General features: G+C 63.8%; 52 protein-coding genes (1 of these 52 running past the window's edge). 33 read left to right on the top strand and 19 right to left on the bottom strand.

The window, feature by feature from the left end:
- Positions 1-61 precede the first annotated feature (61 nt).
- Entirely contained in the window at positions 62-1,486 is a 1,425-nt protein-coding gene (locus RHIZ70P_RS13045; protein ID WP_115670736.1) for a cytochrome P450, read from the top strand.
- A complete protein-coding gene (locus tag RHIZ70P_RS13040; RefSeq protein WP_115670735.1) occupies positions 1,483-2,511 on the top strand; it encodes a lysophospholipid acyltransferase family protein in 1,029 nt (342 codons plus the stop codon). Before RHIZ70P_RS13045 ends, RHIZ70P_RS13040 begins: the two co-directional genes overlap by 4 nt.
- 95 nt (positions 2,512-2,606) lie before the next feature.
- Here RHIZ70P_RS13040 and aspS read toward each other — a convergent pair whose 3' ends face one another.
- The gene (aspS, locus tag RHIZ70P_RS13035; RefSeq protein ID WP_115670734.1) at positions 2,607-4,397 is read right to left on the bottom strand and encodes an aspartate--tRNA ligase; all 1,791 of its coding nucleotides are present in this window, start codon (positions 4,395-4,397) and stop codon (positions 2,607-2,609) included.
- A 260-nt stretch (positions 4,398-4,657) separates the two neighbouring features.
- Here aspS and RHIZ70P_RS13030 point away from each other — a divergent pair, with 260 nt between their 5' ends.
- The 5 genes from RHIZ70P_RS13030 (at position 4,658) to RHIZ70P_RS13010 (ending at position 10,235) form a co-directional block, all read left to right on the top strand.
- Positions 4,658-5,893: an MFS transporter gene (locus tag RHIZ70P_RS13030; protein ID WP_115670733.1), complete on the top strand. Its 1,236-nt coding sequence runs from the start codon at positions 4,658-4,660 to the stop codon at positions 5,891-5,893.
- A gap of 144 nt (positions 5,894-6,037) precedes the next feature.
- Positions 6,038-6,943 carry an MBL fold metallo-hydrolase gene (locus RHIZ70P_RS13025; RefSeq protein ID WP_235842223.1) on the top strand — a complete coding sequence of 302 codons (906 nt, stop codon included), beginning with the start codon at positions 6,038-6,040 and terminating at the stop codon, positions 6,941-6,943.
- Positions 6,944-7,070: 127 nt separating this feature from the next.
- Positions 7,071-8,216, top strand: a complete 1,146-nt coding sequence (gene rnd, locus RHIZ70P_RS13020; RefSeq protein WP_115670731.1) for a ribonuclease D — start codon at positions 7,071-7,073, stop codon at positions 8,214-8,216.
- Positions 8,217-8,248: 32 nt separating this feature from the next.
- A complete protein-coding gene (locus RHIZ70P_RS13015) occupies positions 8,249-9,247 on the top strand; it encodes a small ribosomal subunit Rsm22 family protein (protein ID WP_115670730.1) in 999 nt (332 codons plus the stop codon).
- The gene (locus RHIZ70P_RS13010) at positions 9,231-10,235 is read left to right on the top strand and encodes a DUF2891 domain-containing protein (RefSeq protein ID WP_115670729.1); all 1,005 of its coding nucleotides are present in this window, start codon (positions 9,231-9,233) and stop codon (positions 10,233-10,235) included. Before RHIZ70P_RS13015 ends, RHIZ70P_RS13010 begins: the two co-directional genes overlap by 17 nt.
- Before the next feature lie 71 nt (positions 10,236-10,306).
- On the opposite strand, the gene ppx is transcribed toward RHIZ70P_RS13010, so the two are convergent.
- From ppx to RHIZ70P_RS12990, 4 genes are all read right to left on the bottom strand, one after another.
- On the bottom strand, positions 10,307-11,827 hold the full coding sequence (gene ppx / locus RHIZ70P_RS13005) for an exopolyphosphatase (RefSeq protein WP_115670728.1): 1,521 nt from the start codon (positions 11,825-11,827) through the stop codon (positions 10,307-10,309).
- A 10-nt stretch (positions 11,828-11,837) separates the two neighbouring features.
- Complete coding sequence (locus RHIZ70P_RS13000) at positions 11,838-14,030, bottom strand: RNA degradosome polyphosphate kinase (protein ID WP_115670727.1); 2,193 nt, start codon at positions 14,028-14,030, stop codon at positions 11,838-11,840.
- Between the two features lie 77 nt (positions 14,031-14,107).
- A complete protein-coding gene (gene hdaA / locus RHIZ70P_RS12995; RefSeq protein WP_115670726.1) occupies positions 14,108-14,821 on the bottom strand; it encodes a DnaA regulatory inactivator HdaA in 714 nt (237 codons plus the stop codon).
- Complete coding sequence (locus RHIZ70P_RS12990) at positions 14,822-15,946, bottom strand: AI-2E family transporter (protein WP_115670725.1); 1,125 nt, start codon at positions 15,944-15,946, stop codon at positions 14,822-14,824. It abuts the gene before it with no gap.
- Between the two features lie 227 nt (positions 15,947-16,173).
- Here RHIZ70P_RS12990 and purM point away from each other — a divergent pair, with 227 nt between their 5' ends.
- Together purM and purN are read left to right on the top strand one after the other, a co-directional pair.
- Positions 16,174-17,247, top strand: coding sequence for a phosphoribosylformylglycinamidine cyclo-ligase (purM, locus tag RHIZ70P_RS12985; protein ID WP_115670871.1), 1,074 nt, complete (start codon positions 16,174-16,176; stop codon positions 17,245-17,247).
- A complete protein-coding gene (gene purN / locus RHIZ70P_RS12980; protein WP_115670724.1) occupies positions 17,244-17,900 on the top strand; it encodes a phosphoribosylglycinamide formyltransferase in 657 nt (218 codons plus the stop codon). The genes purM and purN overlap by 4 nt, the downstream gene beginning before the upstream one ends.
- Before the next feature lie 4 nt (positions 17,901-17,904).
- Here the strand turns inward: purN and RHIZ70P_RS12975 are convergent, their stop codons facing one another.
- Positions 17,905-18,693: an SDR family NAD(P)-dependent oxidoreductase gene (locus RHIZ70P_RS12975; RefSeq protein WP_210209741.1), complete on the bottom strand. Its 789-nt coding sequence runs from the start codon at positions 18,691-18,693 to the stop codon at positions 17,905-17,907.
- A gap of 239 nt (positions 18,694-18,932) precedes the next feature.
- Between RHIZ70P_RS12975 and RHIZ70P_RS12970 the strand changes: the two genes are divergently transcribed.
- Complete coding sequence (locus RHIZ70P_RS12970) at positions 18,933-19,874, top strand: omptin family outer membrane protease (RefSeq protein WP_115670722.1); 942 nt, start codon at positions 18,933-18,935, stop codon at positions 19,872-19,874.
- 86 nt (positions 19,875-19,960) lie between these two features.
- On the opposite strand, the gene RHIZ70P_RS12965 is transcribed toward RHIZ70P_RS12970, so the two are convergent.
- Both RHIZ70P_RS12965 and RHIZ70P_RS12960 read right to left on the bottom strand, forming a co-directional pair.
- Positions 19,961-20,560, bottom strand: a complete 600-nt coding sequence (locus RHIZ70P_RS12965) for an NUDIX domain-containing protein (RefSeq protein ID WP_115670721.1) — start codon at positions 20,558-20,560, stop codon at positions 19,961-19,963.
- Positions 20,557-22,671 carry a molybdopterin-containing oxidoreductase family protein gene (locus RHIZ70P_RS12960; RefSeq protein ID WP_181904024.1) on the bottom strand — a complete coding sequence of 705 codons (2,115 nt, stop codon included), beginning with the start codon at positions 22,669-22,671 and terminating at the stop codon, positions 20,557-20,559. The genes RHIZ70P_RS12965 and RHIZ70P_RS12960 overlap by 4 nt, the downstream gene beginning before the upstream one ends.
- 74 nt (positions 22,672-22,745) lie before the next feature.
- Between RHIZ70P_RS12960 and RHIZ70P_RS12955 the strand changes: the two genes are divergently transcribed.
- Together RHIZ70P_RS12955 and RHIZ70P_RS12950 are read left to right on the top strand one after the other, a co-directional pair.
- Positions 22,746-23,621 (top strand): 23S rRNA (adenine(2030)-N(6))-methyltransferase RlmJ, encoded by an 876-nt coding sequence (locus RHIZ70P_RS12955; RefSeq protein WP_115670720.1) that lies wholly within the window; start codon positions 22,746-22,748, stop codon positions 23,619-23,621.
- 80 nt (positions 23,622-23,701) lie between these two features.
- Positions 23,702-24,106 (top strand): hypothetical protein, encoded by a 405-nt coding sequence (locus RHIZ70P_RS12950; protein ID WP_115670719.1) that lies wholly within the window; start codon positions 23,702-23,704, stop codon positions 24,104-24,106.
- Position 24,107: 1 nt separating this feature from the next.
- Here RHIZ70P_RS12950 and RHIZ70P_RS12945 read toward each other — a convergent pair whose 3' ends face one another.
- A complete protein-coding gene (locus tag RHIZ70P_RS12945; protein ID WP_115670718.1) occupies positions 24,108-25,061 on the bottom strand; it encodes a lysylphosphatidylglycerol synthase domain-containing protein in 954 nt (317 codons plus the stop codon).
- Between the two features lie 119 nt (positions 25,062-25,180).
- Here RHIZ70P_RS12945 and RHIZ70P_RS12940 point away from each other — a divergent pair, with 119 nt between their 5' ends.
- Together RHIZ70P_RS12940 and RHIZ70P_RS12935 are read left to right on the top strand one after the other, a co-directional pair.
- Entirely contained in the window at positions 25,181-25,807 is a 627-nt protein-coding gene (locus tag RHIZ70P_RS12940; protein WP_235842222.1) for a ribonuclease T2 family protein, read from the top strand.
- A 51-nt stretch (positions 25,808-25,858) separates the two neighbouring features.
- Positions 25,859-26,455 (top strand): glutathione S-transferase, encoded by a 597-nt coding sequence (locus RHIZ70P_RS12935; protein ID WP_115670716.1) that lies wholly within the window; start codon positions 25,859-25,861, stop codon positions 26,453-26,455.
- Positions 26,456-26,533: 78 nt separating this feature from the next.
- Here RHIZ70P_RS12935 and RHIZ70P_RS12930 read toward each other — a convergent pair whose 3' ends face one another.
- On the bottom strand, positions 26,534-27,178 hold the full coding sequence (locus RHIZ70P_RS12930) for an outer membrane protein (RefSeq protein WP_115670715.1): 645 nt from the start codon (positions 27,176-27,178) through the stop codon (positions 26,534-26,536).
- Between the two features lie 365 nt (positions 27,179-27,543).
- Between RHIZ70P_RS12930 and RHIZ70P_RS12925 the strand changes: the two genes are divergently transcribed.
- The 5 genes from RHIZ70P_RS12925 to RHIZ70P_RS12905 all read left to right on the top strand — a co-directional run bounded on the left by RHIZ70P_RS12925 (position 27,544) and on the right by RHIZ70P_RS12905 (position 31,774).
- Positions 27,544-28,311, top strand: coding sequence for an SDR family oxidoreductase (locus RHIZ70P_RS12925; protein WP_115670714.1), 768 nt, complete (start codon positions 27,544-27,546; stop codon positions 28,309-28,311).
- Positions 28,308-30,332 (top strand): excinuclease ABC subunit UvrC, encoded by a 2,025-nt coding sequence (gene uvrC / locus RHIZ70P_RS12920; protein ID WP_115670713.1) that lies wholly within the window; start codon positions 28,308-28,310, stop codon positions 30,330-30,332. The genes RHIZ70P_RS12925 and uvrC overlap by 4 nt, the downstream gene beginning before the upstream one ends.
- 118 nt (positions 30,333-30,450) lie before the next feature.
- The gene (pgsA, locus tag RHIZ70P_RS12915) at positions 30,451-31,032 is read left to right on the top strand and encodes a CDP-diacylglycerol--glycerol-3-phosphate 3-phosphatidyltransferase (RefSeq protein ID WP_115670712.1); all 582 of its coding nucleotides are present in this window, start codon (positions 30,451-30,453) and stop codon (positions 31,030-31,032) included.
- Between the two features lie 2 nt (positions 31,033-31,034).
- Complete coding sequence (gene moaD / locus RHIZ70P_RS12910) at positions 31,035-31,289, top strand: molybdopterin converting factor subunit 1 (RefSeq protein WP_115670711.1); 255 nt, start codon at positions 31,035-31,037, stop codon at positions 31,287-31,289.
- A 20-nt stretch (positions 31,290-31,309) separates the two neighbouring features.
- Complete coding sequence (locus RHIZ70P_RS12905; RefSeq protein ID WP_115670710.1) at positions 31,310-31,774, top strand: molybdenum cofactor biosynthesis protein MoaE; 465 nt, start codon at positions 31,310-31,312, stop codon at positions 31,772-31,774.
- Here RHIZ70P_RS12905 and RHIZ70P_RS12900 read toward each other — a convergent pair whose 3' ends face one another.
- Positions 31,775-32,671, bottom strand: a complete 897-nt coding sequence (locus RHIZ70P_RS12900) for a branched-chain amino acid ABC transporter permease (protein WP_115670867.1) — start codon at positions 32,669-32,671, stop codon at positions 31,775-31,777.
- 58 nt (positions 32,672-32,729) lie between these two features.
- Here RHIZ70P_RS12900 and RHIZ70P_RS12895 point away from each other — a divergent pair, with 58 nt between their 5' ends.
- Positions 32,730-33,281, top strand: coding sequence for a CGNR zinc finger domain-containing protein (locus RHIZ70P_RS12895; protein WP_115670709.1), 552 nt, complete (start codon positions 32,730-32,732; stop codon positions 33,279-33,281).
- A gap of 68 nt (positions 33,282-33,349) precedes the next feature.
- Positions 33,350-33,787, top strand: a complete 438-nt coding sequence (locus tag RHIZ70P_RS12890; RefSeq protein WP_235842229.1) for a hypothetical protein — start codon at positions 33,350-33,352, stop codon at positions 33,785-33,787.
- A gap of 73 nt (positions 33,788-33,860) precedes the next feature.
- Here the strand turns inward: RHIZ70P_RS12890 and ndk are convergent, their stop codons facing one another.
- On the bottom strand, positions 33,861-34,283 hold the full coding sequence (gene ndk, locus RHIZ70P_RS12885) for a nucleoside-diphosphate kinase (RefSeq protein WP_115670708.1): 423 nt from the start codon (positions 34,281-34,283) through the stop codon (positions 33,861-33,863).
- A gap of 106 nt (positions 34,284-34,389) precedes the next feature.
- Positions 34,390-35,073: a glutathione S-transferase family protein gene (locus tag RHIZ70P_RS12880; protein WP_115670707.1), complete on the bottom strand. Its 684-nt coding sequence runs from the start codon at positions 35,071-35,073 to the stop codon at positions 34,390-34,392.
- Between the two features lie 139 nt (positions 35,074-35,212).
- Here RHIZ70P_RS12880 and RHIZ70P_RS12875 point away from each other — a divergent pair, with 139 nt between their 5' ends.
- Positions 35,213-35,722: a DinB family protein gene (locus RHIZ70P_RS12875; protein WP_115670706.1), complete on the top strand. Its 510-nt coding sequence runs from the start codon at positions 35,213-35,215 to the stop codon at positions 35,720-35,722.
- Between the two features lie 78 nt (positions 35,723-35,800).
- Here the strand turns inward: RHIZ70P_RS12875 and RHIZ70P_RS12870 are convergent, their stop codons facing one another.
- On the bottom strand, positions 35,801-37,396 hold the full coding sequence (locus RHIZ70P_RS12870; protein WP_181904017.1) for a methyl-accepting chemotaxis protein: 1,596 nt from the start codon (positions 37,394-37,396) through the stop codon (positions 35,801-35,803).
- A 1-nt stretch (position 37,397) separates the two neighbouring features.
- A complete protein-coding gene (locus RHIZ70P_RS12865) occupies positions 37,398-37,697 on the bottom strand; it encodes a hypothetical protein (RefSeq protein WP_115670704.1) in 300 nt (99 codons plus the stop codon).
- A 341-nt stretch (positions 37,698-38,038) separates the two neighbouring features.
- Here RHIZ70P_RS12865 and RHIZ70P_RS12860 point away from each other — a divergent pair, with 341 nt between their 5' ends.
- Both RHIZ70P_RS12860 and abc-f read left to right on the top strand, forming a co-directional pair.
- The gene (locus RHIZ70P_RS12860) at positions 38,039-39,133 is read left to right on the top strand and encodes a GGDEF domain-containing protein (RefSeq protein WP_115670703.1); all 1,095 of its coding nucleotides are present in this window, start codon (positions 38,039-38,041) and stop codon (positions 39,131-39,133) included.
- Positions 39,134-39,259: 126 nt separating this feature from the next.
- Positions 39,260-41,149: a ribosomal protection-like ABC-F family protein gene (abc-f, locus tag RHIZ70P_RS12855; protein WP_115670702.1), complete on the top strand. Its 1,890-nt coding sequence runs from the start codon at positions 39,260-39,262 to the stop codon at positions 41,147-41,149.
- 35 nt (positions 41,150-41,184) lie between these two features.
- Here abc-f and RHIZ70P_RS12850 read toward each other — a convergent pair whose 3' ends face one another.
- On the bottom strand, positions 41,185-41,634 hold the full coding sequence (locus RHIZ70P_RS12850) for a DNA polymerase III subunit chi (RefSeq protein ID WP_115670701.1): 450 nt from the start codon (positions 41,632-41,634) through the stop codon (positions 41,185-41,187).
- A gap of 20 nt (positions 41,635-41,654) precedes the next feature.
- Entirely contained in the window at positions 41,655-43,166 is a 1,512-nt protein-coding gene (locus tag RHIZ70P_RS12845) for a leucyl aminopeptidase (protein ID WP_115670700.1), read from the bottom strand.
- A gap of 230 nt (positions 43,167-43,396) precedes the next feature.
- On the opposite strand from RHIZ70P_RS12845, the gene RHIZ70P_RS12840 reads away from it, so the two are divergent.
- From RHIZ70P_RS12840 to rsmA, 7 genes are all read left to right on the top strand, one after another.
- Positions 43,397-44,173, top strand: coding sequence for a phosphatase PAP2 family protein (locus RHIZ70P_RS12840; protein ID WP_181904016.1), 777 nt, complete (start codon positions 43,397-43,399; stop codon positions 44,171-44,173).
- Positions 44,174-44,282: 109 nt separating this feature from the next.
- On the top strand, positions 44,283-45,461 hold the full coding sequence (locus RHIZ70P_RS12835; protein ID WP_115670698.1) for an LptF/LptG family permease: 1,179 nt from the start codon (positions 44,283-44,285) through the stop codon (positions 45,459-45,461).
- Entirely contained in the window at positions 45,458-46,540 is a 1,083-nt protein-coding gene (gene lptG, locus RHIZ70P_RS12830) for an LPS export ABC transporter permease LptG (protein ID WP_115670697.1), read from the top strand. The genes RHIZ70P_RS12835 and lptG overlap by 4 nt, the downstream gene beginning before the upstream one ends.
- The gene (locus RHIZ70P_RS12825) at positions 46,540-48,897 is read left to right on the top strand and encodes an LPS-assembly protein LptD (RefSeq protein ID WP_115670696.1); all 2,358 of its coding nucleotides are present in this window, start codon (positions 46,540-46,542) and stop codon (positions 48,895-48,897) included. The genes lptG and RHIZ70P_RS12825 overlap by 1 nt, the downstream gene beginning before the upstream one ends.
- A 151-nt stretch (positions 48,898-49,048) precedes the next feature.
- Entirely contained in the window at positions 49,049-49,987 is a 939-nt protein-coding gene (locus RHIZ70P_RS12820) for a SurA N-terminal domain-containing protein (protein ID WP_115670863.1), read from the top strand.
- A gap of 12 nt (positions 49,988-49,999) precedes the next feature.
- Positions 50,000-51,025 (top strand): 4-hydroxythreonine-4-phosphate dehydrogenase PdxA, encoded by a 1,026-nt coding sequence (gene pdxA, locus RHIZ70P_RS12815; RefSeq protein ID WP_115670695.1) that lies wholly within the window; start codon positions 50,000-50,002, stop codon positions 51,023-51,025.
- On the top strand, positions 51,025-51,852 hold the full coding sequence (gene rsmA / locus RHIZ70P_RS12810) for a 16S rRNA (adenine(1518)-N(6)/adenine(1519)-N(6))-dimethyltransferase RsmA (protein WP_115670694.1): 828 nt from the start codon (positions 51,025-51,027) through the stop codon (positions 51,850-51,852). The genes pdxA and rsmA overlap by 1 nt, the downstream gene beginning before the upstream one ends.
- Positions 51,853-51,871: 19 nt before the next feature.
- On the opposite strand, the gene RHIZ70P_RS12805 is transcribed toward rsmA, so the two are convergent.
- Positions 51,872-52,822 carry a choline sulfate utilization transcriptional regulator gene (locus RHIZ70P_RS12805; RefSeq protein WP_115670693.1) on the bottom strand — a complete coding sequence of 317 codons (951 nt, stop codon included), beginning with the start codon at positions 52,820-52,822 and terminating at the stop codon, positions 51,872-51,874.
- A gap of 120 nt (positions 52,823-52,942) precedes the next feature.
- Here RHIZ70P_RS12805 and RHIZ70P_RS12800 point away from each other — a divergent pair, with 120 nt between their 5' ends.
- Together RHIZ70P_RS12800 and betC are read left to right on the top strand one after the other, a co-directional pair.
- A complete protein-coding gene (locus RHIZ70P_RS12800; protein WP_115670861.1) occupies positions 52,943-53,884 on the top strand; it encodes a choline ABC transporter substrate-binding protein in 942 nt (313 codons plus the stop codon).
- A 1-nt stretch (position 53,885) separates the two neighbouring features.
- Positions 53,886-55,415 carry a choline-sulfatase gene (gene betC, locus RHIZ70P_RS12795; RefSeq protein ID WP_115670692.1) on the top strand — a complete coding sequence of 510 codons (1,530 nt, stop codon included), beginning with the start codon at positions 53,886-53,888 and terminating at the stop codon, positions 55,413-55,415.
- A gap of 136 nt (positions 55,416-55,551) precedes the next feature.
- Here the strand turns inward: betC and RHIZ70P_RS12790 are convergent, their stop codons facing one another.
- A protein-coding gene (locus RHIZ70P_RS12790; RefSeq protein ID WP_181904015.1) for a methyl-accepting chemotaxis protein crosses the window boundary here: on the bottom strand, positions 55,552-56,480 show its 3' end. The gene runs 1,234 nt beyond the window's last position; 929 of the gene's 2,163 nt are visible here — the last part of the coding sequence; its start codon lies off the right edge, out of view — the gene reads right to left on this strand; the stop codon is at positions 55,552-55,554.

The raw sequence follows: 56,480 nt of genomic DNA, 5'->3' as shown, positions 1-56,480 counted from the left end.
TCGCTAAGGCTAGCCTGAAGGATCTACCGCCTCAACGGCCACACTTGCGGAACGGAACACCATGCTCGGCTGGCTTCAGCGCCCCGTCAACATCTCCGAGAAACTCGAGGGGCACGACTTCGAGCCGGCCCATGCCGACTATTACGACGGCAAGCCCAATCGTCCGCTCAACCTGCTGCTGCAGGCACGCACCGACTTCCTGTCCGTCTGGCGCACCGGCGACTTCAAGGAGAAGGTCAGCTCCATCCGGATCCTCGGCCGGCAGATCGTTCTGGTCAATTCGCCCGATCTGATCCGCTATGTGGTCGTCAATCGCCACGACAATTTCGAGCGCAAGTCCCCGCAGATGCGACGGGCGCTGGAATATCTGCTCGGCGACGGCCTGTTCATTTCGGATGGCGAGACCTGGAAGCAGCGCCGCTCGCTGGTCAACGACATCGTCCACCGCAACCGCGTGCCGGCCTTCGGTCCCGTAATGGAGAAGACGGCGAGCGAGATGGTCGAGCGCTGGAACTCCATGCCCGACGGCGCCGAGATCAACGTGCTGCACGAAATGGCGGGGCTCACCGCCGAGATCATTTCCCGCAGCGTCTTCGGCAACCAGCTCGGCCGCGAGAGCGCCGACGCGATCACCGACAGCTTTTCCAGCTACCAGTCGCTGATCGATTCGGTGAATCTCGGCTATTTCATCGGCTTCGACGAGGGCCTGCCCGTTCTGCGCACGCCCTCGCTCAAGCGGTCGGTCAAGCGCATCCATGACCTGATCGACAAGGTGGTCGAGGATCACTTGGCGGGTCGCGGCGATCACAGTTCGATGGTCGATCTCTTGATCCGCCGCCAGCAGCGCAATCCGGAGCTCAACCTCGACATGGTGGCGCTGCGCAACGAGGCAGCGACGATCTTCATGGCCGGCCACGAGACGACGGCCGCCACCCTCACCTGGGCCTGGTACCTGCTGTCGCAGGCGACCTGGGTCGAGAAGCAGGTACAGGACGAAATCGCCCGCGTCTGCGGCGACCGCGTGCCCACCGTCGATGACGTGCCGAAGCTTGACTGGTGCCGCGCCGTGATCAACGAGACGCTCAGGCTCTACCCGCCGGTGCCGATCCTTGCCCGCCAGGCCAAGGAAAAAGATCGGATCGGCGACATCGACGTGGCGCCCGCCTCGCTCGTCCTGATCGTGCCCTGGCTCTTGCACCGAACGCCCAGCCTGTTCGAACAGCCGCACCACTTCAAGCCGGAGCGCTTTCTCGGCGACAACCGACCGAAGCCCTACAGCTTCATTCCTTTTGCCAGCGGGCCGCGCGTCTGTCCCGGCCAGCATTTTGGCGAGACCGAGGCCGTTATCTGTCTGGCCATCCTGGCGCAGAAGTTCAGCCTCAGGCTCCGCCAGGGCCACAAGGTCGAACCGCATTGCCGCCTGACGCTGCGTCCCAAGGGTGGCTTGCCAGTCACGCTGCATCGCCGGGGAGCTTCGAGCCAATGACAGAGCAGGATGCGCCGGCAAGGTCGGCAGGAGAAAGTGCAAAACCGGACATCGCCAAGCGCAAGGCCTGGCGGTTCAGCCGGCCCGATGCGCCGGGCTTCGCCGATTTCATAGCAGGCGGCAAGGCTCGCAAGGCCTTCGTCAAGTACTGGCTCACCGACAATGTCTGGAACGGCCTGCATCTTGCCGGCCATTACGGCATGAAGCTGATGCCGATGGATGTCTGTTCCAACTTCGGCGCCCGCCTCGGCCTCTTCGCCCTGCCCCGATATCACAAAGTGGCGCAGAAACGGGCGCGTGCAACGATCGCCCGGCTCTGCCCGCAGATGAACGAGGCCGAGCGCGAAGCGCTCTACATCGAGAACTGCAAGGCGCAAGGCCGGCTGATGACCGAGTTTTCGGTGGTCAACCGCATCGCCCGGCAGCCCGAGCGCATGGTGCTGCACAATCCGGAATACATCCAGGATGCGGCAAAGGCCGGACCGATCATCATCGTCGGCATGCATCTCGGCAATTGGGAAATCGGCCCGATCATCCTGCGCCAGATCGGCGTCCAGCCCTATGCGTTCTACGTTCCCCCCGTCGAACGGGCCAAGGCCTGGATCGCCCAGCGGGTCCGCAGCAAGACCGGCCTTCGCTTCATTCCGCCCGGCATGCAGGGCATTCGCCCGGCGGTCAGCCTGCTGAAGAAGGGCGGCGTCGTCTCGGTCTTTGCCGACGAGGCCTTTGCCGGCAAGATCCGCGGTCCATTGTTCGGCCGGGCGCCACATCTCGAGGGCAATATCGCGCTGACCATTCGCCTGGCGCGGATGACCGGAGCGACGATCTGCCCCTGGTACAATGTGCGCACGGGCGACGGCTTCCGCTTCGATGCCTATGCGCTGCCGCCGTTCAAGCTACCGCCGGAAGCAAAGCCCGGCGAGCGGCTGGCGGAGGACATCAAGCTGTTGAACGCGGTGATCGAGCCGGTCGTGCTCGCCCATCTCGACCAGTGGTACTTCCTCGACAACGCCCTGCCATCGTGATTCAAGGCGCCCCGACAGCCTGTTGATCCATAACGACAAAACCCCGATCGCGTCGGCGACCGGGGTTTCGTAAGGCTAACGGTTAAAGGGACCGATCAGTCCTTCTTCGGCTGCGGCACGACGCGCAGCGCCAGTTCGCGCAGCTGCGTCGGGGTCGCCGGTGACGGGGCGTTCATCAGCAGGTCCTGCGCCTGCTGGTTCATCGGGAAGAGCGAGATTTCGCGCAGGTTCTTCGCACCGACGAGCAGCATGACCACGCGGTCGATGCCGAACGCGCAGCCGCCGTGCGGCGGAGCGCCGTACTGGAAGGCGCGGTAGAGACCGCCAAAGCGCTCTTCGACGTCGGCCTTACTCAAGCCCACCTTCTCGAAGGCCTTGACCATCAGTTCGGGCGACTGGTTACGGATCGAACCGGAAGCGATTTCGAAGCCGTTGCAGACCGCATCATACTGATAGGCCTTGAGCGACAGCGGATCCTGGCTCTCCAGCGCTTCCAGACCACCCTGCGGCATCGAGAAGGGATTGTGGGCGAAGTCGATCTTCTTTTCTTCCTCGCTCCATTCGTAGAACGGGAAGTCGACGATCCAGCACAGCTCGAAACGGTCGCGGTCGACGAGATCCAGCTCCTCGCCGGCGCGGGTGCGGGCTTCGCCGGCGAACTTGTAGAATTTCGCCGGATCGCCGGCGACGAAGAAGCAGGCATCGCCCTCGTCCAGGCCGAGCTGGGTGCGGATCGCTTCGGTGCGCTCCTCGCCGATGTTCTTGGCGAGCGGGCCGGCGCCTTCGAGCACGGCACCTTCCTGGCGCCAGAAGATGTAGCCGAGGCCGGGCTGGCCGGTCGACTGCGCCCAGGCGTTCATGCGGTCGCAGAAGGCTCTGGAGCCGCCGGTCTTGGCCGGGATTGCCCAGACTTCAACCTTCGGGTTGGACGCGATCATGTTGGCGAACACCTTGAAACCGGAGCCGGCGAAATGCTCGGTCACTTCCTGCATCTCGATCGGGTTGCGCAGGTCCGGCTTGTCGGAGCCGTACTTGCGGATCGCCACGTCATAGGGAATACGCGGCCACTGCTTGGTGACCGGCTTGCCGTCGGCAAACTGCTCGAACACCTGGGTCATGACCGGCTCGATGGTTTCCCAGACATCTTCCTGGGTGACGAAGCTCATTTCCAGGTCGAGCTGGTAGAACTCGCCCGGCAGGCGGTCGGCGCGCGGGTCTTCGTCACGGAAGCAGGGGGCGATCTGGAAATAGCGGTCGAAGCCGGCGACCATCAGCAGCTGCTTGTACTGCTGCGGGGCCTGCGGCAGGGCGAAGAACTGGCCCTCGTGGATGCGGCTCGGGACGAGGAAGTCGCGTGCGCCTTCCGGCGAGGAGGCCGTCAGGATAGGCGTGGTGTATTCGGCAAAGCCGATATCGCCCATGCGGCGGCGCATGTCGGAGATGATCTGCGTGCGCTTGACGATGTTCTTGTGCAGCGTGTCGCGGCGCAGGTCGAGGAAGCGGTACTTGAGGCGCACGTCTTCCGGATAGTCCGGCTCGCCGAAGACCGGCAGCGGCAGTTCCTTGGCGGCCGAGAGAACCTCGATTTCCTGGGCGTAGAGTTCGATCTCGCCGGTCGGCATGGTCTTGTTGACGGTGTCCTCGGTGCGGGCCTTGACGAGGCCGTCAATGCGGATCACCCACTCGCCGCGCACGGTCTCGGCCAGCTTGAAGGCCGGGCTGTCCGGATCGGCCACCACCTGGGTGATGCCGTAATGGTCGCGCAGGTCGATGAACAGCACGCCGCCATGGTCGCGGACGCGATGGACCCAGCCGGAAAGCCGGACGGTGGAACCGACATCGGACTTGCGGAGAGCGGCACAGGTATGGCTGCGGTAACGGTGCATGGTTTTATCCTGCATATTCTTTGATGGGCATCCGGCAAGGGCACGGAATCTCGGGCTTTAAATCGCGCGGACAAGCGCATGACGCGCCCGATTTGTCAAGGCTGAAGGCTTTCGCGCATCATGGCAATTGCCAAGGTCAATCGATTTTCGTGATGGCTTCATTCACGACGTGAACTGTTTTCATCGCACCGGCACAGATACAAGATGAACGGCGTTCGGGCTATTCCGAGTCGCGCCTCAATCTGCCCGAATAGGCCTTCATGTCGTCGCTGCGCCCGCTCATCCCCCTGCTTGCCACCGCCGGCATCCTGATCGGTGGCAATGGCCTGCAGGGAACCTTCATCTCGCTGCGGGCGCTGGAGGAAGGCTTTTCCACCTCGATGATCGGCGTGGTCGGCACCGGTTACAATATCGGCTTTGCCATCGGCTGCATCTACGTCACCCGGCTGATCCGGGCGACCGGCCATATCCGCACCTTCTCGGCGCTCGCCGCCATCGCCTCCGCCGCCTCGATCCTGATGCTGCTGTTCATCGATCCGACCGCCTGGTTCTCGATGCGCCTCGTCCAGGGCATCTGCTTTGCCGGACTGTTCGCCGTGGTGGAAAGCTGGCTGAACGCCAAGGTGACCAACTCGACCCGCGCCCGGACCCTGTCGATCTATCGCTTCGTCGATCTGGGCGCCGTCACGCTGGCCCAATATGCCATCCCGGCCGTCGGCATCGGCGGCTTCGAGCTGTTCGTCATCATTTCCATGGCGCTGACGCTGTCGCTGGTGCCGATCTCGCTGACCGACCGCTCCAGCCCCGAAGCGCCGGAAGACGTGCGCTTCGACATCCGCGTGCTGTGGAAGGTGTCGCCGCTGGCGACCGTCGGCTGCATCGTCGTCGGACTGACCAATTCCAGCTTCCGCTCGCTGGGTCCGATCTATGCCGACGGCATCGGCATGTCGGTGACGGCGATCGCCACCTTCATGAGCGTCGGCATCTTCGCCGGGGTGGTGCTGCAATATCCGCTCGGCCATTATTCCGACAAGCTCGATCGACGGCTGATCATCCTGGTCGCCACCTTCGGCGCCTTCGCTTCGGGACTGTTCCTCGCCTTTGTCGCCGGGACCAATGCGTGGCTGAATTTCGCCGGCATCTTCGCCTTCGGGGCCTTCGCCATGCCGCTCTATTCGCTCTGTTCCGCCCATGCCAACGACCATGCGGCGCCCGGCCAGCATGCCCTGGTTTCGGCCGGCACCCTGTTCTTCTGGTCGATCGGTGCGGTGATCGGCCCGCTGTTCGCCTCCTTCATGCTCGACCTGTTCGGCCCGCAGGCGCTGTTCATCTACATGGTGGTCGTGCTTTTCGGTTTCATGGCCTATACGCTGAGCCGCATGATGGTGCGCGAGGGCGTCCCGGCCTCCGAGCGCCGCATGGGCTTTCGCAACCTGCTGCGGACGTCGACCTTCTTCAACAAGCTGGCCGCACCGCCGTCCGACAAGGGCGATTAATCGCCCTCACCGGGAGTGGGAAGCCAGGATGACCGCGGATCGTGCAGACGACGGCATGGTTGACAACTGTCAACGCATGCCGCGGGATGGCATAGTCCCGACGTTTCCATACTGCAGCGCCGTCGCGCCATAAGGAGCCACGCCTTGCCAAACCTCGCCGCCACAATGACCGTCCTCGAGCCCTATCCCGGTCTCTATGCCTATTACGACGGCCGGATCGTCGGAAAGCGCCTTTACTCCGAGGCAAAGAACTGGCTCGACGACGGCGCCTATTCGCTCGGCATCGCCACCTACGCCCTGGTCGCCAGCCATGAGGCGATCGTCTACGACAGTCATACCTCCCTCGACCATGCCCGCGCGGTGCGCGACCACCTCGAAGGGCTGGGCGTCACGGCCATACGCCTCGTGCTCAGCCACTGGCACACCGACCACATTGCCGGAAACGCAATCTTCGCCGATTGCGAGATCATCGCCAATCGACTGACGGCAAAGGCGCTGATCGAGAACGTCAAGACACTCGCGCGCAAGACGCCGCCGATCAATCCCGTCGTCATGCCGAACCGGCTGTTCGAGGGACAGATGACATTGATGCTCGGTCCACGCACGGTCGAGCTCCTGCAATTCGACATTCACAGCGCCGACGGGACCGTGCTATTCCTGCCGGACGAAGGCATACTTCTGGCCGGCGACACGCTTGAGGACACCATCACCTACATCTCCGAGCCCGAGCATATCGCCACCCACATCGCCGAACTCAACCGGCTGAAGACCCTACCGATCCGCCGCATCCTGCCGGACCATGGCGCGCGCGAAGGGATCGCCGCCGGCGGCTATGCGCCAAGCCTGATCGACGCCAATCGCGACTACCTGCAAAGGCTGCTCGATCGCGCCGAAGACCCGGCGCTCGACACCCTCTCCCTGCGCGACTTCGTGGCCGAGGATATCGACGCCGGGCGGATCATCTATTTCGAACCCTATGAAGCGGTTCACCGCGCCAACATCGCGGAAGTGCGCAAGGCGCGCGGCATCGATGCCGCCGACCAGGGCTGACCTATCAGCCACGCGGAAAAGCCGTGGGTCAACGCCCCGGCAAAGCCCGCAGGGCGCCGGTTGTATTGACATCGCCGGTCGAAAGGGGAACTAAGGTTGATCCACTCCAGTTCATGACCGAGCCCCAATGATCGAGACCACTGCCGCATTAGAAGAAGCCTGCCTCAAGCTGGCCCAATCGGATTTCATCACCATCGATACCGAGTTCCTGCGGGAAACGACGTTCTGGCCTGAACTCTGCCTGATCCAGATGGCGAGCCCCGATCTTGAAGTGATCGTCGATCCGCTGGCCAAGGGCCTCGACCTTGCGCCCTTCTTCACGCTGATGGCCGATACTTCGGTGATCAAGGTGTTTCATGCCGCCCGGCAGGACATCGAAATCATCTTCCATCTCGGCAACCTGATCCCGCATCCGATCTTCGACACCCAGGTCGCAGCCATGGTCTGCGGCTTCGGCGACAGCGTCTCGTATGACCAGCTCGTTCAGAAGGTGAAGAACGTCCATATCGACAAGACCTCGCGCTTCACCGACTGGAGCCGCCGGCCGCTGTCGGAAAAGCAGCTCGACTATGCACTGGCCGACGTCACCCATCTGCGCGACGTCTACCTGAAGCTCAAGGAAGAGCTGGACCGCGAGGGTCGCGCCGGCTGGCTGACCGAGGAAATGGCCATCCTCGAATCCCGCGAAACCTACGACCTGCATCCCGACGACGCCTGGCAGCGGCTGAAAATGCGACTGCGCAAGCCGCAGGAGCTGGCCGTCATGCAATATGTCGCCGCCTGGCGCGAACGCGAAGCGCGCAACCGCAACGTCCCGCGCTCGCGCGTGTTGAAGGACGATGCGATCTACGAGATCGCCCAGCAACAGCCGAAGGACACCGAAGCGCTGGCAAGGCTGCGCACCATCCCGAAGGGCTGGGAACGCTCTGCCTCGGGTGCGGCGATCGTCGAACAGGTCAATGCGGCGCTTGCCTTGCCGAAGTCGGACATGCCGCATGTCCACCGCCACAGCCACGCCCCCGAGGGCGCCCAGGCGGCCGTCGAACTGCTGAAGGTGCTGTTGCGTCTTACCTCGGAGAAGCACGGTGTCGCCTCGAAGGTGATCGCCAATACCGAGGATCTGGAAAAGATCGCCGCCGAGGGCGAAAAGGCCGACGTGCCGGCCATGCACGGCTGGCGGCGCGAGCTGTTCGGCGATGTCGCGCTGAAGCTGATTTCCGGTGGGGTCGGCCTGCGCTTCGTCGACAAGCGCGTCGAAGCGGTGGAATTCTGAGCCCCGCAGGCTAGCGAAAGAGGACGGGATCGATGGAACTCCCCGCCCCGCTCAAGGCCGCCGTCGAGCAGATGCTGGCGCACGAGCCGATCGAGCGTCTGGCCCGCGCCAGCGAAAAACTCTCCGATCGCTATCGGCGGGAGGTGCGCGACGGCAAATTCCATCTCGACGGCGAGCTTGCCGCGAAAGCCTATCTCGCCACCCGCCTGCCGGCGACCTATGCCGCGGTTCGCGCTGCGCTCTCCATGGTCGAGGAGGCGTCCGCCGATTTCCAGCCAAAGAGCCTTCTCGATTTCGGTGCCGGGCCCGGCACGGTGTTCTGGGCAGCCAGCGATGCCTGGCCGGATCTCGGGCGCGCGACCCTCGTCGAGGCTAGCCCCGCCATCCGATCGGTCGGCGCGGCGCTGGCGAAGCACTCGAACGTCGCGACGGACTGGCTCGCCGGCGACATCACCGGCAACGTCCCGCCGCTCGAACCGGCCGACCTCGTGACGCTGGCCTATGTGCTGGACGAGATTGCTGAGACGGCCATAGCGAATGTCGTGCAGCGGCTCTGGGATCTGACCGCCCATACCATCGTCATCGTCGAGCCGGGCACGCCGGCCGGCTGGCGGCGCATTCTGGCGGCGCGGCAGACGCTGATCGACGCGGGCGCCAACGTCGTTGCGCCCTGCCCGCATGCGAAAGATTGTCCGATCGCGGCACCCGACTGGTGCCATTTTTCCCGCCGGGTCGCGCGCTCGCGGGTTCACCGGCTTTCCAAGGGGGCGGAAGTGCCTTGGGAAGACGAGAAATACATCTTCATCGCCGCCTCGCGGCACCCCGCCGCGCCACCGCCGGCCCGCGTGCTCGCGCCGCCGCGCACCTCGAGCGGGCTCGTCCGGCTTAAACTGTGTCTTGCCGATGGTCACGCCGAAGAACTGACCGTCAGCCGCCGCGACGGCGCCGTGTTCAAGGCGGCCCGTCGGACCGACTGGGGCGATGCCTTCGAACCGGAGACCGGGGACGTTAGCGATGACGACGACGCTTGATCGCGAAACCGCCGACCGCTTCGCGCGGATCGCCCTTGGCCATGTCGAGCGGGAATACCCGCACAAGCCCGGCCATGTGCTTGCCGGGGCAAGCGATCTGCAAAGCCCACGCGAAACGCATCCGGTCTTCTTCGGCAGCTTCGACTGGCATTCCTGCGTGCACGGCTACTGGATGCTGGTCCGGTTGCTCAACCGTTTTCCAGACATGCCATCGGCCGAGGCAATCCGCGCGCTGCTCACCCGCCAGCTGACCGGCGAGAGCATCGCGGGCGAATGCGCCACCTTCGATCGTCCGATGAATCGCGGCTTCGAGCGGCCCTATGGCTGGGGCTGGCTGCTGAAACTGGCCGCTGAACTGGAGGCGGCCGAAGACCGCAGTTTCGCCCGGACCCTGCGGCCGCTGACAGACCGGATCGTCGCACGAATCCACTATTTCCTGCCGCTCGCCACCTATCCGGTGCGCGTCGGCACGCATTTCAACACCGCCTTCGCGCTTCGGCTGGCTACAGACTATGGCGAGGCCGTCAAGGACAAGGCGCTCAATGATCTGCTGCGGACGACCGCGCGGCGCTGGTATGGCCGGGATGCGAACTGCCCGGCCTGGGGCGAGCCGTCCGGCGACGATTTCCTATCCTCGACGCTGATCGAGGCGGAATGCATGCGCCGCCTCTTACCTGAAGCCGAGTTTTCCGAATGGTGGACCCATTTCATGCCCAACCTGATGCAATGCGAGCCAAAGACCCTGTTCGTGCCGGCCACCGTATCCGATCGTTCGGATGGCAAGATCGCCCATCTCGACGGGCTGAACTTGTCGCGCGCCTGGTGCTGGCGTTCGTTGGCGAAATCTGTTGCGGAACCGGACGCACGACGGCAGATAATGGACGAGGCTGCGGCAAACCATCTCGCCACCGCCCTTCCCCATGTCGCCGGTGACTATATGGGCGAGCACTGGCTCGCGAGCTTTGCCGTGCTGGCCCTGGAGGCCTAGATCGCAAAAAGGCCGATTAATGGCTTGCAGCCACCCGTTTGGTCTAAAAGACGAGCGGAGACTGGAAAACCCTACTCGAAGCGGAAGGCCAGCCGCTTGCCGGTCAGGCGCGCCAGTTGCTGCAGGCGGCCATCGAGCCGCTCGCCGGCGAATTCGCGATAGGCGGACGGCACGACGAATTCCAGATCGAGATCGGGCCGCGCGGAAGTCCGGAAGGCCAGGTTGTGAACGATGCCCGGCATCGAAGCGGAGAACAGATAGACGACACGCAGCAGGCCGCCGAGCAGCTTGGCGTTTTCCAGCAGCCGCTCGGTGGCGATCGTCGCCAGCGGACCCGTCTGGCCATCGTCGTAGAGGCCCTCGAAACGATAATAGTTGGCGAGCGCGATGAAGGCGCGACCCGGGTGGGTGATGCCGACGAAGGAGGAATGGGCGATGATGTTGAGTGCCTGCAGGCCACGATAATCCGGATGAGCGCGCCAGCTGATATCCGCGAGCAGGCAGGCGGCCTGCCGGTAGCGGCTTTCCTCCTGCGTTTCGGTCACGCCGAAGAAGGGCATCATCCGACCTGTCCAATCGGCCAGTTCGCGGGCATGTTCCGGTGAACGGGCCCTGAGTATGGCCAGTTCGTCGGCCGCCGCCAGCAGCGGGTCGAGCGCGCGATCCTCCTCGGACAGCAGAGAATAAAGGTAGCCCTCGCGCACGCCCTGTGCCGAAAACGAAACCCGCTCGGGCCGCATCACTTCGAGCACCTCGCGCATGGCGACCGCACCGAAGGGCAGCAGGGTACGGCGGCTCTTGGAAATCAATCCCCAGGCCGGATCGCGGGCATTGGCACCGGATATGATGTCTTCGAGAAACCGGACGATTTCGTCGTAAGGCAGCTCGTAGCCCTGCATCATGTGCAAGGGGTAGTTCCGCATTTCCATGTGCAGCTTGGCGATGTTTCGCCACGTGCCGCCGACCGCGTAGAAGGTGCGGCCCCTGCCCCGTTCCAGCATGGCCGCCGGCTTGATCAACTTGCGAGAATAAGCCCGCGCCTTGGCGATCGAACCGCCGGCCGTCTCGGACAGCCTCAGGCCGCCGAGCGGCAGGGTGATGCCGGTGCTGAGTTCGCGGCCCTTGATGTCGATAAGCTCAAGCGAGCCGCCGCCGAGGTCGCCGGCGATCCCGTCGGGATCATGGAAACCGCTGACGATACCAAGCGCCGAATAAAGGGCCTCCTGCTCGCCGGTCAGGACCTCGATGCGCTGGCCGAGGATTTCTTCGGCCCGGCGGATGAAATCGGGGCCGTTCTGCGCCTCGCGCGCCGCCGCCGTGGCCAGCACATACATCGCCGTGGCGCGGGCCTGGCGCGACAGCGCGCCGAAACGCTTCAAGGCTGCAAGCGCCCGCGATACGCCCTCGTCGTCCATCCGCCCGGTGGTCGCCAGACCCTTGCCTAGCCCGCACAGCACCTTCTCGTTGAACAAGACGGTGGGTGCCCGCGACAGGCCTTCATAGATAACCAGTCGGATCGAGTTCGAGCCGATGTCGACGACGGAGACAGGGGCTATGCCAGGCAGTCGCCCCTGCGCTTCTGATCTTGTCATGAAGTACCAGTTATTGTTTCCTGCCGGAGATGATCCCGGCAATCAGTTTCGGCGCGCTTTCATTCAGCGAATCTCCCCGGCCCGACAGGCTCGGATTGGTCATGAAATAGTGTTGCGCGTTAAAAGGTTCCTCGCCGGGCCGCACTTCCATGCGCCGCGACGTTCCGTCGGGCAATATCTCGTAGCTCTGCTGGTTGTCAATCAAGTTGCCCAGCATGATCTGTGAAAGGACTTGCTCATGGACGGTGGGGTTGACGAGCGGAACCAGCGTCTCGACCCGGCGGTCGAGATTTCGCGGCATCATGTCGGCCGAGCCGATGTATACGAGCGCCTTGTCCGACGGCAGGCCGAAGCCGTTGCCGAAGCAGAAGATGCGGCTGTGCTCGAGGAAGCGGCCGACGATCGACTTGACGCGGATATTGTCGGACAGGCCCGGTACGCGCGGACGCAGGCAGCAGATGCCGCGGATGACGAGATCGATCTCGACGCCGGCCTGGCTGGCGCGGTAGAGCGCGTCGATGATCTCCGGGTCGACCAGTGAGTTCATCTTCATCCAGATCGATGCAGGTTTGCCGGATTTCGCGTGGGCGATCTCTTCCTCGATATGGCGCAGGATGCGGGGCCGAAGCGTGTAGGGCGAAACCGCAAGCTTCATGCCCTCCTCCGGTTCGCCATAGCCGGTGATGAAATTGAAGACATTCGCCATGTCGTGGGCGATCTTCGGATTGCAGGTGAAGAATGACAGGTCGGTGTAGATCTTCGCCGTCACCGGATGGTAGTTGCCGGTGCCGAGGTGGCAATAGGTCCGAAGCTTGCCGTCCTCACGCCGCACGACCATGGACATCTTGGCATGGGTCTTCAGTTCGATGAAGCCGAACACGACCTGCACGCCGGCGCGTTCCAGGTCGCGTGCCCAGCGGATATTGGCCTCCTCGTCGAAGCGGGCTTTCAGTTCAACCAGCGCCGTTACCGATTTGCCGGCATCGGCGGCGTCGATCAGCGCGCGCACGATCGGGCTGTCGTTCGATGTGCGGTAGAGCGTCTGCTTGATTGCCAGAACGTCCGGGTCGCGCGCCGCCTGGAGCAGGAACTGCACGACCACGTCGAAGGATTCATACGGGTGGTGGACCACCATGTCCTTCTCGCGGATGGCCGCCAGGCAATCGCCTGCATGTTCGCGCACCCGTTCCGGGAAACGGGCATTGTAGGGCTCGAAGCGCAGGTCGTCGCGCGGCGCCTTGGCGATTTCCGAGATCGTGTTGAGAGCCAGCAGGCCGGGCAGAACAGCGACGCGATTGTCGGGAACTGCCAGTTCATGCACGACGAACTGACGCAGGCCGACCGGCATCTCGGAGTCGACCTCGATGCGGATCACCGATCCGCGGCGGCGGCGCTTGAGTGCCGTCTCGAAATAGCGCACCAGGTCTTCGGCCTCTTCCTCCACTTCGATATCGCTGTCGCGAATGATGCGGAAGGTGCCGAACCCCTTGACCTCGTAGCCCGGATAGAGGCGGTCGATGAAAAGGCCGACGACGTCTTCCAGCGTGATGTAACGGATCGTCGACTTGTCGTCCGGCAGGCGAACGAAGCGGTCGAGCGTCGGCGGCAGGCGCAACAGTGCCGTCATCGGCTCGCCGGTGCGCCGGCTCTCGAGCTGCAAGCCCATCGAGAAGCCGAGATTGGGGATGAACGGGAACGGATGGGCCGGATCGATCGACAGCGGCGTCAGCACCGGGAAGATCGATTCCTCGAATTCCGTCGCAAGCCAGGTCCGGTCCTCGGCAGACAGTGCCGCCGGACGGACGATCAGGATGTCCTCCTTCGCCAGGTATTGCTGCAGGACGGCCAGAGAAGCCTGCTGCTCCATCTGCAGGTTGTCGATTTCCTTCAGGATATCGTCCAACTGCTCGGCAGGCGTCTTGCCGTCCGGGCTCTTGATGGTAATGCCCTGGCGGACCTGGCCCTCAAGGCCTGCGACGCGCACCATGAAGAATTCGTCGAGATTGGCGGCCGAAATCGACAGAAATCGGATGCGTTCGAGCAGCGGATGCGCCGTGTTCAGCGTTTCCTCGAGTACGCGACGGTTGAATTGCAGCCAGGAAAATTCGCGGTTGATGAAGCGCAAGGGGCTGTTGGTCAGGTCCTCCGGTGCCTCCCCCAAGACGTGATCGGGGATATTCGTCTCAGTCACCACAGAATCCATTGTCCATCCCTCGATTGCCGGCCCTCAAATGCCGGAGTGCCCGCAATTATAACAGTTTAACGACAATCCTGTGACGCTCACTCCGTGCCGTCGGGCTCGTAGAGTTCTCCCAGGACTTCGGCCGCCAGCCCCCGCGTGATCTTCGTCCGTCGCGACAGGGCCAGCCGGTCGATCCGGTCGACGACCTCCTGGGCAGCGGCGCACGAGCGCTCCATGCGCTTCACGATATAGTCGACGATCTTGTCGTCAATATTAAGCTGGCGATCGGCGAACAGCTTGACAATCACCTGGAACAGGAGCGCCTCGTCCGGGCTGCCGATTTCCACCAAGGTCGCCGCCTTCAGCCGCGAACGCAGGTCGGCAAGCGCCACCGGCCAGGACAGCGGCCAGGTGCGCGAGGTCATCAGCAGGCTGGTGCCGTGCTCGCGCACGCTGTTGATCACATGGAACAGTTCGACTTCGTCGAATCCCGAGCGATCGGCGTCCTCGAGCAGGACGGGCCCCTCAGCGGCGACCCGCGCGGCATGCTTGCCCTTCACCGGATCGATCGGCGTCGCCTGCGCCTGTTCAGCCCAGATCCGCGCCAAATGCGACTTTCCCGATCCGGCCGGCCCCGCGAGGATCACCACCGGCGACGGCCAGTCGGGCCAGCTGTCGATCAGCGCGACGGCCGTCGCCAGACGATCCGAAACCAGAAGGTCGTCGCGGCCGGACGCGGTTCCGTGCTCGAAAGCGAGCGGCAGTTGTTCGGCTGCCCTGCGGTGCGGCGCGGCCTTCATCATTTCACGCATCTACTTCTCTGAAACGCCGGGATCGGGAGCGATTTCCACCAGCGTCGATTGTCCATAATACAGGTCGCTCTCAAGATACCGCGACAGCGCGAAGCGGACAAGCACGCCGACCGAGGCCGCCGCCGGCACGGCAATGAGCACGCCGACGAAGCCGAACATCGCGCCGAAGGCGAACAGAGCAAACATAAGCCAGACCGGGTGAAGTCCGACGCTCTTGCCCACCCATTTCGGCTGCAGAATATTGCCTTCGATGAACTGGCCGGAGAAGAAGAACACCACGACGATGATCAGGTGGACATAGTCGGGCCAGAACTGCACCACCGCCACCCCGGCCGCGAGCACCAGCCCAACCGTCGAGCCGACATAGGGAATGAAACTCAGAAGGCCGGTCAGGAAGCCGATCAGCAGGCCGAAGTTCAGGCCGATCAACGACAGGCCGACCGCGTAGTAGATGCCGAGGAAGAGGCAGAGCGAACCCTGCCCGCGCACGAACCCGGCAATGGTGCTGTCCAGTTCGGCGGCAATCGCACGGACCGTGGCGACATGGCCGCGCGGAATCCAACCATCGACCTTGGCGATCATCCGGTCCCAGTCGAGCAGGAGATAGAAGGCGACGACCGGGGTCACCACCAGCAGCGACGCGATATCGACCAGCGCCTTGCCGGAATTCCAGATCTGCGCGATCAGCGTGCCGAGGAAGCCGACACCTTCGGAAAGATACTTGGAGAAGTTTTCCTTGATCGTATCCGTCTGGGTGCTCAGCCAGCCCGGCAGCCATGCCGCGTTGGACGTGGTGATATAGGTCTGCAACTGTGTGATGTAGCCGGGAATGTGCTGGATGAACTCGTTGAGCTGGCTTGCGAGGATCGGGATGATGATCATCAGCGACAGCACGAACACGACGATGAAGGTGACCAGGATGACCACGGTCGCCCACATGCGCGAAAGACCGAGCCGTTCCAGCCGGTCGGCGACCGGATCGAGAAAATAGGCGAGCGCCATGCCGGCGATGAACGGCAATAGGATGGTGCGGAACATCATCAGGAAGAAGATGAAGACCGCAAGCGCTGCGAGCCAGAACATCAATTGTCGCCTGAGCCCGCTACCACTGATGTGCTGAACCATTGCCCGTCTTCCTCTTTCTTGCCGCAGCCGCATGCCTTGCCGGCACTTCTAGCAGGAAACGCCAGATAGGTCAGGCCGAAACGGAAGGTCAAGGTCATGCACCCGCGACAGCATCATGCGATTGGCGAAAACGCCGGAAAACCGCGCTTTCCCCGCCGCGCGACTTGCATATCCGGGCTCTTCATGCAATGGCCACCGGCAATATCGACACCCATCGGAGGCACGAGATGAGCCAGTCTGAACGCAACGGTTTGACCTATAGCGACGCAGGCGTCGACATCGATGCCGGCAATCTGCTGGTCGAGAAGATCAAGCCGGCCGTGCGCTCGACGCGCCGGCCCGGCGCCGACGGCGAGATCGGCGGCTTCGGCGGGCTGTTCGACCTCAAGGCGGCCGGCTTCACCGATCCTGTTCTCGTCGCCGCCAATGACGGCGTCGGCACCAAGCTGAAGATCGCCATCGACGCCGGTATTCACGACACGGTCGGCATCGACCTCGTCGCCATGTGCGTCAACGATCTCGTCGTCCAGGGCGCCGAACCGCTGTTCTTCCTCGACTATTTCGCCACCGGCAAGCTCGACCCGGACCAGGGGGCTGCTATCGTCGGCGGTATCGCCGCCGGCTGCCGCGAGGCGGGCTGCGCGCTGATCGGCGGCGAGACCGCCGAAATGCCCGGCATGTATGCCGGCGGCGACTATGATCTTGCCGGCTTCGCCGTCGGCGCCGCCGAGCGCGGCCAACTCCTGCCCGCCGGCGACATCGCCGAGGGCGACGTGATCCTCGGCCTCGCCTCCTCGGGCGTGCATTCCAACGGCTTTTCTCTGGTACGCAAGATCGTCGGCCTGTCAGGCCTCGACTGGAACGCAGCCGCGCCCTTCGACACGGCCAAGACGCTCGGCGCCGCCCTGCTCGAGCCAACACGCATCTACGTCAAGCCGCTGCTGAAGGCGATCCGCGAGACCGGCGCCCTGAAGGCGCTCGCCCACATCACCGGCGGCGGCTTCCCGGAGAACATTCCGCGCGTGCTGCCCAAGCACCTCGCCGCCTCGATCGATCTCGACGCCATCACCGTTCCGCCGGTCTTCTCCTGGCTCGCGCGCACCGGCGGCGTTGCCCAGAACGAGATGCTGCGCACCTTCAACTGCGGCGTCGGCATGATCGTCGTCGTGGCCGAGAAGGACGCCGCCCGCGTGACCGAAGTCCTCTCAGCCGAGGGCGAGAAGGTCGTGACGCTCGGCCGCATGATCGCCCGCGCCGAGGGCGAGGCCGGCACCCGCTACGAAGGCAAGCTCGCTCTATGACGACGGCCCGCAAACGCGTCGTCGTCTTCATCTCCGGCGGCGGTTCGAACATGGTGGCGCTGGCGGATGCCTGCGCCGCACCGGACTTTCCGGCCGAGATCGTCGCAGTCATCTCCGACAAGCCGACGGCGGGCGGACTGGCCAAGGCCGCCGAGCGCGGCATCGCAACCCACGTCTTCGAGCGCCGCGCCTATGGCAGCAAGGGCGAGCACGAGGCGGCGATACTTGCCGCGCTGGCCGCGCTGTCGCCCGACATCATCTGCCTCGCCGGCTACATGCGCCTGCTCAGCGCCGATTTCATCCGTCCCTATGAAGGCCGGATCCTCAACATCCACCCTTCCCTTTTGCCGCTCTTTCCCGGCCTGCACACCCATCAGCGGGCGCTCGACGCCGGCATGATGGTGGCCGGCTGCACCGTGCATTTCGTCACCGAAGGCATGGACGAAGGGCCGATCGTCGCCCAGTCCGTCGTGCCCGTTCTTCCCGGCGACACCTCGGACAGCCTTGCGGCCCGGGTGCTGACCGTCGAGCACCGCAGCTATGCCCAGGCGCTGCGCCTGTTCGCCGACGGTACGCTGCGCATGGGCGCCGACGGTCGTGTCGCGCGGACCGGCTTTGCCGGAGACGCGGCTGCGAGCCTGATTTCGGTCTGAAAGACTATTTCGCGTTGCTCATGAAGTATGACGCCCCGAGCGCCAGCAGGCGGCGAGGGAAAAGATGCGTCGACAGCGTGATCAGCCTGTTGGCCAATCCCGGCACGACGCTGGCTCGCCCGGCATAAAGGGCATCCAGGCTCGTCTCCGCCACGGCCTCGGGCGTCATCAGGACCGCCGACGCCATCCGGTTCAGCCGGTGGCCGGCCCGCTCCCAGAAGGGCGTTTCCGTCGGGCCGGGACAGGTTACGGTAACCACGACCTTGCGGCGCGTAAGCTCGCGGTGCAGCGCGTGGCCGAAGGCCAGCACATAGGCCTTGGACGCCGCATAGACCGCATAGCCGGGGACCGGCTGGTAGGCGGCGGTGCTGGCGACCAGAAGGATATGCCCGCCACCGCGCTCGGCCATGTCCTTTGCGAAGAGATACGCAAGATCGGTCAGGGCCCGCACATTGACGTCGACCATGCCGAGTTCGGCGTCGCGCTGCCGCGAGACGAATCGGCCCTGAACGCCATAGCCGGCATTGGCGACCAGCGTCTCGATGACGAGCCCGCGGGCGTCGAGCGCCTGCTTCAGTTGAAGGCAGGCATCCGGTTCGGCCAGGTCCGCGACCTGCACGACCACCTGACCGCCGTGGCGGCTCCTCAGCTCTGCCGCCAACGCCTCAAGCGCACCCCCATTGCGGGCCGTCAGCACGAGATTGTAGCCGCGCTTCGCAAGCGCCATGCCGAACGCTTGCCCCAGCCCGCCCGTCGCGCCCGTGATCAAGGCCCATCTGCGATCGTCCGCCATTACCATCCCCTTCCGTGTCATTCGATCATCGGGAAAAACACCCCGTGCCGCAAGCGCCAAGGGCGGCGCGAGGTTGCGGGCATTCTCCCACCAAGGACAGACACGTGCGCCGAAACGGCGAATGCACCCAGTTTTGGCCGCCACAAAGCCCAGAAGTGGACGCTGCAAGCCATTGAGGCCATTTGCGTTTTCCGCAAGGGTGCCGGCCATCTGACATTCACTGACATGGGGACTTTCGCATGACCAAGCTGTTGACCACGACCGCGCTGTTCGTCGGGCTCGCGCTCTGCCCGACCTTTGCCGCTGCGGCGGACGACCTCTTTACCTCGCCGGACGGCGCATTCTCCCTCTATGGCAGCGTCGGCCTTGCCAATGTCAAGGCTGGCGAATTCGTCTATGACGGCTCCCACAAGCTCAGCCAGCTCAACTGGGAAAGCCAGGGCATGACGCTCTACACGCTGGGCGCCGACGCGCAGATCGACAAGAACTGGAAGGTCCGCGCGGCCTTCAACGTCGGCACCGGCGGCGACGGCCACATGGTCGACTATGACTGGATGGACTACAGCAATGACGACTGGACCGATCGGTCGACCCATCCCGACACCCAGCTCGACCATTATTTCAGCGGCTCCGTCGAGGTCGACCGGCAGGTCTACGAGAACGACACGACCAGCTTCGACGTCGGCGCGGGCTTCCGCTACACCGACGTCAAGTGGACCGCCTATGGCGGCTCCTACATCTACAGCAGCGGCGGCTTTCGCGACGACGTCGGCGATTTCCCCGATGGCGAGCGCGGCATCAGCTACCAGCAGAAGATTCCTGTCGGCTTCCTCGCCGTCAACGGCGCCCATACGATCGGCGCGCTGACGCTGAGCGGCGGCCTGCAAGGTGGCCTCAGCTTCGGCATCGACGACATCGACGACCACTGGATGCGTGACCTGCGTTTCTACGACAGCATGGAGATAGCCCCGATGATCGGCGCCAATGTCACGGCCAACTACCAGCTCAACGAGATGGCGGCGCTGTTCGTCACGGGATCGTTCGAGCGCGTCTTCCATGCGCGCGGCGACATGAAGATGGTCGACACGACCGGGGCGAGCCCCGACGTTCACCAATCGGACGCGGCCGGCGCCACCTATCAGGCGATGTCGATCTCGTTCGGCCTCAAGGGCACGTTCTAACAATACCGAGCCCCCCGCGGGCAGCGCCTGGCGCTGTCCGTCCGGCCGCGGACGCTCCCTTTGCGCGTCCGCGGCCATTTTCTCTGTCAGGGCGAAAGCGCGTCGGGATTGAGGGCTGCCCACTGCAGCAGCATGATGGTCTTGGCATCGCAGATGCGCCCGTCGGCGATCATCGTCATGGCATCGTCGAGAGACAGCTCGGTGATCTCGATGTCCTCGTGCTCCTCGGCCAGCCCGCCGCCGTCCGCCGTCTTGTGGGCGACCTCGATGCGGGCGAAGTAGAAATGCACCTTCTCCGTCACCGCGCCGGGTGAGGTATAGGCGCTGAACAGATGCCGCGGCGCGGCAACCTCGTAGCCGGTTTCCTCCATCGCCTCGCGGCAGACGGTCTCCGTCGGGTCCTCGCCATGCTCCATCGAGCCTGCGGGCACCTCCAGCAGGAAGGCATGATCGCCCATCAGGTGGACCGGAATGCGAAACTGCCGGACCATGACGACGACGCGCCTCTTGGCGTCGTAGAGCAGGATCGCCACGGCCTCGCCGCGGTCGAACACCTCCCATTCCAGCTCGGTCTTGCTGTCGTCGGGCCGGATATAGTCGAAGACGATGCGGCGAAAATGGCTCCAGCCCTTCCACAGGGTCTCGTCCTTGCGGATGGTGATGCGGATCTGATCGAAGCGGCTCATCCGGCGGCCTTTTCCAGCCAGACCTTGTTGTCGTGGAAGGCGGCCCCGCCATGCGGCGCGGGCGCGTCGCCGCCGGTCAGCACGTTGATGCCCTCGCCGTCGAGATGCGCCTTGTTGGGCCACAGCCCCTCGGCCACCAGAACCCCCGGCTTGACCGCATCGGTGATTCGCGCGTGAATGCGCAGGCTTCCCCGCCGGTTGCCGAGGCGGACAACGTCGCCATCCGTGATCGCCAGCCGGGTCGCATCGGCCGGATTGACCATCACCTCGGGACGCCCTTCCTTTTCGCGCGAGGTCGGCGTCTCGGAGAAGGTGGAGTTGAGGAAATTGCGGGCCGGCGAGGTGGTCAGGCGGAAAGGATGCTCGGCGTCCGCCACCTCGATCAGATCGACCTGGTCGGGAAACTCGGGTAGCGAGGCGACCGGGCCGAGATTGCCGAGCCTGACCGGCGGTTTGTTCGGCGCCTTGCCGTTCTGCCAGTCCGGACGGAAGCGGAACTTGCCGTCGGCATGGCCGAAACCGTCGAGGTAATGCGCCGTGCTAAACTCCGGCTGGCAGTCGAACCAGCGCTCCTGCTTCAGCGTGTCGTAGCCCGGCCAGCCGCTTGCGGTGAGCATATGTTCGATATGCGCCTGTTCGGTGAGGCCGAAACCGGGCCGGTCCGCAACACCCAGGCGCTTGGCCAGTTCCTCGATGACGAAGAGGTTGGTGCGCACCGTTGCCGGTGGCTCGACGATCTTCGGGCCAAGCAGGATATGGCTGTGGCCGCCGCCGCGATAGAGGTCGTCGTGCTCGACGAACATGGTGGCCGGCAGAACGATGTCTGCGACCTCGGCCGTTTCCGTCATGAACTGCTCGTGCACGGCGACGAACAGGTCGTCGCGCAGGAAGCCCTTCTTCACCAGCCGTTGCTCGGGCGCGACATTGACCGGATTGGTGTTCTGGATCAGCAGTGCAGTGACGGGGCCGCGATGACGCAACGCCTCGGCGTCTCCGGTCAGCACACGGCCGATCTGTGACTGGTCGAGCATGCGGATGTCCTCATCGACAAAGCTCGTGCCCATCAGTTCCGCCTTGTTGAGCCGGAAGATGTCGCCATTGTTGTGGAAGGCGCCACCACCTTCGTACTGCCAGGAGCCGAGGACCGTCGCGACCGAAAGCGCCGCGTGCATGCCGACCGCGCCATTGCGCTGGCGGGCAAAGCCGTAGCCGAGCCGGAAGAAGGTCTTGTTCGTCGTGCCGATCAGCCGGGCGAAGGCCTCGATCTCCTCGACGGACAGCCCGGTGATCGCGGCCGCCCATTCCGGGGTGCGGGTCTTGAGATGCGCCTCGAGACCGGCCGGGTCGTCGGCATAGCGAGCCATGTAGTCCCGGTCGGCATAGCCGTCTCGGAAGACAACGTGCATGACGGCGCAGGCGAGCGCCGCATCGGTGCCCGGCCGAACGATCAGGCCGAGATCAGCCTGCTTCATCGTCGCGTTGTCGTAGACGTCGATCACGACGATCTTGGCGCCGCGTTCCTTGCGGGCCTTCATCGCATGGGTCATCACATTGACCTGGGTGGCGACCGCATTGGTGCCCCAGATGACGACGCAATCGGCCTTGGCCATTTCGCGCGGATCGGGGCCGCGCAGCGCGCCGGTGCCCATCACATAGCCGGTCCAGGCCATGTTGGTGCAGATCGAGCCGAAGAAGCCGGAATAGCGCTTGGCGTGGCGCAGTCGCTCGATCGAATCGCGCTGCACCTGGCCCATCGTGCCAGCATAGAAGTAAGGCCAGACGGCCTCCGAGCCGTGCGCCGCTTCCGCCTTGACGAAGGCCTCGGCGATCTCGTCCAGCGCGTCGTCCCAGGAGATCTCCTGCCAGACACCCTCGCCCTTGGCGCCCTTGCGGCGCTTCGGGGTCAAGAGCCGGCCGGGATGATAGAGGCGCTCGGCATAGCGGGCGACCTTGGCGCAGATAACGCCGGCCGTGTATGTATTGTCGGGCGAGCCCCGGACGCGACCGATGCGGCCGTCCGCTTCGAGATCGACGTTGAGCGCGCAGGCGGATGGACAGTCGTGCGGACAGACCGTATGACCAGTGGTTCGGATAGGGCTCGCGATGTTCATGACGTTTGTATATGGCATGGCCGGACGGCTCAAAAGCCCCATTCCAACAAATCATCGAACGATCAGGACGACAGATGAACTATCGCCACATCTACCATGCGGGCAATTTCGCCGACGTGCTGAAACATGCGGTGCTGGCGCGGCTGATCGTCTATCTGCAGCAGAAGGAAAAGGCCTTCCGCCTGCTCGACACCCATGCCGGCATCGGCCTTTACGACCTGTCTTCCGAGGAGGCGCAGAAGACCGGCGAATGGCGCGACGGCATCGGCAAGCTTCTGGACGCCGATCTGCCCGCACCCGTCGCCACGATCCTCGCCCCCTATCTCGATGCGGTCCGCAGCCTCAACCCTGAGGGCGAGATCACGCTCTATCCCGGTTCGCCAAAACTTGCCCGCATGCTGTTCCGACCGCAGGACCGATTATCGGCGATGGAGCTCCATCCCGACGACAGCCGTCGGCTGGCGCGGCTGTTCGAGGGCGACTACCAGGTGCGTGTCACCGAACTCGACGGCTGGCTGGCGCTCGGCGCGCACCTGCCGCCGAAGGAGAAGCGCGGCATCGTTCTGGTCGACCCGCCCTTCGAGGAGGAGGGCGAATACGACCGGCTGATCGACGGACTGGCCCGCGCCTGGCGCCGCTTTCCCGGCGGCGTCTATTGCCTGTGGTATCCGATCAAGAAGGGCGCTCCGATTGCCGCTTTCCACGAGGGGCTGAAGGCGCTGGAGATCCCCAAGATGCTGTGCGCCGAGCTTTCGGTGAAGAGCGACCGCGAAACGACCGGGCTGTCCGGCACCGGCCTCATCATCGTCAATCCGCCCTTCACGCTGAAGGACGAGCTACATGCGGCGCTTCCCGAGCTGAAGCGCGTGATGGCACAGGACCGCTATGCTTCGCACCGCTGTTTCTGGCTGCGCGGCGAGATAACGGAGGCGGAGCGGCGGGACGACTGAGAGGTCGCACGAGCCGACCCGCTCCTCCCTTGACCTGGCCGTGCTTTGCCAACATTCTGACGGCAAAAGGGAGAGCCACCATGTCCGCCCGCTTGCCGTTTCGCACGACCCTTTCGCTCACCAGCCTCCTGTTTCTGAGTGTGGCGAGCGGAGCTTTCGCGGGTACGCCGTCCTGCGAACAGGTGACCGGCACGGTGTCCAGCCGCTTTGCCCAGAACATGCGCGGCTTTCTCGGCCTCGACCTGTCGATCGCCGAGTTTGGCTTCATTCACCAAAACAGGCTCGAGCCGCGCGACGACACGCACCCGGTCGAACGGCGCTACTGCCAGGCGAAGGTTACCACCACGGATGGCGAACGGCGCCGGCTCTGGTATGTGGTCGAAGACAATTGGGGCTATGCCGGGCTCGGCTCGTCGGTCGAGTTCTGCATGAGCGGCCTCGACCCGTGGCACGTCTACGGCGCGCACTGCAAGTCGCTGCGCTAGCTCAGCCCTCCCCGCCGCCGCCCGGCCCCTGGCCGGCGCGAAACTGCAGCCGCTCGAAAATCGGGATCACCGGCAGGGCGATCACCAGCGGGATCAGCAGATAGAACAGGCGAAAGACCAGCAAGGCCGCGATGACGTCCGCCTGGTCCATTTCCGGCAGGCCCATGACGAAGACGAGTTCGAGGACCCCGAGGCCACCGGGCGCATGCGAGATCAGTGCGGCGGAGAAGGACACCAGGAAGACGCCGAGCACGACGACGAAGCCGGGATTTCCGACGTCAGGAAGGGCGAAATAGATGATGCCCGCGGCGCCGATCAGTTCGAGCGGGCCGACCAGCAATTGCGGCAGCACGACGCGCGGTGCCGGATAGGTGACCTGAAAGGTTCCCATACGCAAGGGACGGAGCCGTAGCAGGCTGGCAAGCGCATAGAGGCCGACCAGGGCAAGGATGAGAAAGCCGGTCGCCGTCGAGGCGCCGATCGGCAAGAGGTCGACGAAGCGCTCGGGGATGTCGGGTTCCAGCACGAGGACCAGACCGACGAGCAGCGCTGCCCCAAGCAGAAAGGTAAAAGAGCACATGGCAATGAGGCCACCGATCTCGCGTGCGCTCAGGCCCTTGGAGGAATAGGCCCGGTAGCGCACCATGCCGCCAGAGATGACCGAGGCGCCGACATTGTGCGAGAGCGCATAGGCCGTGAAGGAGGCGATGGCGATGAACAGCCAGTTGACCTTGCGGCCGAGGTGCATCAGCGCGATGCGGTCATATCCGGCAAGCGCCGCATAGGCCGCGAGCGAGCACAGGCCTGCCGAAATCCAGCTATCGGCCGGTATTCGGGAAAGGCTGTCATGCAGGTCGTCGAATGACAGCCCGCGCAATTCCTTGTAGAGAAGCCAGGCGGATATCGCTATCGTCACGGCGCCGATCACGGGCCAGAAATATTTCTTCAGGGTCATCCAGTCTTGCCGATCATCTCTCCTCGATACCGAGCGCGCCGCCACAAGAGATCCGGCTGCCCGCGCATTTTGGAGGGGAAGGATTAATGGTTCAACCCGCGAGAAGGTTTTTCGGGCTTATGCTTTGGTCCTTCGCCTCGCTTGGGGCCGGCGTCGCGCACGGCAATGATCGCGGGCGCGATTTCGACTTCTACGTCCTGTCGCTCTCCTGGTCGCCGACCTTCTGCACGACCGCGGATGCGGCTAGGAATCGCGATCAATGCGCGACATCGCGCCAGTTCGGCCTGATCGTCCATGGCCTTTGGCCGCAATATGAGCGGGGCTATCCGGAAACATGCCCCAGCAACCAGCCGAGACGAGTGCCGTCGAGCCTCGGTCGCCGGTATTTCGACATCATGCCGTCCATGGGGTTGATCGGCCATCAATGGCGCAAGCACGGAACCTGTTCCGGCCTCAGCCAGCAGGACTATTTTTCGACGATGCGCAAGGCCTTCGAGCGTGTGCGGATACCGCCGGCGTTGACGCGTGCATCGCGGGAGACCAAGGTTGCGCCGGACAATCTCGAACAACAGTTCATTACCGCCAATAGCGGTCTCAACCGGCGTGGCATCGCCGTCACCTGCGAGGCGGGTAAACTGGATGAGGTGCAGATCTGCCTGACAAAGGATCTTCGGTTTCGCACCTGCCCCGAGATCGACGGCAATGCCTGCCGCCAGCGCTCGATTTCCGTTCCGCCGATAGACTGAGACCATCATCGACCGAAAACGACCAGCCCACTCATCCAGGATGACCACCCGATGAAGCTACTCTACTCCCCGACCTCGCCCTATTCCTCCAAGGTCCGCATGGCGGCCCGTTATCTGGACATCGCCATCGAAGACGTGGCGGTCAACACGGCCGACGAGCCGCCAGCACTGATCGAAGCCAATCCGCTCGGCAAGATCCCGACGCTCATCACCGACGACGGCGAGGCGATCTTCGACAGCCGCGCCATCATGCACTACCTGCACCGGACGGCGAAGAAGCGGCTCTATCCGAAGAAGCACGCGAAGCGCACCGAAGCCGAAGTGCTGGAGGCGCTGTGCGACGGCATCAACGACAGCCTTCTGGCGATCGTCTATGAAAAGCGGCTGCGGTCGCCGGAACTCCAGAGCCCGGATGCGATCCGGCGCCAATGGGAAAAGGTCGAGCGCGGCCTCGACCATCTGGAGAGGCATATGCCGAAGTTCGGCAAGACGCTGCATGGCGGGCACTTCGCGCTCGCCTCGCTGCTCGGCTATCTCATGCTGCGCTTTCCCGGCGAATGGGAGAATGGCCACACGCGGCTTGCCGCCTGGCCTGGCAAGTTTGCCGATCGCTTCAAGCCCTATGCGGCGCTGAAACCGCAGACCTGAGCGACAAGGCCACTTTCATCTGGACAACAAAAAAGCCGGGCGCAAACCCGGCTTTTCCGCAACTGTGTGTCGTTCGGATCAGAACTTGACGCCGATACCGACCTTGACCGAGTGATCGTCAAAACCGCGCGAAACCGTCGCGCCGTCGATGTCGAAGTCACGCGAAGCGTAGTCGGTGTAGCGATATTCTACGCGGGCCATGATGTTGTCGGTGACGAGGGCTTCGACACCGGCACCGACGGTGTAGCCGATGGCGGCCTTTTCGTCTTCGTCCGTCGCGCTCTCGATCGTGTGGTTGGCGGCGGCAATACCACCGGTACCGTAGATCAGGAACGGGTTCATGTCGTAACCGACGCGGGCGCGCAGCGAGCCGTTGACGCCCTGCTTGCCGTCGAGAACAGTGCCGGCCGAACCTTCGACGCCGCTGTAGCCGATGTCGGCTTCGGCACCATAGACGATCTGACCGCTCTGCATGTTGTAACCGCCATAGAGGGAACCGCCTACGCCGTCAGCATCGCGTTCGTCGCTGCCGTCGAAGCGACCCCAGTCATAGGTGACCGCGCCACCGACATAGGCACCGGTCCAGTTGCCAGCCGGAGCCACATAGGCTTCGGTCGCAGCCGGTGCTTCCGGAATCTGCTCGACGGCGTCGGCCGCCCTGGCAGCCTGGAAAGCCATCAGGCTGGTGGCGGAAGCCAGAAGAATCATAGTGAGGGTACGCATACGTGTCTCCTTTCAGTTCCGAGCCGCGCCCAATCAAGAATCAGGGCCGACCCGAACGATAGATGTAAATCCCTGCCCGTTCCGAACTGAAGATGGGCCGCAATTGAGGATTTGAAAGAGCCGAAATATGAATTCATTGTGGCACACAGGTGACCGAATCTGGATGTTGCCTAAACGCAACAAAGGATTCATTAACCATAGCAATAGGCACGCGAAGATATACTCAGTAAACAGGAGATTAAACTGCAGAATTCTCTCTTAATACGTTCACGCTCAGCAAGAAGAGATTTGCGGAAGCCCTATGCAAATCGCCTTGTGCAGACCTATATGCCAAGCACAACCATGAAAGACCAAGCAAGATCGCTATGAAAGACAACATTCCGAAGACTGCCCTCGTCACCGGATCGGCAAAGAGACTTGGGCGCGCCATCGCGCTGGATCTGGCGCGAAGCGGTTTTTCCGTCGCCGTTCATGCGAACCGATCCGGTGACGAGGCGCAAGCGGTCGTTGACGAGATTCGTGGCTTTGGCGGGACCGCCGTCGCCCTGCAGGCAGACCTTCGCGACAAGCATGCCACGGCCGCGCTCGTGCCGACTGCCGCGGCGGCGCTCGGCCCGATCGGCCTTCTGGTCAATAACGCCTCTGTCTTTCTGGACGACAGCGCGCAAGCCTTCGATGCCGACGTTTTCGACCAGCATTTCGACCTGCATGTGCGGGCACCGGCGATCCTCGCATCCGCCTTGCTGCAAGAGCTTCCGGCCCGGCAGAACGGCCTGATCGTCAACATCATCGACCAGCGGGTGCTGGCGCCGAAGCCCACCTTCTTTTCCTACGGCCTGTCGAAATCGACGCTGCTGGCGGCCACCCGCACTATGGCGCAGGCCTTTGCCCCACGTATCCGGGTCAATGGCATCGGCCCTGGGCCGACACTGAAGAGCGCCCGGCAGACGGACGAGGATTTCCAGGCGCAAATCGACGCGCTTCCCCTGGGTCGCGGTCCGGAACTGGGGGAATTCGGGCGGACGATCCGCTTTCTTTTTGACACGCCCTCGATCACCGGCCAAATGATTGCGCTCGACGGCGGCCAGCATCTCGCCTGGCGTATGCCGGGCGAAACGGAGATCACTGAATGACCGGAGGAAAGCTGCCGGACGGCGGCATTCTCTATGACGGCACGGAAGAGGACGACGACATCGTCGTCGAAAGCGATGCGCAGCGTCCTTTGCTGGCCGTCGACTGGAGCCTGACCAATGTCAACGAGACCGGTCTTGTCGGCGCCGACCTGATCGGCGAATTCGTCAAGCAACTGCCCAACAGTCCCGGCGTCTACCGCATGCTCAACGCCGAGGGCGACGTGCTCTACGTGGGCAAGGCGCGCAGCCTGAAGAAGCGCGTCAGCAACTATGCCCAGGGCCGCCTCCATTCCAACCGGTTGACGCGCATGGTGCGCGAAACCGCCAACATGGAATTCGTCACGACCCGGACCGAGGTCGAGGCGCTGCTGCTGGAAGCCAATCTGATCAAGCGCCTGCGCCCGCGCTTCAACGTGCTGCTGCGCGACGACAAGAGCTTTCCCTATATCCTGATCACCGGCGACAGCCGGGCACCGGCGATCTACAAGCACCGCGGCGCGCGCGGGCGCAAAGGCGACTATTTCGGCCCCTTTGCGTCGGCCAGCGCCGTCGGCCGCACGATCAATTCGCTGCAGCGCGCCTTCCTGCTTCGCACCTGCACCGACAGTGTCTTTGAAAGCCGCACCCGTCCCTGCCTGCTCTATCAGATCAAGCGCTGCTCGGCCCCATGTACCCATGAGATCGCCGATGACGACTATGCCGCGCTCGTGCGCGAGGCGAAGGATTTCCTCTCCGGCAAGAGCCAGAACGTCAAGGCTTCGATCGCCGCTGCCATGAACGAGGCGGCCGAGAACCTCGATTTCGAACGCGCCGCCGTCTTTCGCGACAGGTTGGCGGGCTTGAGCCACGTGCAGAGCCACCAGGGCATCAATCCGGCCAATGTCGAGGAAGCCGACGTGTTCGCCATTCATCACGAGGGCGGGCTGACCTGCATCCAGGTGTTCTTCTTCCGCGCCGGGCAGAACTGGGGCAACCAGGCCTATTTCCCCAAGGCCGATCCGCAGATGAGCGGCGCGGAAGTGCTCAACGCCTTCCTCGCGCAGTTCTACGACGACAAGCCCTGCCCGCGGCAGATCCTTTTGTCCGAGGTGATCGAGGAACAGGAACTGCTCGCGACCGCGCTCACCGCGCGTGCCGGCTACAAGGTGCAGATCCTCGTGCCGCAGCGCGGCGACAAGAAGGATGTGGTCGATCACGTGGTGGCCAATGCCCGCGAGGCGCATGGCCGCAAGCTGGCCGAGACGGCGTCGCAGGGGCGCCTTCTGCAGGGTTTCGCCGAGACCTTCGCCCTGCCCTACGTGCCACGCCGCATCGAGATCTACGACAATTCGCATATCATGGGCACCAATGCCGTCGGCGGCATGGTGGTCGCCGGACCAGAGGGCTTCCTCAAGGGCCAGTACCGCAAGTTCAACATCAAGTCGGAGGACATCACGCCGGGCGACGACTTCGGCATGATGCGCGAGGTGATGACCCGACGCTTCTCGCGCCTTCTCAAGGAAGAGGGAAAGCCCGACCGCAGCGTCGCCCCGGAGGATTCGGCCGAGGCCGCCTTTCCCGCCTGGCCCGACGTGATCCTGATCGACGGCGGACAGGGGCAGATGACGGCGGTGCGGGCCATTCTCGACGAACTCGGTATTGCCGACTGCGTGACCGCGATCGGCGTCGCCAAGGGTGTCGACCGCGATGCCGGGCGGGAGCGATTCTTCGCGCTCGGCCGCCCGGACTTCACCCTGCCGCCGCGCGATCCGGTGCTCTATTTCATCCAGCGCCTGCGCGACGAGGCCCACCGCTTTGCCATCGGCTCGCACCGCGCACGGCGCAAGAAGGAAATGGTGAAGAACCCGCTCGACGAGATCGCCGGCATCGGCCCGACGCGCAAGCGAGCGCTGCTGCAGCACTTTGGTACGGCCAAGGCCGTTTCCCGCGCCGCCGTTACCGACCTGACCGCTGTCGAGGGCATCTCCGAGGCCGTCGCCAGGCTGATTTACAACCATTTTCACGAAAAAGCCGTGGATTGACGCCACCAGACGCGCTTTGGCGGGCCACGACCTTAAGAACAATTAAGAAATCTTGTGTTGACGGTCGCGTCGGGAAACCGTCATCTACACGCCAAACTTATCCGACAGACAGGGCATCATGGCTTCGCGCGCTTACAATATCCCCAATCTCCTGACCTATGCCCGCATCCTCGCCGTGCCATTGATCGTCGTGTGCTTCTTCATCGAGGGCCGGCTGGAGAGCTCAGACTTTGCCCGCTGGACCGGTCTCGGCATCTTCATCGTCGCCTCGATCACCGACTATCTCGACGGCTATCTCGCCCGCATCTGGAACCAGACCTCCAATATCGGGCGGATGCTCGATCCGATCGCCGACAAGCTGCTGGTCGCCTCGGTGCTGCTCTTGATGGCGGCCGACGGGACGATCGCCGGATGGTCGCTCTGGGCCGCGATTACCATTCTTTGCCGCGAAATACTGGTCTCCGGCCTGCGCGAATATCTCGCCGCCCTCAAGGTCAGCGTGCCGGTGACACGGATCGCCAAGTGGAAGACCACGGCGCAGATGTTCGCGCTCGCCTTCCTGCTGGCGGGGCCGGCTGGCGACAAGGTGCTGCCCTATACGACGGAAATGGGCATCACCCTCTTGTGGATCGCCGCCGTGCTGACATTTTATACCGGCTACGACTATTTCCGCGCCGGTGTGAAGCACATGGTGGATTGAGAATGACGAAGCTCGTTTATTTCGCCTGGGTCCGGGAACGGATCGGCAAGGGGGAGGAGGAAATCGACCTCCCCGGCCACGTGAAGACGGCGGGCGACCTCATCGCCCATCTGGCGACGCTCGGCGAGGAATACGAAAACGCCCTGCAGTTTCCCAAAGCCATCCGGGTTGCAATCAACCAGGAGCATGTCGAGCATGACGAGCCGATCGCCGGCGCCCGTGAGATCGGCCTGTTTCCGCCGATGACGGGCGGGTGAGGCACGTCAAGGATAGAGCGATGAGCCGCCTGCCCCCCACCATCCGCGTCCAACACGAGGACTTCGACCTTTCCGCCGAAAGCCGGGCGCTCACGCAAGGCCGCGCCGACATCGGCGCCGTCGTCTCCTTCACCGGCCTTTGCCGCGACGAGGCGGGCACTCTTTCGGCGCTGGAGCTCGAACACTATCCCGGCATGGCCGAGGCCGAGATCCGGCGCATCGGCGAGGAAGCGATCGCCCGCTTCGGCCTGATCGGCCTCACCGCCATTCATCGTTTCGGCAAGATCGCGCCCGGCGGGCAGATCGTCCTGGTGATCGCCACGGCGCCCCATCGCCAGGCGGCCTTCGACGGCGCCAGCTTCATGATGGACTACCTGAAGACCTCCGCCCCCTTCTGGAAGAAGGAGCACCTCACGGACAGCACGACCGGCGACTGGGTCTCGGCCAAGGATGCCGACGACCGCGCGCGCGCGAAGTGGCGATGATCAGGGGATGTCGCGCTCGCGGCGGCTGATGACCAGCACGAGCACCAGCCCGCCGATGACAGCCGCATCGCGCCAGAGCATCGCCGCGTAGCCACTCCAAAGCGCCTCGGCGAATCCGACCGCCGCGGCACCGCAGGCCGAACGCGTTGGAACGCCATGGCCGCCCGCCGCCGCGATCAGCACGATCTTCAGACCGAACATCAAGCCCGAGCCAAAGTCCATCGTGCCGTAGTAGGACGTGGCCAGCACGCCAGAGACGGCAGCGATGGCCGCCGCGGACAGATAGGAGAGCGTGAAGACGGTATCGGAATTGATGCCACACAGGCGTGCCGCCACCGGATCGTCGGCCACGGCGCGCCAGGCCCTGCCCGCGCGCGTGCGCCCCAGCGCCACATGCCCCAGGGCCACCATGGCCGCCATGATCGCCGCATTGCCGATCTGCATCACGGTAAGACCAACCTCGGATCCGTCTCCCACCGCCAATACGACGCGGTGGTGGAGGAAAGGCGAGATCCAGAGTTCCCGGCTATCCATGGCCAGTCGCATCCCTTCGGACAGCACGATCAGAAGGCCAAGTGAGGCGACGATCACGGCGTTCGGGGAATGGGCACGCAGGGGACGCATGACATAGTGGGCCACCGCGCCAGCCGTGGCCAGCGTGTAGAGGAGCGCCATGGCGGCCGCCAGCGAAAGGGTGGCCGGCAATACCAGGAAGAGCTGCTGCCAGCCGAACTGGGCAAACAGCAGGAAGACCTGGCCGGAAAACGCGATGAGCGCGCCATAGGTGATGTCGGGTCGTCGCGTCATGCCGAAGATCACGGCGTAGCCGAAGGCGAGCGCCGCATAGAGCGCCGCGATCGGCACGGCATTGGCGATTTGCTGCAAGAGATAGATCATCATCTCCTCCCTGCACATTTATAACTGGCATTTTACCCTTTGCCAGTTATAATTTCGCATGACCTTTTCCTGGACCCCGCATCGTTTTTCCGGTGGCGCGCTCGCGCTCGATGTCGCCAACAGCGTGATCCTGCGCTTCGACCGCGACCGCAGCATCGACCGTTTCGCCGTTGAGGAGCAGTTCGCCGCCTTTCCGGCCGCAGCCGAACAGTTCTGCGCCGAACGCGCCCTGTTCGGCTCGATCGCCCCGGTCGAGGCGTCCAACACCCACGGCTTCCTGCACCTGCGCGAGACGATCGACCGGCATTTTCGCGCGCAAGTGCTGGGGCAGGCCAATCGCAAGACCCTGGCCGACCTGCTGGAGGCCGCGGCCTTGATGCTGCGTGCGGCATCATCGGAGATGGCGCTCGAGGCGGCAACCGCGCGCTCGGCGCTGCACCTCGTCGCCATGAAGGAACCGGATCGCCTGAAGATCTGCGGCAATTGCGGCTGGCTGTTTCTCGACCGCAGCAAGAACCGCAGCCGAACCTGGTGTGACATGGCCGTATGCGGCAACCGCATCAAGGCAAACCGCCACTATCAACGGGTCAGGCAGGGAGGCACGACGTGACAGACCTTTGGAAAGCCGTGAGCTTCGCGGCCCTGGCCCTGGCGCTCACGGCTTGCCAGCGCGACGACATGGAGAAGCCGCTGGTCATCTCCGGCAAGGTGTTCATCTTCAACTATCGCGTGGCGCAGGCCAACGCCGTCATCACGCTGGCGCGCAATGGCGCCTTGCCGGATGAGAGCTATGTCGAGACGAGCTTCGAGAACCCGGCGGGCGGCGCGCCGCACCTGACCCGGTCGAGGATCTTTCCCTTCTGGAAGAAGGTGACGGTCGAGAGCCCGCCGATGCGCTGCGTCGCCAAGGACCGACCCTATGCGGTCGCGATCCGGATCGTCGATGCCGATGGGCGCGAATTGCAGTTGATCGAGACGACCATCGTTTCCAGCCTGGATCAGTCGATCCTGCCGTCGAAACCGCTGGTGGTCGGGCCGGTCTACACCAGGAACCCGGAGGTCTTCAAAGCCGACGGCAGCACGGATTATGCGCCGGATCTCTCCTGCCCGAAATGAAAGAACCGGGATCTTTCGACCCCGGTTCCCTCAAACTGTGCAAAGCCTTTTGCGGCCCTGCTCAAATCCCGATTCAGCCGACGATTTCGGTGTCCGAGAACCAGTACTTGATTTCCTGGGCAGCGGTTTCCGGGGCGTCAGAGCCGTGGACCGAGTTCTCGCCGATCGACAGGGCGTGGGTCTTGCGGATGGTGCCTTCGGCGGCCTGGGCCGGGTTGGTGGCGCCCATGATCTCGCGGTTCTTCAGGATGGCGTTTTCGCCTTCGAGAACCTGAACGACGGTCGGGCCCGAGGTCATGCCTTCAACCAGTTCGCCAAAGAAGGGGCGTTCCTTGTGCACTGCGTAGAAACCCTCGGCTTCGCGCTTGCTCATCCAGACGCGCTTGGAGGCGACGACGCGCAGGCCTGCGTCTTCGAGCATCTTGGTGATGGCGCCCGTCAGGTTGCGCTTCGTTGCGTCCGGCTTGATCATCGAGAAGGTGCGTTCAATCGCCATCGGTCTAGTCCTTTTGTCCTATTGGGAAAGTGGGCGGTTTCTAGCCGTGTCAGGCCCTGAAAACAAGGGGTCCCGGCGAATTTCACGCCCGCGTCACACAACGACCTCAGGCAATCCGGCGCGCCTCTCCGTCATGAAGGTCGAGGCAGCGTTCGAACCAGTCGAGAACCGGATCATCGGCGGGAAGATGGACCGAACCGCTGGTGATCTTCAGCCATTGCAGCGCCCCGAAGACGATGTAATCGGCAAACAGCGGTGCCTGGCCGCCGATGAAGGGCTGATGGCCAAGCATGTGGCGCAGCGGCTTCAACGTGGCGGGGAAGTCCCTGATCTCGGCATCCCGACCGGCCGCCACCTCCTCGACCGTTCGACCAAGTCGTTCCTTGCGGCTCTCGCGAAAATAGGCCTGGTCGTGCGGGTCGAGCATGTCATGGATCTGCTGGATGGCGATCCGTGTGACGGCCGGGTGGATGGTGGTCTGGGAATAGCTTTCGACGAACCGCGCCATCGCCTTGCCACCCTCGCCGGCGAACAGCGACGGCCGCTCCGGATAGGCCTGCTCCAGATGGAGTGCGATCGCAAAGCTGTCGGCCACCAGCCGGTCGCCGTCGCGCAGGACCGGCACGGTTTTCGACACACCGCCTTCGATTTCACTGATTGCGGTGAATGGCAAGGGTTGCTCGACATAGGCGAGCCCCTTGTGCTTCAGCGCCATGACAACCTTCCAGCAATGGGGCGAGAAAGGGCGGGCGCGGTCGGTGCCGCACAGGCTGTAGAGCGTCCGGGACATGGGTCTTTCCTCGTGGCGATTGTGGCCGACACTCGACCGCAAAAATTGCGAACAATCAATTCAGGAAATTTCATCGGTTCCATCACATCCGTTTGTGGCGATCTCGGCTAGGATGCGAGACACTTTCGGGAGACCAGCCATGCTGCAACATTTCCAGATGTTCGCCGCCTACAACCAGTGGGCCAATCGCACTCTCTACTCGGCGGCCCAGGACCTCACTGCCGAAGAGTTGAATGCCGACCGCGGCGCATTTTTCGGCTCGCTATTCGCAACATTGACACACATCGTGGTCACAGACCGGATCTGGCTCAGACGCTTCACGAATGCGGGACCTCTGCATTCGGCGCTCGACGAGAAACCATTTAAGACCTTTACCGAACTCGCACGGGCGAGACAGGACGAAGACCGGCGCATCATCGACTGGTGCGAGGCGCTCACGCAGGAGCAGTTAAGCGGCGACTTCACCTATAGTCCGATCACCAACCCCACACCGATCAGCCAAAAGCTCGGACCAGCGCTCGCCCATCTCTTCAACCACCAGACCCATCACCGCGGACAGGCGCACGCCACGCTGACGGCGCTCGGCCAGCCGTCGCCCTCGCTCGACCTGATCTACTTCCTTCGACAGGAAGGGCGGCAGTGGCTTTAGGCGCAGCAGCTTCTCTCAAACGAAAGAAGCCGGCGGATCGCTCCGCCGGCTTTCATCTTTACTGACGCGCGTACCAGATCAGGCGGCGCGCTGCTGCCGAGCGTAGCTTTCTCCGCTCGAAATCTGGAAGCGGACCATCAATTGCTCAAGTTGCGAAGCTTCGTTGGCGAGCGACTGAATGGCAGCCGAGGATTCCTCGACCATGGCGGCGTTCTGCTGGGTGTTGCGGTCGATATGACCGATCGCAGCGTCGATCTCCGTGAGGCCGTTGGACTGCTCGCGCGCGCTGTGAACGATCTTGGCGACCTCCCGGCTGATGGACGTGACCTCGTTGGCAATCGTGTGCAACGCCTCGCCCGTCTGGTCGACCAGGGCGACACCATTCTTGACCTCCGCACCCGACGCATTGATCAGCGCCTTGATGTCCTTTGCAGCATTGGCCGAGCGCTGGGCCAGTTCGCGCACTTCCTGGGCGACAACGGCAAAGCCCTTGCCGGCCTCGCCGGCGCGTGCCGCCTCGACACCGGCATTGAGCGCCAGAAGGTTGGTCTGGAAGGCGATCTCGTCGATCACGTTGATGATCTGGGAGATTTCGCGAGAGGATCCCTCGATCTTGCCCATGGCCTCGACCGCACTGGTGACAATCGAGCCGGAGCGCTCCGCTCCCTGGCGAGCCGCCTCGACCATGCGGCCGACCTGGTCGGCGACGCTTGCCGTCTGCTTCACCGTTTCCGTCACATTGCTGAGCGCGCTTGCGGTCTCCTCGATCGAGGCGGCCTGGCGCTCGGTGCGTGACGAAAGGTCGTGGTTCGCATGACTGATCTGACCCGTTCCATCCCGGATGATGCGAACCACCTGGCTGACCTGGCCGATGACCGATTCCAGCCCTTCCACGGAGGTGTTGAACGAGCAGCGCAGCTTGTCGAGTTCACCCTTGAACTCCTGCGAGATGCGATGGGTGAGATTTCCGGCGGCGAGTTGGCTCAGCGCCTCGTCCAGCTTGCGCACGACGAAGTCGACGGCTTCGGCCTCGCGGGCCTTCTCCTGCTCGCGCTCGGCGCGCAGCTGTTCGGCATGCTCGTCGGCCTGGCGGGCCTGCTCGGCCATCGTGGTTGCCTTGCGCTCCGAACTGGTGGCCGCCTGGACGGCCGCCTCGGAGGCGACGAAGGCGCTGACCACCGAATGGGTGAGCGCGATCAGCACGCCGCTCTGGAGCACCAGCACGACGGCGTGAAGCACGACGCGGGAGAAATCGGATTCACCGGGGAAGATGGCGAAGGGCATGACGAAGAAAAGGAGCACATGGTGCACGGCGACCAGCGCCGCGTAGCCGACCAGTGCCCGCCAGTCGACCCACACAGCACAGATCGCCAGCGAGGCGAAGAAGTACATGTGGATGTCGATCTGCAGCGGCGAACCGGCAAAGGCGTAGACCAATATGGCGACCGTGGCGGCGTGCGCCATCGATGTCACGATCCTGGTCGTCGGACCGGTGCGGTCCTTGGCCCACAAAAGCGTCGCCGAGCCGACGATCAGCAATGTGGCGATGATGGAAAAGAGATCGAAGCCGTCGGCGCGCATGAGGTTGCGCAACGCGATGAGCGCGAAGTTCAGCCACAGAAGCGCGACGATCCCGACCGAGGCCTTATGCCGCAAAGTGTTCAGAGCATTCATGTCAATTCCCTTCAAGGCAGCCGACTGCCAGATCATGGTTCAGCACAAGGAGAGCCCCGGCTCGCATCAGGCGGCCGGTAAAGTCGTTCGCATCGGAATAGGCAACCGATATCCAGGCATAGCGCCCGGACCAGACAAGCCGGCCGCCCGCATCGCCGATCACCTGCATATTGCCGCTCGCCTCACCGCCCGGGTCCGTGACGACCAGAACGAAAGGTCCGGCAGGGCGCGCCCAGACCGCCACGATCAGCAGCAGGAAGAACGCAAAATTCGCCAGGACGATCGACCTGTGGAATGCCATCAGCCGTTACTCCCTGGTTTCATTCCCGGCGCCCTTCCTTTTCGGTGGCACGTCGCGTCGAATGGTCAAAAACAGGCCATCCGGGCCCCGCACTGCAAAATTAAGGTACAGGGTGGTAACTAAGAATTCATTAAATGGGGATTGCCGCATGGTTGCTGCCGACGGGGTGGGCAAATCACGCCCAACTCCGCCTCATATTCGCGCAGGCAAGCAAACATTAACCGCGAGCGAAGGGATGCGCGCGCGTGGGCGTGCCGCGGCGGCGATTTAACGGAATCCAGAAGGTCGCACGATATGCTTACGTGAATAGCCCGAACCGGCGCGCTCCAAGGGGAAATACAATGCAGCAAGACGTCCATAGCGCATCTCGCAAGTCCCATCCGCCTCAGGCCGGCGCCCGCCAGGGATCGGGCCTGGACCCGCTACAGAAGATTGCGGGCTTCATGGCAAAGCATGAGATCGCCGGCTTGCCGCGCAACTACCACCTGGTTCACGAGGCCTTCGACGGGCACAATCCCGGGCTCGCCCGCGACCTCGGCGCCCTTGGCCAGCGTCCCACGCAGCATGCCCTCGACCAGCTGGGCCTGAAGCACCGTCTTGCCAGTCATTGCGGGCTTGCCGAAGAGAAATTGCAGTCCGAGGGCGTGGCACTGCTCGCCAAGCTGAGCGAGCATGTCGGTCTCGGCATCCTGCACAAGCAGACCTTTGCACACGCCCTCGAGACGATCAGCCGTTCGATCCGCGAGGACGAGACGCGCGGCATCGGGGAACTGATCGCCGAACTCGACTTCCTGGCAGCCGCGGCGGCGGATCTGCTGAAGACGGAAACCGAACTGGCCCTTAAACTGAAGAACGGTCTCCAGCAGATCGAGGCGGCAAACCGCGCGGCCGAGGCGGCAAAGGCGATGATGATGAAGGACGGCCTGACTGGCCTGCCCAATCGCCTCGCCTTCATGAAGCGCCTCGACGGACTGCTGGAAGACAGCGCCGCGCCCGCAGCCGCGCTGATCGTCGTCGACATCGACGACTTCCGCTCGATCAACCAGCAATTCGGCCAGGACGCCGGAAACCGGCTGCTGAAGCACATGGCCGCCATTTTTCGCAAGACGATCAAGAAGAACGATTTCGTCGCGCGGATCGACGGTGACGCCTTCGCTTTCATCTTCCGCGACGTCACGGTCGAGGACGCTCACGTGATTGCCGAGCGATTGCACGCCGCGATCGAGAACAATCTCGTCTTCGCCGCAGAATCGGGTTCCCATTCCGGCGGTCTGGGCCTGTCGATCGGTATTGCTCTTAGCCCCACGGCGGCCTCGCCGATGCAACTGCTCGCCAATGCCGAAAAGGCGCTTCACGTTGCCCGCGCCAATCCACGCCAGCCGATCGCCGTCTATCCGGCCGCGGTGGGCCGCGCCGCCGGACGCCAGGTCGCCTGACGGCTTGGTGGGCGCCGCTTCCGGCTGTTGCCGCGATGCCACCATGGCGCACGCTTGCTTGCCGCTGGCGGACGCCCAACCGGCAACGCCTTGCCTTTGCACCCCACATCGGCCAAAACCGCCGGCATGATCACCATCAACGACATATCCGCGCGCATTGCCGGCCGCCTCCTGATCGACCATGCCAGCGTCGCGCTGCCCTCCGGCACCAAGGCCGGCCTCGTCGGCCGCAACGGCGCCGGCAAGTCGACACTGTTTCGCATCATCACCGGCGACCTGTCGGCCGAGAGCGGCTCGATCTCCATCCCGAAGAACGCCCGCATCGGCCAGGTGGCCCAGGAGGCGCCGGGAACGGAAGAATCGCTGATCTCCATCGTGCTCTCCGCCGACAAGGAGCGCGCCGCCTTGCTGGCAGAGGCAGAGACTGCGACCGATCCGCACCGGATCGCCGAGATCCAGACGCGGCTCGCCGACATCGGCTCTCATTCGGCCGAGGCGCGCGCCGCGACCATCCTCTCCGGGCTTGGTTTCGACCACGAGGCGCAACTGCGGCCGGCCTCGTCCTTTTCCGGCGGCTGGCGGATGCGCGTGGCGCTCGCCGCCGTGCTGTTCGCCGAACCGGACCTGCTGCTGCTCGACGAGCCGACCAACTATCTCGACCTCGAAGGCACGCTATGGCTCGAGGACTATGTGCGGCGCTATCCGCATACCGTCATCGTCATCAGCCATGACCGCGACCTGTTGAACACCGCCGTCAATTCGATCATCCATCTCGACCAGAAGAAGCTGACCTTCTACCGCGGCGGCTACGACCAGTTCGAGCGCCAGAAGGCCGAGGCCGACGAACTGCAGATCAAGGCCAAGGCGAAGAACGACGCCGCCCGCAAGCATCTGCAGAGCTTCATCGACCGCTTCAAGGCCAAGGCATCCAAGGCCAAGCAGGCGCAAAGCCGCGTGAAGGCGCTGGAGCGCATGGGCACTGTTGCCTCGGTGATCGAGGACCATGTCCAGCCGATCTCCTTTCCCCAGCCGGAAAAACAACCGGCCTCGCCGATTGTTGCGATCTCGGGGGGCGCCGTCGGCTACGAACTGGGCAAGCCGATCCTGAAGAACATCAACCTGCGCATCGACGCTGACGACCGCATCGCCCTCCTCGGCTCCAACGGCAACGGCAAGTCGACCTTTGCCAAGCTGATCGCCGGTCGGCTTGCGCTGCAGGCCGGCGAAATGAAGCTCGCGCCGAACCTTTCGGTCGGCTTCTTCGCCCAGCACCAGCTCGACGACCTGATCCCGGAGCAGACGCCGGTCGACCATGTGCGCAGGCTTATGCCGAGCGAGCCGGAAGCCAAGGTTCGCGCCCGCGTCGCGCAGATGGGACTTGCCACGGAAAAGATGGCGACCGCAGCCAAGGATCTGTCGGGCGGCGAAAAGGCCCGGCTGCTGATGGGGCTTTCGGCCTTCCACGCCCCGAACCTCCTGATCCTCGACGAACCGACCAACCATCTCGACATCGACAGCCGCCGGGCCCTGATCGCCGCCCTCAACGACTATGACGGCGCCGTCATCCTGATCAGCCACGATCGCCACCTGATCGAGGCGACCGTGGACCGGCTGTGGCTGGTCAACAATGGCACGGTCAGCGTCTTCGAAGGAGACATGGAGGAGTATCGCAACCTGATCGTCTCCTCCGGCAAGAAGAAGGACGAGAAGGACAAGTCGGACGCCGCGCAGGAGCAGGTCAACAAGGCCGACCAGCGCAAGCTCGCCGCAGAACGCCGCGCCTCGCTTGCCCCGCTAAAGAAGAAGATCAATGAAATCGAGTCCCTGACGAAGAAACTGGAGACATTGATTCAGGCGCTTGATGCAGAGCTTGCGGATCCGGTTCTCTACGAAAAGAACCCGTCCAAGGCCGCCGACAAGGCCAGGCAACGCGGCGAGGCCGCGGCAAAGCTTTCTGCGGCGGAGGAGCAATGGCTGGAGCTGTCAGCGGAGTATGAAGAGGCGATGGCGGGGTAGACCCCGCCAGCTGGCATGCGCATCCGCGCGGCGGCTTACGCCTTCTTCTCCCAGCGCCCTTCGTTGGTCTGTTGCCAGTAGGTGAGCTTGTGGCCCTCGGCCTTCAGCTTCTTCCACTGGCCACGCGCGCCCTCGAGCTGTTCCTGGTCGTGCCCGTCGAAGACGAAGACCAGGCGGTCGTAGCCGAGCGCGTCCGGCGGCTCGGCGCCGTCGACGATGAAGCGGACGGTTGCCCCGTTGATGTTGTCCGGCACGATCGAGATCAGCACCGGCTGCCCTTCCGGCGCCTCGCCGGCATCGGTCCCGTGCGGCAGGAAACTCTCGTCACGCCAGGTCCACAAATGCGTGTCGAGCGCATCGCGACGCGCCGGATCGGCGGTCTGCACCGCCACTCTCCAGCCGCGCTCGACGCTCTTTTCGAGAAGCGGCGGCAGGGCATCCTCGAGCTTCGATTCCGTCAGATGGTAGAAGAGAATCTCGGCCAAGGCCCCTGCCCTTTCCAGTGTCACGCTTCGTAGTTGGCGCGGACCAGTTCATCGAGCAGGCGCACGCCGAAGCCCGAGCCCCAGGACTGGTTGATCTCGTCCGACGGCGAAGCCATGGCCGTGCCGGCAATGTCGAGATGGGCCCAGGGCGTGTCCTTGACGAAGCGCTTGAGGAACTGCGCAGCCGTGATCGAACCCGCGTGGCGGCCGCTCGAGTTCTTCATGTCGGCGAACTTCGAATCGATCATCTTGTCGTAGTCCTTGCCCATCGGCAGGCGCCACAGGCGCTCGTTGGTGGCAAGACCTGCGGCGAGCAGTTTGTCCGAAAGCGCATCGTCGTTGGAGAACAGGCCGGCATGCAGGTTGCCGAGCGCCACCAGGACGGCACCCGTCAGGGTCGCCAGGTTGACCATGAATTCCGGCTTGAAGCGGTCGTTGCAGTACCACAGCGCATCTGCGAGCACGAGGCGACCTTCGGCGTCCGTGTTGATGACCTCGATGGTCTGGCCCGACATCGAGGTGACGATGTCGCCCGGACGCTGGGCATTGCCGTCGGGCATGTTCTCGACGAGACCGATGATGCCGACGACATTGGCCTTGGCCTTGCGGGCGGCGAGGGTGTGCATCAGGCCGGTGACGGCGGCGGCCCCGCCCATGTCGCCCTTCATGTCTTCCATGCCGGCGGCCGGCTTGATCGAAATACCGCCTGTGTCGAACACCACGCCCTTGCCGACGAAGGCGATCGGCTTGTCCTTGGCCTTGCCGCCCTTCCACTGCATGACGACGAGACGGGGCGGGCGCACCGAGCCCTGCGCCACGCCGAGCAGCGCGCCCATGCCGAGCTTCTTCATTTCCTTCTCGCCGAGAATCTCGACCTCGACGCCGAGCGCCTCGAGCTTCTTGGCGGTATCGGCGAATTCTTCCGGCCCCAGCACGTTGGCCGGCTCGTTGACGAGATTGCGGGCGAGGATCACCCCTTCGGCAATGGCCTCGGCATCGGCGAAGGCCTTCTTCGCCGCCGCCGCGTCTGTGGTGACGATGGTGACCTTCACGTCCTTGTCGTCCGACGCGGCGTCGTCATCGCCATTGTTGTCGTTCTTCTTCTTTTTTGTCTTGTAGCTGTCGAACTTATAGGCGCGCAGCAGCATGCCGAGCGCGAAGTCGGCTGCGGCCTTTGGCGAAATCGCCAAACCGTCAACGTCGAGGAAGACTGTGGCCTTGTCCGCCCCCTTCAGCAGGCCGGTGGCCTTGCCGCCGGCCTTCAGCCAGTCGTGACCGGTCAGCGCATCCGCCTTGCCGAGCCCGACGACGACGATCCGATCGGCTTCCGAGCCGTGCGGCGCGACGATGTCGAGCGTACTCATCGACTTGCCGGTGAATTTCGCCACCTTGGCGGCGCGGGCATAGACGCCCGCCGGATCGGCCTCGACCGCCCCCGACGGCACATCCGCCTCGACCGTCTTCAACAGCACGGCAACACCACCCGTGACGCGATGGGACTTGGAGAATGTAATGTCGATCTTGCTGGTCATAGGGACTCCACGAGCATGGATGGATTTTGAGAGAAGCGGAGGCGATCTTGTCCTTTTCCGCTGCGAAGGCAAGGAAAACCGGATGGGGCGCCACGACAATCCCCGATGGATGGCCGATGGATCGAACGTGATCGCGCAGGCTCTTGTCAGGGCAAGCCGAGTGCGGATAGGTTCCGCCCGCTTCGCGCCGGCCGCGCAGCAAGAGAGTATTTTTCGAAATGGAACCGCCTTTGCCGAAGCCAGACGACCATGTCCTGTTCGATGCCGTTCGTCGAGACGCGGACGCCTATCGCGCCGTCGTGCTCGCGCTGGCGCTGTTTGCGTTCTGGTGGCTGCTGCTGGCGATCTTCCATTTCTTTCCCATGCTCGACATTGCCGCCACTGCCGCCTTCTTCAAGAGCGCCGCGTGCCCCGAAGGAATGCCCGAAGGGGTCGTCTGCGGTGATTTCCCCTACCGGCTGGACGGCCTATTCGTCTTCCTGCGCAAGGTGCTGTTCTACGCACCGTCGGCCGCGGCCGTGGTCGTCGTGATCGCGCTGATCATGGCCTTGCAGCACCATGGAGCGACTTATGAGCCACAGAAGGTGCGCCGCTACGGTCTTTCACTGATCGCCTTCTTCCTCGGCCCCTACGTCCTGGTGAACCTGCTGCTCAAGAGCTTTTCCGGCCGGCCACGGCCGCACCAGACGGACCTGTTCGGCGGAGAACTGCCTTTCATGCCGGCAGGCTCTTTCAGCGGGCAATGCGAGAACAACTGCTCGTTCATTTCCGGCGAGGCTGCCGGCGCCGGATGGCTGATCTGCCTGATCCCGCTGCTGCCGCAGAGGCTACGCCTCGTCATGGCGCCCGGCATTATTGCAGTGTCGGTAGTCACGCCGGCCTTGCGCTTCAGCTTCGGCGGTCACTATCTATCGGATGTCATGCTCGGCTGGCTGTCATCACCGGTCGTCTTCCTGCTGGTCGTGGCCGTGTTCGAAATAGCGCGGCTCAGGAAAAACGCAGTATGATGCGGGGTAAAAGCGGGAGCACGCTGTCGCCAAAATGCCGCAAGCATCGTAGACAGAGCCAAACCTCACTCGCGGGCGCGATCCGATTGCAGCGCTCCCAGGCAACCGCATGAAGCTTCTCGAACTCTACATCCTGCGGCGTGTCGGCCAGATGTTCCTCACCGCGCTCCTGCCGGTGCTGGCGATCATCTGGACGACGCAGGTGCTGGCGCGAATCAACCTGGTCACCGACAGCGGCCAGTCGGTCGGATCGTTCATGAAGCTCGCGACGCTGATCCTGCCGACCATCATTCCCGCCGTCCTTCCCTTCGCCCTGGTGATCGGGATCACCCAGGCGCTGACGGCGATGAACAATGATTCGGAACTGGCAGTGATCGACGCGGCGGGTGCGCCGCGCCGTACGATCACCCGGCCGCTTCTGCTGTTTGCCGCGGCCCTCAGCGTCTTTTCCTTCCTCATGGCCAATTTCGTCGAGCCGAAGCTTCGGGTCGGCACGCGCGAGATGATCGCCGCCGCCTATGCCGACCTCTTGTCGACGGTGATCGAGGAAAAGAATTTCCGTCGCATCGAGGACGGTCTCTACGTGCAGATTTCGGAGCGCCTGTCGGGACGCGTGCTGCGCGGGCTGTTCGTCGCCGATTCGCGCGATCCCGCCTATTCGCTGATCTATTATGCCCGCGAGGGCGCCGTCGACGAGAGTGGCACGGCGCTGGTGATGAAGGACGGCGAAGTGCAGCGCAAGACGGCCGAGGGCGAAGTGTCGATCGTGCGATTCGATTCCTATTCCTTCGACCTGTCCGATCTGTCGCAGACCCGCAGCCAGGCCCGGCTGCATGCGATCGACCGGGACCTTTCCTTCCTGCTCAATCCCGATCCTGATGATCCGGACGTGCAGAAGAATGGCGGGGAATACCGGAGCGAACTGCATCGACGGATGAGCACCTGGGCGATGCCGCTGGTGTTCGCGCTGATCTCGCTCGTCATCTGCGGCAATGCCCGCTCGCACCGGGAAGCACGGCTGCATCCGATGGCCTCGTCGCTTGCCATCGCGCTCGGGCTCTACTGGCTGTCGAACTACACGGTGAAGCTGGCCGAAGGCGACGCGGTCTATGTGCCGCTCGTTTACGCCGTGCCGCTCATCGGCGGTGGTCTTTCCGCCTTCCTGCTGTTCAGCGGACGCCAGTTGCGCCTCCCGCGCGTCATCCGCCATGCCGGCGCACGCCTGTGGAGTGCGATGTCGGGCTACTTCCCCCGCCGCGAATCATCCGGCAAGGGGTCTGCGCCATGATGTTCACGCTCGGCCGCTACTTCTTCCGCCGTTATGTGACGACGATGCTCTGGTTCCTCGCCGGCGTGATCGCGATCGGCTATCTGATCGACTTCAGCGAGACGTCCGGACGGCTTGCCGGGCGCGGCGTGTTTTCCGTCTGGGGCCTCTTGTGGCTGACGGCGCTTCGCCTGCCGCTGATCCTGCAGCAGACGATCCCCTTCATTACGCTGTTCGTCGGCATGACGACACTGATCGCCCTCAACCGGAAGTCCGAGCTCGTCGTGGCCCGGGCGGCGGGCATTTCCGTATGGCAGTTCATGGCGCCCTTCCTTGTTGGCGCCTTTCTGGTCGGCCTCGCCACTTCCTTCGTCGTCAACCCGCTTGCGGCCTGGGGCCAGCGGCAGGCTTTGCAGATCGAGGCGAGTTCGCGTGAGAGCGGCGGACGGCCCTCCACCAATGCGGTGCCGTGGCTGCGGCAGATCAGCGGCAAGGCCGACGTCATCATCGGCGCCGAGACGGTGCTCGAGGACGGGACCTTCCTCGTCGATGCCGTGCTGATCCACTTCGACAGCGACGGCCGCATCATCCTGAGACAGGACGCGCACTCGGCCAAATTGAAAGATGGTTACTGGATGCTTACCGATGTGACGGAAACCCGTCCCGGCGAGATCCCCACCAAGCTCGCCACAGCCCAAGTCAGTACCAATTTGAAACAGGAATTCGTCCAGGAACGCCTGGCGCAGCCGGAGACCGTTGCTTTTTATGAGCTTTCTCGAAAGATCGCGGTGGCCAAATCATTCGGCGTGTCGACCAAAGCGCTTGAGACGCAATTCCATTCGCTTCTTTCGCTTCCCTTCCTGCTGGTCGCAATGACGCTGATTGCTGCAACCGTTTCATTAAAATTCAGCAGGTTCAACCAGTCGCGCTCGGTGATTCTGGGTGGAATCCTGTCCGGCTTCGTGCTTTATGTGGTGACCGTGCTTGTAAAAGCATTCGGAAGCAGCGGTGTCGTACCGCCGTTCGTCGCGGCCTGGGTTCCGGTCGTCGTGGCGATGGCCTTGGGAGCGACGATCCTGCTTCATCAGGAGGATGGTTAGTGGCGGTAAGTGACCGCGTGAATATCAGAAGGCTAGCCCTAGCCCTGCTGACGGGAGTCGCCGTGTGCGCTTTGGTGTCGCCGGCCGTCGTCGCGCGTGCGCAAGACAGCCAGCCGGCTGCTTCGCTTGCAACTGATATTCCCGAAGATGCAAAGCTTCTGTTGGCAGCCAATGAACTGCTCTATGACCGTGACGCTGAACGCGTGACGGCGATCGGCGGTGTGCAGATCAATTACGGCGGCTATCAGATGGTCGCGCGCAAGGTCGTCTACGACCAGAAGAGCGGCCGGATGACGGCCACCGGCAATATCGAGATGATCGAGCCGGGCGGCAACCGCATCTATGCCGACACGCTCGACGTGACCGACAATTTCGCCGATGGCTTCGTCGAGGCACTCCGAATCGAGACCACCGACAACACCCGCCTGGCCGCCGAACGCGGCGAGCGGGTGAACGGCACGGACATGATTCTCCACAAGGGCGTCTACACCGCCTGCCTGCCCTGCGCCGACCATCCGGAACGCCCGCCGCTCTGGCAGGTCAAGGCCGAGCGCGTCATCCAGAATGGCCAGAAGCACACAGTGCGGCTGGAAAAGGCACGATTCGAACTGTTCGGCCGCACCATCGCCGTCCTGCCGGCGATCGAAGTGCCCGATCATACGGTCAAGCGCAAATCCGGCTTCCTGTTTCCGGAGATGCGCACCTCGGAAAACCTCGGCTTCGGCCTGACGGTCCCCTACTATTTCGCCATCTCCAACCAGCGCGACGCAACCGTCAAGGCGACCGGCTTCACCAGCCAGGGCGTTCTGCTGGAGGCGGAGATCCGCCAGCGCTTCGAGCGCGGCACGGCGACCTTGCGGGCCGCCGGAATCGACCAGTTGCACCGCGAGAGTTTCGACGCCAACACGAGCGATGCCAATCGCGACCTGCGCGGCATGGTGGCGTCGGAAGGCAAGTTCGAGATCAATCCACGCTGGACCTTCGGCTGGGACGTGATGGTGCAGAGCGACAACAACTTCGCCCGCACCTACAGCCTGGAGGGGCTGGACGACACAACCCATACGAACCAGATCTACCTGACCGGCCTCGGCAAGCGCAATTCCTTCGACATGCGCGGCTACTACTTCGACGTTCAGGACGCGGATACCGAAAACACCGCGGAAAAGATGCAGCCGACGGTACTGCCCTCGGTCGATTATGCCTATTATGCGCCAGAGCCTGTCGCCGGCGGCCAGCTTTCCGGCAATCTGAACTTCACCGCCCTGTCGCGCTTCAAGTCGGATGAAGTCGATGTCGATACCAATGGTGACGGCGTAAACGACCTCACACGGTTCCGTGGGCTTGACGGCACTTCGAGCCGTCTGACCGGCGAACTCGAATGGAAGCGGACGCTGAGCGTCCCCGGCGGGCTGCAACTGACGCCGTTGCTTGCCGCACGCGGCGACGCCTATGGCCTCGACCTCAATGCGCCGGTTGGCTACACCGGCAATTTCACGAGCGAAACGGCGGAAACCCGTTACATGATGACGGCCGGGCTCGAAGCCCGCTACCCCTTCCTTTTGACGACCAACAACAGCAGCCACATCATCGAGCCGATCGGCCAGATCTATGCGCGCAACGACGAGCAACTGGCCGGCCGTTTGCCGAACGAGGACGCCCAGAGCTTCGTCTTCGACGCCACCAACCTGTTCGATCGCGACAAGTTCTCCGGCTATGACCGGGTCGAGGGCGGCACCCGGGCCAATGTCGGCCTGCGCTATACCGGCTCGTTCGACAACGGCTTCGGGGTGCGCGGCGTCGTTGGACAGTCCTACCACCTCGCCGGCCTGAACTCGTACGCGACCGACGACCTCGTCCAGGTCGGCGCCGATTCCGGCCTTGAGACCGATGTCTCCGATTTCGTCGGCATGGCCGGCATCGACATGCCGAACGGCATGTCGGTGGCCACCAATCTGCGCCTCGACGAGCGGACGCTGGCGCTGCGCCGCACCGATGCCAACGTCTCGTTCTCCAACGAGAAGCTGCAGACGAGCCTGACCTACTCGCAGATCGCCGCGCAGCCGGAATACGGACTGTCGAAGCGCAATGACGAAATCCAGTCGGCGAGTTCAGTCAAGGTCAGCGAGTACTGGTCGGTATTCGGCTCCGTCACCTGGGACCTCGACAACAGCGTGATCAACCGCAAGGGCATCGGCGTCTCCTATGCCGACGAATGCACGGTCTTTTCGCTCGTCTACTCCGACAAGTACGATCCCGAGGAAGAATCGGCGAGCGACTGGTCGATCGGTGCGCGGCTGACTTTCCGCACGCTGGGCGACGTCAAGGTCGGCGATACCGAGCTCGCCGGGTTCAACTAAACCCGGATTCCCGGCAAAACCCCTAGCGATTGCGGGTCGTTGTCATTGTTTCGCCGCACGGATTGTGCAATCGGTGCGGCAGATTATACTTTCACCGGACTATGCGTAGGCGGGTTGAGCACTTTTTTTGCTCCCGCTGGAAAGGAAGATGATGGCCATTGCAAAGAAGGGAAAGCGGATGCTGCTCGCCTGCACGGTCGCGCTGGCGATCATTGCGGGTGACGCGTCCGTCGTCAATGTCGCTCAGGCTGCGAGCCAGGTCGTCGCCGTCGTCAACAAGGCGGCCATCACCAATGGCGACGTTGCCCGCCGGGTCGCCTTTCTTCGCCTTCAGCGCCGCAAGGGCAATCTGAACCAGATCGCCAAGGAAGAGATGATCGAGGAAGCCTTGAAGCGGCAGGAAATCGCCCGCGTCGGCATGTCGGTCAGCACGTCCGAGGTCGATGCCGCCTATGCGCGGTTTGCCTCGGGCAACAAGCTTTCGCCGCAGCAGATGACGCAGATCCTCGGCCAGGCCGGCGTCGGTGTCGAGCATTTCAAGGCCTATATCGCCGTCTCGATGAGCTGGCCGCGCCTGGTCAATGCCCGCTACGGGTCCAAGAACAAGATGTCGAACCAGGATCTCGTCACCCGCCTGCTGGAAAACAAGCAGAAGCCGGTGACCACCGAATACTTCCTCAAGCAGGTCATTTTCGTCGTGCCCGCTTCGAAGAAGGGCATCACCGGCAAGCGCAAGGCCGAGGCGGAAGCCTCCCGCGCCAAGTTCCCGGGCTGCGACGGCGCCATGGACTTCGCCAAGAACTATCTCGACGTGTCGATCCGCAATCTTGGTCGCGTGCTCGAACCCGAACTGCCGGCGGACTGGAAGCCGCTGATCGAGAAGGCCAAGGGCGGCACGACCGGCACACGCGTGACCGAGCGTGGAGTCGAATATCTGGCGATCTGCAACCAGCGCCAGGTTTCCGACGACGTTGCGGCCGAGGTCGTGTTCCGCGCCGAAGATCTCGGCAAGGAAAAGCAGGACGACAATCCGAATGCCAAGAAATACCTGGACGAACTGCGCTCGAAAGCACAGATCGTCAACAACTGAGCCGAGCACCGGATGACCCCTGCCGACCATCTTCCTCTTGCAGTGAGCCAGGGCGACCCGGCAGGCATTGGTCCCGACATTGCGCTCGCCGCCTGGGTGAAGCGGGCGGAGCATCGGGTGCCGCCTTTCCTCTACATTGGCGACCCGGCCGTTCTTGCCGTTCGTGCACGCCAGCTCGATCTCGACGTGGCGCTCAAGGAAACCGATGCAGCGGGTGCGATCTCCGTGTTCGACACAGCGCTTCCGGTTCTTTCCGTGCCGATCGGCTTCGACGTCGTTGCCGGCGAGCCGCATGTCGCCAATGCCAAGGGCACGATTGCGGCCATCGAAACCGCCGTTCAGCTTTGTTTCGATGGCAAGGCTCGCGCCGTGGTCACCAACCCGATCGCCAAGTCCGTGCTTTACGAGGCGGGTTTCGGCTTTCCTGGCCACACAGAATTCCTCGCCGAACTCGCCAAGCGCCACACCGGCGAGACCTATCGCCCGGTAATGATGCTGGCCGGTCCGAAAGTCCGCGCCGTGCCCGTGACGATCCACATCCCGATCAAGGACGTCCCAGGCGCGCTCAGCGAGGCCGTAATTGTCGAAACCTGCCGGATCGTCGCCGCCGATCTCAAGAACCGTTTCGGCATCGCCCATCCCCGTCTCGCCGTCGCTGGCCTCAACCCGCATGCCGGCGAAGGTGGCGCGATCGGCCACGAGGACGAGGACATCATCCATCCCGCCATCATGACACTGCGCAGCGAGGGCATCGATGCCTTCGGGCCCCTGCCGGCCGACACCATGTTCCATGACGAGGCCCGCCGCCGCTACGACGTGGCCATCTGCATGTATCACGATCAGGCGCTGATCCCGGTCAAGGCCCTCGGCTTCGACGATTCGGTCAATGTCACGCTCGGCCTTCCCTTCGTCCGCACCTCGCCGGACCACGGGACCGCCTTCGGCATTGCCGGCCAGGGCATCGCCCGCGAGGACAGCCTGGTCGCGGCGCTGAAGCTCGCCGACGAGATCAGCCGGACGAGCGAAGCAAGATCCTGATGGCGGCCATCGACGGACTGCCGCCACTGCGCGACGTGATCGCCCGCCACGGGCTCGACGCGCGCAAGGCGCTCGGCCAGAATTTTCTGCTCGATCTCAACCTCACCCAAAAGATCGCCCGGACCGCCGGACCGCTCGAGGGCGTGACCGTGTTCGAGGTCGGCCCCGGCCCCGGCGGCCTGACGCGCGCCATCCTGTCTCTCGGCGCCAAGAAGGTCATTGCCGTCGAGCGCGACGCCCGCTGCCTGCCGGCGCTTGCCGAAATCGCCGAGCACTATCCCGGCCGCCTCGAGGTGATCGAGGGCGATGCGCTGAAGACCGATTTCGAGGCGATGGCGCCGGATGGTCCGGTGAAGATCATCGCCAACCTGCCCTATAATGTCGGCACGCAATTGCTGGTCAATTGGCTGCTGCCGCGAAACTGGCCGCCGTTCTGGCAGTCGCTGACCCTGATGTTCCAGCGGGAAGTGGGCCTGCGCATCGTCGCCGACGAGAGCGACGATCACTATGGCCGGCTGGGTGTGCTATGCGGCTGGCGCACCGAGGCACACATGGCCTTCGACGTACCGCCGCAGGCGTTTACGCCACCGCCGAAGGTCACCTCCTCGGTCGTGCATCTGGTGCCGCGACAGGAACCGCTTCCCTGCAACGTAGAGAAACTGGAACGCGTGACGCAGGCCGCCTTCGGGCAACGCCGCAAGATGCTGCGCCAGAGCCTGAAATCGCTCGGCGGCGAGGCGCTGCTGGCCAGGGCGGGGATCGATCCGGCGCGGCGAGCCGAGACCTTGTCGGTCGAGGAATTCTGCCGCATCGCCAATCTCCTGTAACAAAAGACCTCGAGCGGTTCTACCGCGAGGCTTCTCCTGCCGGTTCCAATGTGTAATTCGCGCCCTTGGCACCGCCGCGCGCTTCCTTGACCAGCCAGGCGGCCAGTTGGGCGACGCTTGCCCGTCGCGCCCGTGGCACCAGAAGCCAATAGCCGCGATCCTCGTCTTCGAGCACGCCACCCGCCGGGCAGAGCAAACCACTGTCGAGTGTCTGGTCGACGAGGCCGAGCCATCCCAGTGCCAGTCCCTGCCCTCCCAGCGCCGCCTGTATGACCATGGCATAGGTGTTGAAGCTCATGTCGCCATGGCCGGCATCCGGTTTGCGGCTCGTCCCCGTCCTGCCGAGATAGCTCGGCCACTCGAACCACGGCGATGGGACTGCTGCATCCAGATGGATGAGCGGAACCGCCGTCAGGGCTTCGGGATGATCGAACGGACCATGCCGTTCGAGAAAGGCCGGTGTGCAGACCGGCACGACACGCTCCGGCATCAGCAGGATCGCGTCCTGACCGAACTCGCCATGCGAACCGAAGGCGACGGCGATGTCGGCGCCCTCCTCCCAGTCGCTGGCGAGGCGCTGCGTCGCGACGATCTGCAGATCCAGTTCGGGATGGGACTGGCGAAACGCGTGCATGCGGGGAATGAGCCAGAGGCTGGAGAAGGCATAGTCAGTGCACAGTCGGATGACGGGCCTCTGGCTGGCGGCACGAATGACCCGCTCGACCTCATCCAGTTCCTGGACCGTGCGCGCGGCGATGTCGAACACCCGCCGTCCCTCGTCCGTCAGTGCCACGCCGCGATGGAGACGGCGCAACAGGGGCGCCCCGAAGCTCTGCTCCAGGAGCCGGATCTGGTAGCTCACCGCCGGCTGGCTCAATCCTCGTGCACGTGCGGCGGCCGACAGGGAGCCACGCCGGCCAATCTCGACCAGAAGCCGCATCCATCCGAGGTCCACCGGCGCATCTGCCATAAGGCATCCTTATGTCAACGATCAGAACTTTCGAGCTTCACAGCCTAACGTAGTTTCCGCTTCAATAAACCTGGCGAATATCAAAAAAGAGGGAACGAAGACATGCATCAGAATAAAAGCATGACCAGGCTGTGGCTCGGCGGCGTCGCGCTCGCGGTTTCCATGGGCTTAGCCGCTCCGGCTCTGGCCGCCGATGCCGAGAGCTGCAAGACCATTCGCCTGTCCGATCCCGGTTGGACCGACATTACAGCCACCAATGGCGTGGCATCCGTGCTACTCGAAGCGCTCGGCTATCAGCCCGAGGTCAAGACGCTCGCGGTTCCGATCGGGTACCAGTCAATGAAGAACGGCGAGATCGACGTCTTCCTCGGCAACTGGATGCCGGCGCAGCAGGCCTTCATCGACGACTTGAACGCCGCCAAGGCGGTCGAGGTGCTCAACAGGAATCTCGAAGGCGCCAAGTTCACCCTGGCGGTGCCGACGACCTCGGCCGAGAAGGGCGTCAAGGACTTCGCCGACCTCGAAAAGCATGGCGACGATTTCGAACGCACGATCTACGGCATCGAGCCCGGCGCACCGGCCAACCTCAACATTCAGAAGATGATCGATGCCGGTGAATTCGGGCTGAAGGACTGGAAGCTGGTCGAATCCGGGGAACAGGCCATGCTCTCGCAGGTCGAACGAGCGACGAAGGAAGGCAAGGGCGTGGTCTTCCTTGCCTGGGCACCGCATCCGATGAACGAGCGCTTCCAGATCACCTACCTCTCCGGCGGCGACGCCCATTTCGGACCCAATTACGGGGGCGCCGAGGTCTACACGCTGGCGCGGACCGGCTGGTCGGAAAGCTGCCCGAATGCGGCCGGGCTGTTCAAGCAGTTGAAGTTCGAAGTGAGCATGGAGAACGTGCTGATGGGCGAGATCCTCGGCGGCAAGGATTCCAAGGAGGCGGCGAGCGCCTGGCTCAAGGCCAACCCCGCCGTGCTCGAAAGCTGGCTTTCCGGCGTAACGACGCTCGACGGCAAGCCCGGCGCGGAAGCCGTCAAGACGTCTCTCGGGCTCTGAGATGGACAGCATCGTGCAAGCCCGTCCGAACATCCTGATCCTGATGGTCGACCAGTTCAACGGCACGCTCTTCCCCGACGGGCCGGCTGAGTTTCTTCATGCACCGCATCTGAAATCCCTGGCGAAGCGCTCCGTGCGCTTCGCCAACACCTATACGGCCAGCCCGCTTTGCGCACCGGCGCGGGCCTCGTTCATGTCGGGGCAATTGCCGAGCCGCACCCGCGTCTACGACAATGCCGCGGAATTCTCTTCCGACATTCCGACCTTCGCCCACCACCTGCGCAATGCCGGCTACCAGACCAGCCTGTCTGGCAAAATGCACTTCGTCGGACCGGACCAGTTACACGGTTTCGAGGAACGGCTGACGACCGACATCTATCCGGCCGACTTCGGCTGGACGCCGGACTATTCCAAACCCGGCGAGCGGATCGACTGGTGGTACCACAATCTCGGCTCCGTCACCGGGGCGGGCGTGGCCGAGATCACCAACCAGATGGAGTATGACGACGAGGTCGCCTACCATGCGACACGCCGGCTCTACGATCTGTCGCGCGGCCAGGACGAGCGGCCGTGGTGCCTGACGGCGAGCTTCACCCATCCGCACGATCCTTACGTGGCAAGGCGCAAGTTCTGGGACCTCTACGAGGACTGCCGGGCGCTCGACCCCACCGTGCCGGCGATCCCCTATGACGCCCAGGACCCACATTCGAAGCGGCTGATGGATGCCTGCGACCATACGGCCTTTGCCATCAGCGACGAGGACATCCGTCGCGCCCGCCGCGGTTATTTCGCCAACATTTCCTATGTCGACGAGAAGATCGGCGAGATCCTCGACGTGCTGGAGCGGACCCGCCTGGCGGACAATACCGCCATCCTGTTCGTCTCCGACCATGGCGACATGCTGGGCGAGCGCGGTCTGTGGTTCAAGATGAACTTCTTTGAAGGTTCGGCCCGCGTGCCGCTAATGCTGTGCGCGCCGGGGCTGGAGGCAAGGCTGGTGGCCGAGCCCGTTTCAACGCTCGACGTGACGCCGACGCTTGCCGGTCTTGCCGGCATCGACATGTCGACGCTTGCCGCCTGGACCGACGGCGAGGATCTGATGCCTCTTGCCCGGGGCTCGGGCGAGCGCGGCGCCGTGCCGATGGAATATGCGGCGGAGGGGTCGATCGCGCCACTGGTCGCGATCCGGGACGGCCGCTTCAAGTTGACGCTGTGCGATCGGGATCCGCCGATCCTCATCGATCTCGACAGCGATCCGCAGGAATTGCACAACCTGGCAAGCCAGCCGGCCCATGCCGGGACCCTCCGGCGGCTCGAAGCATTGGCGGCAGGGCGCTGGGATCTCAAGCGCTACGACGCCGCCGTGCGCGAGAGCCAGGCCCGGCGCCACGTGGTCTATGCCGCCTTGCGCAACGGGGCTTACTTCCCCTGGGACTACCAGCCGCTGCAGAGGGCATCGGAGCGCTATATGCGCAATCACATGGATCTGAACATCCTGGAGGAGAGCCAGCGCTTTCCGCGCGGCGAATAGGCCGGGAGAATGGGCGGCGTGCGCCGCGCCGTCCACGATCCCCGAAGCGGCTTGTTTGCGCTGGGGGCATTCTGCAACCAGGAAAAGCGGACGGGGGCCTCAAGGCCCCCGTCGCCCTTTCGGATGGACGAACCGATTACGCGGCGCGCAGGGAACGGTCGCGGCTGGCCTCGGCCAGACGGAACAGCGCCACCTGCTCGTTCAGCCGGTCCGCCTCGTTGGCGAGACCGTGCGTGGCGGCGCTGGTTTCCTCGACCATGGCGGCGTTCTGCTGGGTTACCTGATCCATCTGCCCGACCGCCGCGCTGATCTCGCCGAGCGCGGCGGACTGCTGGCGGGCGGCCGAGACGATCGCCATGATCTCGTCATTGATCGTTTCCACATGGGACTCGATGCCCTTTAGCGCCTCGCCGGTCTGCCCGACCAGCGTCACGCCGGTCCTCACCTCCCCTGCAGAGCGGGCGATCAGGTCCTTGATCTCGCGGGCGGCATGGGCGGATCGCTGGGCGAGCTCGCGCACTTCCTGGGCGACGACGGCAAAGCCCTTGCCGGCCTCGCCAGCGCGTGCCGCTTCGACCCCGGCATTGAGTGCCAGAAGATTGGTCTGGAAGGCGATGTCATCGATGACGCCGATGATCTGGCCGATCTGGCCCGAGGAGTGCTCGATCCGGCCCATGGCATCGACGGTGTCCCGGACGACCGTCCCGGAGTGCCGGGCATCGACCGTCGCGCGCTCGACGAGCCCGCCGGCGTGTTCGGCCCGGCGACTGACGTCGCGGATCCCCGAGGTGATCTCGGTGATCGAGGCCGAGGCCTCCTCCAGCGCGGCAGCCTGCCTCTCGGTGCGCTGGGCAAGGTCGTCGGCGGCCTGGCGAATCTCCAGCGAGCCGTGGTGGATCGTCGACGTGCTTTCGCTGATCGAGGCAATCACCGTCTGGAGCTTGTCCAGCGAGGCGTTGAAGTTGAGGCGCAGCGCGTCCAGCGCCGGCGCAAAGCTCCGGTCGATGCGCTGCGTGAGATCGCCGGCGGAGAGATGGTCGAGACCGATACCGAGTTGCTCCACCG

Origin of the sequence: Paenirhizobium selenitireducens ATCC BAA-1503 (assembly GCF_900492185.1) — a bacterium.
Classification (GTDB): domain Bacteria; phylum Pseudomonadota; class Alphaproteobacteria; order Rhizobiales; family Rhizobiaceae; genus Allorhizobium; species Allorhizobium selenitireducens_A.
The sequence above is the reverse complement of the archived record's forward strand: the minus strand, read 5'-3'. Positions and strand labels throughout refer to the sequence as shown.

Bases quoted from the DNA above. Each gene is read 5' to 3' on its own strand.
- RHIZ70P_RS13045 (WP_115670736.1), top strand. From the start codon at position 62: ATGCTCGGCTGGCTTCAGCGCCCCGTCAACATCTCCGAGAAACTCGAG.
- RHIZ70P_RS13040 (WP_115670735.1), top strand. From the start codon at position 1,483: ATGACAGAGCAGGATGCGCCGGCAAGGTCGGCAGGAGAAAGTGCAAAA.
- aspS (WP_115670734.1), bottom strand. From the start codon at position 4,397: ATGCACCGTTACCGCAGCCATACCTGTGCCGCTCTCCGCAAGTCCGAT.
- RHIZ70P_RS13030 (WP_115670733.1), top strand. From the start codon at position 4,658: ATGTCGTCGCTGCGCCCGCTCATCCCCCTGCTTGCCACCGCCGGCATC.
- rnd (WP_115670731.1), top strand. From the start codon at position 7,071: ATGATCGAGACCACTGCCGCATTAGAAGAAGCCTGCCTCAAGCTGGCC.
- RHIZ70P_RS13015 (WP_115670730.1), top strand. From the start codon at position 8,249: ATGGAACTCCCCGCCCCGCTCAAGGCCGCCGTCGAGCAGATGCTGGCG.
- RHIZ70P_RS13010 (WP_115670729.1), top strand. From the start codon at position 9,231: ATGACGACGACGCTTGATCGCGAAACCGCCGACCGCTTCGCGCGGATC.
- ppx (WP_115670728.1), bottom strand. From the start codon at position 11,827: ATGACAAGATCAGAAGCGCAGGGGCGACTGCCTGGCATAGCCCCTGTC.
- RHIZ70P_RS13000 (WP_115670727.1), bottom strand. From the start codon at position 14,030: ATGGATTCTGTGGTGACTGAGACGAATATCCCCGATCACGTCTTGGGG.
- hdaA (WP_115670726.1), bottom strand. From the start codon at position 14,821: ATGCGTGAAATGATGAAGGCCGCGCCGCACCGCAGGGCAGCCGAACAA.
- RHIZ70P_RS12990 (WP_115670725.1), bottom strand. From the start codon at position 15,946: ATGGTTCAGCACATCAGTGGTAGCGGGCTCAGGCGACAATTGATGTTC.
- purM (WP_115670871.1), top strand. From the start codon at position 16,174: ATGAGCCAGTCTGAACGCAACGGTTTGACCTATAGCGACGCAGGCGTC.
- purN (WP_115670724.1), top strand. From the start codon at position 17,244: ATGACGACGGCCCGCAAACGCGTCGTCGTCTTCATCTCCGGCGGCGGT.
- RHIZ70P_RS12975 (WP_210209741.1), bottom strand. From the start codon at position 18,693: ATGGCGGACGATCGCAGATGGGCCTTGATCACGGGCGCGACGGGCGGG.
- RHIZ70P_RS12970 (WP_115670722.1), top strand. From the start codon at position 18,933: ATGACCAAGCTGTTGACCACGACCGCGCTGTTCGTCGGGCTCGCGCTC.
- RHIZ70P_RS12965 (WP_115670721.1), bottom strand. From the start codon at position 20,560: ATGAGCCGCTTCGATCAGATCCGCATCACCATCCGCAAGGACGAGACC.
- RHIZ70P_RS12960 (WP_181904024.1), bottom strand. From the start codon at position 22,671: ATGAACATCGCGAGCCCTATCCGAACCACTGGTCATACGGTCTGTCCG.
- RHIZ70P_RS12955 (WP_115670720.1), top strand. From the start codon at position 22,746: ATGAACTATCGCCACATCTACCATGCGGGCAATTTCGCCGACGTGCTG.
- RHIZ70P_RS12950 (WP_115670719.1), top strand. From the start codon at position 23,702: ATGTCCGCCCGCTTGCCGTTTCGCACGACCCTTTCGCTCACCAGCCTC.
- RHIZ70P_RS12945 (WP_115670718.1), bottom strand. From the start codon at position 25,061: ATGACCCTGAAGAAATATTTCTGGCCCGTGATCGGCGCCGTGACGATA.
- RHIZ70P_RS12940 (WP_235842222.1), top strand. From the start codon at position 25,181: ATGCTTTGGTCCTTCGCCTCGCTTGGGGCCGGCGTCGCGCACGGCAAT.
- RHIZ70P_RS12935 (WP_115670716.1), top strand. From the start codon at position 25,859: ATGAAGCTACTCTACTCCCCGACCTCGCCCTATTCCTCCAAGGTCCGC.
- RHIZ70P_RS12930 (WP_115670715.1), bottom strand. From the start codon at position 27,178: ATGCGTACCCTCACTATGATTCTTCTGGCTTCCGCCACCAGCCTGATG.
- RHIZ70P_RS12925 (WP_115670714.1), top strand. From the start codon at position 27,544: ATGAAAGACAACATTCCGAAGACTGCCCTCGTCACCGGATCGGCAAAG.
- uvrC (WP_115670713.1), top strand. From the start codon at position 28,308: ATGACCGGAGGAAAGCTGCCGGACGGCGGCATTCTCTATGACGGCACG.
- pgsA (WP_115670712.1), top strand. From the start codon at position 30,451: ATGGCTTCGCGCGCTTACAATATCCCCAATCTCCTGACCTATGCCCGC.
- moaD (WP_115670711.1), top strand. From the start codon at position 31,035: ATGACGAAGCTCGTTTATTTCGCCTGGGTCCGGGAACGGATCGGCAAG.
- RHIZ70P_RS12905 (WP_115670710.1), top strand. From the start codon at position 31,310: ATGAGCCGCCTGCCCCCCACCATCCGCGTCCAACACGAGGACTTCGAC.
- RHIZ70P_RS12900 (WP_115670867.1), bottom strand. From the start codon at position 32,671: ATGATCTATCTCTTGCAGCAAATCGCCAATGCCGTGCCGATCGCGGCG.
- RHIZ70P_RS12895 (WP_115670709.1), top strand. From the start codon at position 32,730: ATGACCTTTTCCTGGACCCCGCATCGTTTTTCCGGTGGCGCGCTCGCG.
- RHIZ70P_RS12890 (WP_235842229.1), top strand. From the start codon at position 33,350: ATGGAGAAGCCGCTGGTCATCTCCGGCAAGGTGTTCATCTTCAACTAT.
- ndk (WP_115670708.1), bottom strand. From the start codon at position 34,283: ATGGCGATTGAACGCACCTTCTCGATGATCAAGCCGGACGCAACGAAG.
- RHIZ70P_RS12880 (WP_115670707.1), bottom strand. From the start codon at position 35,073: ATGTCCCGGACGCTCTACAGCCTGTGCGGCACCGACCGCGCCCGCCCT.
- RHIZ70P_RS12875 (WP_115670706.1), top strand. From the start codon at position 35,213: ATGCTGCAACATTTCCAGATGTTCGCCGCCTACAACCAGTGGGCCAAT.
- RHIZ70P_RS12870 (WP_181904017.1), bottom strand. From the start codon at position 37,396: ATGAATGCTCTGAACACTTTGCGGCATAAGGCCTCGGTCGGGATCGTC.
- RHIZ70P_RS12865 (WP_115670704.1), bottom strand. From the start codon at position 37,697: ATGGCATTCCACAGGTCGATCGTCCTGGCGAATTTTGCGTTCTTCCTG.
- RHIZ70P_RS12860 (WP_115670703.1), top strand. From the start codon at position 38,039: ATGCAGCAAGACGTCCATAGCGCATCTCGCAAGTCCCATCCGCCTCAG.
- abc-f (WP_115670702.1), top strand. From the start codon at position 39,260: ATGATCACCATCAACGACATATCCGCGCGCATTGCCGGCCGCCTCCTG.
- RHIZ70P_RS12845 (WP_115670700.1), bottom strand. From the start codon at position 43,166: ATGACCAGCAAGATCGACATTACATTCTCCAAGTCCCATCGCGTCACG.
- RHIZ70P_RS12835 (WP_115670698.1), top strand. From the start codon at position 44,283: ATGAAGCTTCTCGAACTCTACATCCTGCGGCGTGTCGGCCAGATGTTC.
- lptG (WP_115670697.1), top strand. From the start codon at position 45,458: ATGATGTTCACGCTCGGCCGCTACTTCTTCCGCCGTTATGTGACGACG.
- RHIZ70P_RS12820 (WP_115670863.1), top strand. From the start codon at position 49,049: ATGGCCATTGCAAAGAAGGGAAAGCGGATGCTGCTCGCCTGCACGGTC.
- pdxA (WP_115670695.1), top strand. From the start codon at position 50,000: ATGACCCCTGCCGACCATCTTCCTCTTGCAGTGAGCCAGGGCGACCCG.
- rsmA (WP_115670694.1), top strand. From the start codon at position 51,025: ATGGCGGCCATCGACGGACTGCCGCCACTGCGCGACGTGATCGCCCGC.
- RHIZ70P_RS12805 (WP_115670693.1), bottom strand. From the start codon at position 52,822: ATGGCAGATGCGCCGGTGGACCTCGGATGGATGCGGCTTCTGGTCGAG.
- RHIZ70P_RS12800 (WP_115670861.1), top strand. From the start codon at position 52,943: ATGACCAGGCTGTGGCTCGGCGGCGTCGCGCTCGCGGTTTCCATGGGC.
- betC (WP_115670692.1), top strand. From the start codon at position 53,886: ATGGACAGCATCGTGCAAGCCCGTCCGAACATCCTGATCCTGATGGTC.